Below are 48,763 nucleotides of genomic sequence, written 5' to 3'. Positions count from 1 at the left end.
CCCCCCCCCCCACCACGACGGCAAGAACGCCCCCCCCCGGGGGGGGGGCGGCCCTTCGGTCGTCCGGGAGCGGGACCCACGGGCCGGGCGTTGCGGCACCCGGCGGGGGCCGCCCGGCGTGCGGGGCCGCCGTTCAGGCGGCGTTGCGCCGGTCGGACCGGCGGCGCCGGTCGGTCGGGCGCACCAGCGGGACCGTCACGGCGGCGAACAGCACGGCCGCGCCGCATCCCGTGCAGAGCAGCTCGGGGCAGTCGGCGCCGTGGCCGTCGGCGCACGGGGGCGCCTCGAACGGCTCAACGCCCTCGCAGGTGTCGCAGTAGAGCTCGCGCTCCGACACGGGCGTCTCCTCTCGTTCCGGTCCCGCGGGGGGTGCCGCGCACGCCCCTGGGGAGTGCCGCCTTCGACGGCGCAGGACGGATGTGGGAATCACTCAGCTGTAGTTTCCCACGGGGGTCCGACAACCTCCGGGCGGCACCGGCGTCAGAGGGACCGCGCGACCTGGATCCAGCGGTCGAGGACGCGGGCGGCGGCCCCGGAGTCGACGGACTCGGCGGCCCGGTCCAGCCCGGCCCGCAGCGCCTCGGTGAGGTCGCCGTCGAGCGGGCCCTGGGTGGCCAGCGCCGCCGCCGCGTTGACCAGGACGGCGTCGCGCACCGGGCCGGTCTCACCGGAGAGCAGCCGGCGGACCACGTCGGCGTTGAAAGCGGCGTCACCGCCCCGCAGGTCAGCCAGGGTGGCCCGGGGTACCCCGAGGTCGGTCGCGTCCAGCACCGTCTCCCTGACGGCGCCGCCCTGGGCCACCCAGAGGCGGGTGGGAGCGGCGGTGGTGAACTCGTCCAGCCCGTCCTCGCCGCGCATGACCAGCACCGAATCGCCCCGGGCGGCGAAGACGTCGGCCATCACCCGGGCCATCCGGCGGTCGAAGCAGCCGACCGCCGCGGCGCGGGGCCGCGCCGGGTTGGTGAGCGGGCCGAGGAAGTTGAACACGGTGGGCACGCCCAGCTCCCGGCGCACCGGGCCGGTGTGCCGCATGCCGGGATGGAACCGGGCCGCGAAGCAGAACCCGATGCCCGCCTCCGCGACGCAGTGGGCCACCCCCTCCGGCCCCAGGTCGAGCGGCACGCCGAGGAACTCCAGCACGTCGGCGGTGCCGCACGAGGACGAGGCCGCGCGGTTGCCGTGCTTGACCACGCGGACGCCGGCGCCGGCCACCACGAGCGAGGCCATCGTCGAGATGTTGACCGTGTGCGCGAGGTCACCACCGGTGCCGACCACGTCGAGGGCGGTGGCGCGCAGCTCGTCCGGAAGCTCGACCGGGACCGCCCGGCCGAGCATCGTCTCCACCAGGCCGGTCAACTCGGCCGGGGTCTCGCCCTTGGCGCGCAGCGCGACGACGAAGCCCGCCATCTGCGCCGGGGCGGCGGAGCCGGCCATGATCTCGCCCATCGCCCACGCGGTGTCGGCGGCGGGAAGCTCCTCGCCGCGCAGCAGCGCGTTGAGCAGGTGCGGCCAGGTCCGATCGCCCATGGCGGGCCTCCCGAGCGTACGAGATGCGGGTGGGATGGAACCGGCACCGGTCGGCCCGGCGCCTGGCGGCCGGAGCGGAGGACGTCAGGCGGGTGCGTGCGCCCGCAGCAGCTCGGCCACCGTGGTGCCGGTGGTCACCGGGTCGAGCGGGTGCACCAGGGTGGCGTCGACCTCGGCGTAGGCCGCGAGCCACCGGTCGGCGGCGCGGGCGATCACCACGCAGGTCGGGGGAGCGTCGTCCCGGTCGTCCTTGACCTGCCGGGCGATGCCGATGCCGCCGCCCGGGCTCGCCTCGCCGTCGAGCACCAGCAGGTCGATCTCGTAGTCGTCGACGAGCCGGATGCACTCGGCGTAGGTGGACGCGTCGACGAACTCGACCCGCAGACCGGGCGCGGGACGCGGCCCGACGGCGAGCCGCATCCGGTCGCGGACCGCCGGGTCGTCGCTGTAGAGCAGGACGGTGCAAAGACGATCGCTCATGCCGGCACTCCGCTTCGCTCCGTGCCGCAAGGGGGCACCATCAGACTGAGCTTGATGACTCGTTCACTGCGCGCACTCATTGGCTGGACTTGCTCCCACCTCGTAGCTGCCCGCTGATCGTACCGGTCGGTGTGAGGTGTGCGACGTGCGGCCGGTGGCGGTGCCGGGACGTGCCGCCGACACGGCTCAGGCGGTGGACCCCGCGGCGCGCTGACGGGCCTCCTGGCGGTCCAGGTCGCGGTCGACGCGGCGCGCCTCCCGCTCGGCGTGGCGCATCCACTGCACGACGAGCACGGCCAGCATGGTCACGCTGACGAACTCGCCGCCGGCCCAGAGGATGCCGCCGGCGACCACCTGGTCCTGCCACGGGTCCGACCAGGTCAGCCCGAGCGACGGGTACCAGTCGCCGCCGAAGAGCGTGCTGCTCTGCATGATGGTGAGCCCGAGCACGGTGTGGAAGGGCACGGAGAGCAGCATCAGCAGCGCCCGGGCCGGATACGGCCAGCGGCCCGGCAGCGGGTCGAGGCCGAGCAGTGGCCAGAAGAACACGCAGCCGGTCAGGATGAAGTGCGCGTGCACGACCTCGTGCGCCCACACGTGCTCCAGGGTGTAGCGGTACAGGTCGGTGAAGTAGAGCGCGAACGGGTTGACCACGAAGATGGTGAACGCCACCAGCGGGAAGCTGTAGATCCGCGCGACGCGGCTGTGCACGACCGCCAGCAGCCGCTTGCGGGGCCGTGGCGGCAGGGTGCGCAGGGCGAGCGTCACCGGCGCGCCCAGCGCGAGGAAGATCGGCGCGATCATCGAGAGCACCATGTGCTGGACCATGTGCACCGACAGCAGCGCGGTGTCGTACGCGTGCAGGCCGCTGACGGTGACCGCCGCGATGCCGCCGAGGCCGGGACCGAGGAAGAAGACCGTCCTGGCGAGCGGCCACCGGTCGCCCCGGATCCGCAGCCGGTGCACCCCGTAGAGGTAGACGCCGGCGGCCAGCACCAGGCAGACGGCCAGCCAGCTGTCCAGCTTGGTTTCGGTGAACACCGAGGTCACGGTGAACGGCGGCGGCGTGGCCGCGATCGCCGCCGGCGCGGCGACGGCGGCTGCGGCGGAGATGGGATCGGCGTGCAGCACGCTTTTCAGCCTAGGTCAGGCGAACCGGACTGCCCCGATCGGGCTGTGGATGCCACGGGTTTGGCCCCCCGCTGATCGCCGGCCCCGGTCAAGGGCAATAATGACCGCGTGACTGCGGCCCCAGCCATTGACAAGAGCCGGATCCACTCCCTGACCCGACCCAACATGGTCAGCGTCGGGACGATCGTGTGGCTCTCCAGCGAACTCATGTTCTTCGCGGCGCTGTTCGCGATGTACTTCTCCATCCGTGCGGCGGCGCCGGAGCAGTGGGCGAAGCACACCGAGCACCTCAACATCCCCTACGCGACCACCTTCACGGTGATCCTGGTGTTGTCGTCGGTGACCTGCCAGCTCGGTGTGTTCGCCGCGGAAAAGGGTGACGTCCACGCGCTGCGGCGCTGGTTCACGGTCACCTTCGTGATGGGCCTGATCTTCGTCCTCGGCCAGCTCAACGAGTACCGCGAGCTGGTGCACGAGGGCATCAAGATCAACGAAGACGGCTACGGATCGATGTTCTACCTCACCACCGGCTTCCACGGCCTGCACGTGGCCGGCGGTCTGGTCGCCTTCGTCATCTTCATGATCCGCACCACCATGGGCCGGTTCACCCCGGCTCAGGCCACGTCGGCGATCGTCGTGTCCTACTACTGGCACTTCGTCGACGTCGTGTGGATCGGGCTCTATTTCATGATCTACTGGCTTCAGTGATCTTGGCGCGTCACGAACCGCGCCGCTGCTCCGTCCCCTGAGACAAGGTCCAACCGGTTAAGGACACAGGTCATGACTTCTGACAACGACCGCCGACGCGGTCTGCTCGCGCGGCTGCGCGAGCGGCCCGCGGCGCGCAGCAGGGGCCGCCGCCGGCTGGGCGCCGCGGTCCGGCTGCTCGCCGCGCTGATGCTCGCCGGCGGCGCCTACACCGTCTTCGCCCCCGGCGCGCAGGCGCAGGACACCCCGCTCACCGGTGCCGCCGCCGAGGGCAAGGCGCTGTTCGACGTGAGCTGTGTGACCTGTCACGGTCGCAACGCCCAGGGCGTCGAGGGGCGCGGACCGAGCCTGATCGGCGTCGGCGGGGCCTCGGTCGAGTTCCAGGTCGGCTCCGGCCGCATGCCGATGGCCCGGCAGGAGGCCCAGGCCCAGCGCAAGCCGGAGCTGTTCACCGACGAGGAGGTCCGCCAGCTCGCGCAGTACGTCCAGGAGCTCGGCGGCGGCCCCGTGGTGCCCGACGGCGACAACCTGCACGCCGACGGCAACGTCGCGGCCGGTGGCGAGCTGTTCCGGATCAACTGCGCGCAGTGCCACGCCTTCGGCGGTGGCGGCGGTGCCCTCTCCTCCGGCAAGTACGCGCCGAGCCTGCGTCCGGCCACCGACCGGCAGATCTACGCCGCCATGCTGAGCGGCCCGCAGAACATGCCGGTCTTCGGCGACAACCAGATCTCCCCGGACCAGAAGGCGGACCTCATCGCCTACATCCAGGAGACCCTGAAGCACGACGGTGACCCGGGCGGCTTCAACCTCGGTCGGTACGGGCCGTCCACCGAGGGACTGGCGATCTTCCTGGTGGGCATCGTCGCGCTCGTCTTCGCGAGCCTGTGGATTGCGGGCAAGTCGTGACCGGGCGGCTCATCCGATTCAGTGCCGTGGTGCCGCAGCCCGGCGCGCGTAGCGAGGTGACGGCATGACCACGCACACCGAGCACCAGGCTCAGCAGGGCCGGGAGCCGCTCGACGTGAACACCCCCGGGCTCAGCCAGTTCGACATCGTCCGCGAGGGCGCGCGCCGGGACGACATCGAGATCGTCCACTACGAGCCGCAGGTCGCGCCGGGCAGCAAGGCCGAGCGCCGGCTGACCCGTACCATCGCCTCGTTCTTCCTGCTGACCGGCCTGGCGGCGACCGCCTTCCTGGTCGTCTTCATCTGGTGGCCGTGGGAATACCGCCCGGGCAACGGCGGCGACAAGTTCTACACCCCGCTGCTCGGCGTCACCCTCGGCGTGGCCCTGCTCGGCATCGGCTTCGGCATCCTGACCTGGGGCAAGAAGCTGCTGCCGAAGGAGGTCTCGATCCAGGACCGGCACGAGGGCGCCGTCGCCTCCGACGACCGGATCATCACCGGCCAGACCATGCTCTACATGGCCGACGAGTTGGGCGTGAAGCGCCGTCCGCTGCTCGGCATCTCGCTGCTGGCGGGCCTCGCGCCGGTCGGGGCGATCGCCGCGGCCCCGCTGGTCGGCGGCCTGATCTCCCAGCCGCACAAGAACAACCAGATGTTCACGACCGGGTTCGCCCCGGCCGAGAACGGCGCGAAGATCCGCCTGGTCCGCGAGGACGGCCGGCCGGTCCGCCCGGCGGACGTCAGCGCGGGCGGCCAGATCACCGTCTTCCCCGGCATCCCGCACGGCGTGAGCAACCTGCACGCCGACTCGCCGACCCTGCTGATCCACCTGCGCGACTCCGACGCGCAGAAGTCGCGCCGGGCCAACGAGCGGGAGAACCACGGCGACTACATGTGGGGCAACTACGCCGCGTTCTCGAAGATCTGCACGCACGCCGGCTGCCCGGCGAGCCTGTACGAGCAGCAGACGAACCGCCTGCTCTGCCCGTGCCACCAGTCGCAGTTCCTGATCACCGACAACGCCCGGCCCATCTTCGGTCCGGCCAGCCGACGGCTGCCGCAGCTGCCGATCGAGGTGGACTCCGAGGGCTACTTCGTGGCCAAGTCCGACTACACCGAGACCGTCGGGCCCGACTTCTGGGAGCGGCCGTGAAGCGGCGCAAGTTTGACAGGGCAGCAGTGCCGGGGAACGCCGCCCGGGGAGTGGACGACCGCTTCCAGGTGGCCACCCCGCTGCGCCGGCTGCTGAACAAGGTCTTCCCGGACCACTGGTCCTTCCTGCTGGGCGAGATCGCGCTGTTCTCGTTCGTCGTCCTGCTGCTGACCGGCGTCTTCCTGACGTTCTTCTACGAGCCGGCGATGACCGAGGTGGTCTACAACGGCAGCTACGCCCCCCTGCGGGGCACGCCGATGTCGGCCGCGTACGCCTCCAGCCTGGACATCTCGTTCGACGTCCGCGGTGGCCTGATCATGCGGCAGATGCACCACTGGTCGGCGCTGCTGTTCATGGCCGCCATCGTGGTGCACATGCTCCGGGTCTTCTTCACCGGCGCGTTCCGCAAGCCGCGTGAGACCAACTGGATCATCGGTTCGCTGCTGTTCTGGGTCGGCTTCCTCGCCGGCTTCACCGGCTACTCGCTGCCGGACGACGGCCTCTCCGGCACCGGTCTGCGGATCGCCTCGGCGATCATGCTCTCCATCCCGGTGATCGGCTCCTGGGTCACCTCGTCGATCTTCGGTGGGGAGTTCCCGGGCACGATCATCATCAGCCGGTTCTACATCGCCCACGTGCTGCTCGTCCCGGGCCTGCTGCTGGCGCTGATCGGCGCCCACCTGGGCCTGGTCTTCAAGCAGAAGCACACCCAGTGGCCCGGCCCCGGCCGGACCAACGGCAACGTGGTCGGCGAGCGGATGTTCCCCCGCTACGCGATCAAGCAGGGCGGCTTCTTCATGGTCGTCTTCGGCGTGATCGCACTGATGGGCGGCCTGTTCCAGATCAACCCGATCTGGCTGTTCGGCCCGTACGAGGCGTGGGTGGTCTCGGCCGCCAGCCAGCCCGACTGGTACGTCATGTTCCTCGACGGCTCGACGCGTCTGATGCCCAACTGGGAGATCAACATTCCGATCGGCGACGGGTACGTGATCCCGCCGCTGTTCTGGCCGACGGTCGTGCTGCCGGGCATCCTGGTCGGCCTGTCGACGCTCTATCCGTTCCTGGAGGCCCGACGGCTCAAGGACACCAGGAGCCACAACCTGCTCCAGCGGCCCCGCGACGTGCCGGCCCGCACCGGCCTGGGCGCCATGGCGCTGGCGTTCTTCATCGTGCTGACCCTCTCCGGCGCCAACGACGTCATCGCCGACAAGTTCCAGATCAGCCTGAACGCGATGACCTGGGCCGGCCGGATCGGCCTGCTCGTCCTGCCGCCGCTGGCGTACTACGTCGCCTACCGGATCTGCCTGGGCCTGCAGCAGCACGACCGGGAGGTGCTGGCGCACGGTGTCGAGACCGGCATCATCCGGCGCCTGCCGGACGGCCGGTTCGAAGAGGTGCACCAGCCGCTCGCGGCGGCCGACGGTCACGGCGACGGCCACGGCGCGCTGCCGTACGCCGGCTGGGTCGTGCCGAAGAAGATGAACCGGCTCGGCGCCCTCGGCCCGGCCATCCGGGGCTTCTTCTACCCGATCGAGAAGCCGGCCGAGGCGCCGGTCTCGCCGGGCCACCCGCCGGTCGAGCCCCGCGCCGAGCGGGAGGAGATCGGCAGCGGCGAGAGCCGCCGCTGATCCCGCGACATCCCGACGTGGCGCCCACCGGATTCCTCCGGCGGGCGCCACGTCCGTTTGCGTCGCCGACGCGCCGACACCGGCGTCTCGGCGGTCGTCTCCCCCGTCGGGGGATCGCAGGAATAACCCCGGTCAGCCGGGTATCCGTGCGGTCCAACGTTCTCAAGGGGGGGAAAGCATGTTGGGTATCAAACGCCTCGGCCTGCTGGCCGCACTGGTGCTGGTGGGAGTCGCGCCGGCCGCGGCGGCGCAGGCCGCGGTGCAGCCGTCACAGCAGGACACCCAGTACCTGCAGGCCGTGCACCAGGTCAACCTGTTCGAGATCACCGCTGGTGACCTGGCCCAGCAGAAGGGTCAGAACCAGGGGGTCAAGGATCTGGGGGCCCGCCTCAAGACGGACCACACCCAGCTCGACCAGACGGTGCAGCAGACCGCGTCCCAGCTCGGCGTGGAGTTGCCGAGCGAGCCCACCGCGGACCAGCAGTCCGTCATCGACCAGCTCAACAACGCCAGCGGCGAGGAGTTCGACCGGCTCTGGGTGACCAGCGAGCTGGCCGGCCACGTCCAGGCCATCCAGGCCACCCAGACGGAGATCTCGCAGGGCTCCGAGCAGTCGGTGGTCCAGCTGGCCCAGACCGCCCTGCCGACCCTGCAGGCGCACTACGACGCGCTGGTGCAGCTGGCGGAGCAGTTGGGCATCCCGGTGCCGCAGACCAGCGCCAGCGGCACCCCGAGCCCGGGCGGCACGACGCCGGCTCCGGGCGGCACCACCGAGACCCCGGCTCCGGGCGGCACTACCGAGTCGCCGGCTCCGGGTGGCACGGTCGAGACGCCGGCTCCCGCGCAGAGCTGACGTCCGCGCACCACGGCGGCCGGTCCATCCTTCACGGGGTGGGCCGCCCGTCGCGCGTCCCCCTCGCCCGGCCCGTGGCGGCGTCCGCGTCAGTCGGCGTTCGCGAGGCCGATCGCGAACGCCGACTCCAGGTCGTGCTGGGAGTACGCCCGGAAGGCGATGTGCGACTCGGTGTTGAGCACCCCCGGGACCTTGGAGATGCTGCCGGCGATCACCTGGGCGATCTGCTCGAACTCCCGGACCCGGACCATCGCGATCAGGTCGACGTGGCCGGCAACCGAGTAGACCTCGCTGACACCGGGCAGGTTGGCCAGGTTCTCGGCCACCTCGGGGATCGAGTCGGTGGCGCAGTCGATCAGCACGATCGCGGTGATCACGGGGCATTTCTCCGTTCGTCGGCGTCGTCGCCCATGCTAGATGTTCCCCCCGCCCTCAGGCGGTGGTGTGCCGGGGACGGTGAGGGACGTGCCGACGCGGACGGCGTCGCGCAGGCGTTCGCCGGGACCGACGGTGGCCCCGGGCCAGACGACCACCCGCTCCACCTCGCCGTGGACGACCGCCCCCGCGCCGATCACCGCCGACCGGCAGCGGCCGGTCACGGTGGCCGTCGGGTCCACCAGGTTGCCGCCGCCGCTGGCGTGCAGGTTGGCCGCCAGGTAGTCGGCCGGGGTGCCGGTGTCGTAGAACGTGCCGGCGTACGGCACGACGCTCAGCGCGCCGGCCGCCTCCGCCGGACGCCAGACGGTCCGGACGAGGTCGCCGAATCCGGGCGGCAACTCCCGCACCAGCCGCCACGGCAGCAGCGAGAAGCCGGTGAACACGTGGCCGTCGAAGGTGCCGGGTGCCGCCGGGTCGGCGGCGGGTCGGCCGAGCAGGCGTACGGAGTCGCCGTCCCAGCCGTGCAGCAGCGCGGCGATGTCGGGGCCCGGCGGGCGTACCGGGTCGGCGAGGTAGGCGTCGGCGTTGCCGACCAGGACCCCGCGCCCGGCGATCCACTCCCGCAGGTTCGCCACCCCACCGGCGGTGCCGAGCGGGTCGCCCGGCTCCACGGAGAGGTGGGCGCGGCCCCCGACGTGCGCGACGACCTGGTCGCCGAGGTAGCAGGCGTTGACGGCGACCCGGTCGGGCCCGACGAGGCCGAGCCCGGCCAGCCGGTCCAGGGCCCGGTCCAGCAGCGGCACGTTGCCCACCGGGCAGAGCGCCTTGGGTAGCCGCTGCGTCAGCGGCCGCAGCCGGGTGCCCTCGCCGGCGGCGAGCACTACCGCGCAGACCTCCGCCTCCACCCGGCCGGCGGTCGGGGTCGCCCCGCGGCCGGCGTCGCCGTCGACGCCGTGACCGGCGTTCACGGTCTCGTGTCGGGCACCGCTGGCGGGAACTGCCCGGCCAGCGGACCGATGTCGTAGTAGGCGAGCAGCCGGGCGGTCGGCCAGGTCAGCTTCGGCAGGTCGTCCAGGGGGTGCCAGGCGGCCTCGAAGACCTCGGCGCCGTCGACCTTCAACTCGGTGCTCGACGCCGGCACCTCGGCGGTGAACACCACGTCGACCCAGCCCTTGGCGTGCACGACGGCGTTGGGGACGGCGGGGCTGAGCTGCCGGGGCGAGAGCCGGATCCCGGACTCCTCGTGCAGCTCGCGGGCGGCGCCCACCACCGGGGCCTCGCCCTTCTGCAACAGGCCGGCGGGCAGTCCCCAGCCCTTGCCGGGGGGCTGGCGCAGCAACAGCAGGCGGCCCGCCCCCTCGGCCTCGCTGTCCCGGACCAGGGTGACGGCGCCGACGATGTACTTCGGCACGGCCAACCGGACCAGGCGGCGGCGTACCGGCAGGGGCAGCCGGTAGAAGACCTGGTAGGCGAGGGCCCGGCCGGTGGCGCGCGAGCGGGGGATCATGCGTCCAGGCTAGTGGCCGCGAGGAACGTTCGGCGCACCCGGGCCGCGACCCGTCACTGCCGGTGGTCCACCAGGTCGATGAGCTGGCAGACGACCGTGTCCGGCTCGATCACCCGGTCGAACACCGCGACCAGCAGCGTCTCCAGGTCGGGGTAGCCCAACTCCTCCGACAGCCGCAGCAGCGGCAGGTCGCTGGCGAGGCCCCGGTCGTGCTTGCGCAGGGCCAGCCCGATGGTGGCGCGGCCGAGGCGGACCTTGTCGGTGATGGAGATGCCGGGCTCGGTGTGGTCGGCGAACCACCGGCTGATCTGCATCTGCGCCTGCGGCGACTTGACGAAGCCCAGCCACTCCCGGCGGGGGCCCCGGGGGGCGACGGCGGCGTCGAAGCCGTTCGCCGCGTCGGTCTCGGTGAAGATCTCCACCACGTCGCCCTCGTCCAGTTCGGAGGAGAGCGGCGCCAGCCGGCCGTTGATCCGCGCCGCGAGACAGTGGTCGCCCCGCTCGGTGCCCAGTTCGTAGGCGAGGTCGACCGGGGTGGCCCCGGCGGGCAGCACGACCTGTCGTCCGTCGGAGAAGACCTGGATCTGCGCCTCGGCGAGGTCACAGCGCAGCGACTCGAGGAACTGGGCCGGGTCGGCCGTGTCCTGCTCCCAGTCGAGCACCCGGCGCAGCCAGTCGAGCTGCTCCGTGCAGGCCGCGGCCGTGCCGCTGCCGGAGCGCGGGAAGCGGAAGTCGGCGGCGACGCCGTACTCGGCCGAGCGGTGCATCTCCTCGGTGCGGATCAGCACCTCCACGGTGCGGTCCTTCGGCCCGCAGACGCTGGTGTGCAGCGAGCGGTAGAGGTTGTTCTTGGGGGAGGCGATGAAGTCCTTGAACCGGCCGGGGACCGGCCGCCAGACGCCGTGGATCGCGCCCAGCGCCGCGTAGCAGTCGGTCGCCGGACCGTCCACCACGATCACGATGCGGGGCAGGTCGAAGGGGGCGCTGTGGCCACCGGCCACGGTGTCCTTCCAGATCGAGTAGAGGTGCCGCGGGCGGGGGGTCACCGTCGCGTCCACCCGGCTGCGGCGCAGGGCCGACTTCGCCCGGGTGACCACCTCGTCGAGGTACGCGTCCCAGCCCGGCCGGTCGTGCACGTGCCGGGCGATCCGGGCGTGCTCGTCGGGCTCCAGGTGCAGCAGCACCACGTCGTCGAGTTCGCGCTTGAGCGTCTGGATGCCCAGCCGGTCGCAGAGCGGGACCAGGACCTCCTGCGTCTTGCGGGCGATCCGCTCGCGGGACGCGGCGGACCGGACGCCCAGGGTGCGCATGTTGTGCAGCCGGTCGGCCAGCTTGATGATCAGGACCCGGACGTCCTTGCCCGCTGCGATGATCATCTTGCGGATCGTCTCGGCCTCGGCGGCCTTGCCGTAGAACGCCTTGTCGAACTTGGTCACCCCGTCGACCAGGTGCGCCACCTCGCGCCCGAAGTCCTCGGCGAGCGCCTGGAGGGTGTAGCGGGTGTCCTCCACCGTGTCGTGCAGCAGCGCGGCGACCAGGGTGGTGGCGTCCATGCCGATCTCGGCGCAGATCTGCGCCACCGCCAGCGGGTGGGTGATGTAGGGCTCGCCGCTCTTGCGGAACTGCCCCCGGTGCATGTTCTCGGCGATGGTGTAGGCCCGGCGCAGCATCGAGGGCTCGGTGCCGGGGTGGATCGTCCGGTGGGTCCGGACGAGGTGGCTGACCGGGTCGGTGTCGGCCGTGGGCCAGCTCAGCAGCGAACGTAGCCGGCGGGCCAGCGGCAGCTCGCCCGGTTGGGTCGGAAGGGCGCCCCCCAGGGCTGCGCCGCGTCCGGCGTCGACGTCCACGTGGGACACCTCCTCACCCCGGCTCCACGGCTGCCGACACCCGGCAACCGGGAGCAGGCCCACGAAACGGGCAGGACTGCACTTCTCTAACAGCCTAAGGGAGTCGAGGTAGTCCGATCGGTCACTTGGTCATGGGCGTTCGGTCGAGCTTTGGTGGGACGCGGCGTTTTCGGCCTTGCTCAACAGGTCACGGAAGCGGGCCGCCCCGGCCACCGGCGACGCCCACCCGGACGACATCTCCACCAGCCGGGTCTCCGGCCGTTCCAACCAGGACAGGATGCGTTCGGTCTCCTCGGCCGAGGCACACGGGACGGGGCCGTGGCCGGGCAGGACCGTCTCGGCGGTCGACCGGATCGCCGCGATCGTCGGTCGGGGGTGGACGCCGGGAGGCGAGACGCCCGCCCCGGCCAGCCGGCCGTGCCGCACCAGCGCCAGCTCCCAGCCGCCCCGGGCAGCCGGGCGCGCGGCGGCCAGCTCCGCGATGCCGGTCAGCGCCGTCAGCCGCTGCATCCGTACGGTCGCCCGCAGCACCGCCGCCAGGCGGGACCGGGCCACCGCCGCCTCCTCGTAGCGTTGGGCGCCCGAGAGCGCGTCGATCCGGGCGAGCAGGGCGTCGACCACCGGTCGGGGATCGCTGGTGGTGGCGGTGCGGAACGGCGCGACCGCCCGGAGGTCGTACTCCTCGGGGGAGATCCGGTGCTCGCAGGGTGCCGGGCAGCGACCCAGCTCGGCCAGCGCGCAGGCCGGCGTGACCGTGCGCAGCGACAGCCGGTGGGTGCACTGGCGCAGCGGCACGGCGTCGTGGAAGCCGGCGGCGGCCAGCTCCGCCGCCCGACGCGAGCTGAACGGCCCGAGGTAGGCGGTGTCGCCGGGGGCGATGGCCCGCACCACCGACAGCCGGGGGTAGGGCCCGTCGGTCAGCTTCAGCCAGAGCATCCGCTCCGGGAACTTCGACCGCCGGTTGTACGGCGGGGCGTGCGCCCCGATCAGCCGCAGCTCGCGGACCTCCGCCTCCAGCGCGTGGGCGCACTCCACCGCCTCCACCCGCTCCGCCGCGGCGAGCATCTCCGAGATCCGGGCCCGCTTCTCCGCCGCCGTGAAGTAGCTGCGCACCCGGGTGGCGATGTCGCCGGAGGTGCCGACGTAGAGCGGCCGGTCGTCGGCGGCCCGGAAGATGTAGACGCCCGGCGCCTTGGGCAGCCCCTCGGCCAGGTGCCGCTTGCGCCGCTGGGTCGGGGTGACCGCCCGGGCGAACTCGATGGCGTCGCCGACGGTGTCGACCCGGTGCCCGGCCAGGCGGGCGATCAGCCCGTGCAGCACGTCGACGGTGGCCTTGGCGTCGTCGAGCGCGCGGTGGGTCGGCTGGGTGGCGGTGCGGAAGTAGGCCGCGAGGGTGCCGAGCTTGCGGTTGGGCACCTCGTCCCGGGTGAGCACCCGGCGGGCCAGCGCGGCGGTGTCGAGCACCCGGGGGTTGGGCCAGCGGTAGCCGTGCTTCGCGCACGCGGCCTTGAGGAAGCCCACGTCGTAGGGGGCGTTGTGGGCCACCAGCACGGCGTCGGTGACGAACTCCAGGAAGCTCGGCAACACCTGCTCGATCGGCGGGGCCGGCACCAGCATGGCCTGGGTGATGCCCGTGAGCACGGTGATGAAGGGCGGGATGGGCACGCCGGGGTTGACCAGGGTGGCCAGCACGCCCAGCTCCTCGCCGCCGCGCACCTTGACGGCGCCGATCTCGGTGATCCCGCCGCCGTCCGGCGCGCCGCCGGTGGTCTCCAGGTCGACCACCACGAACGTCGTCGCGTAGAGCGGCAGCGCCGGGTCGATCCCGCCCGCGCCCGGGTCGAAGCCGGCCAGGGGCTCCTGGACGTACTCGGTCTCTGCCATCGGCGGCACGCTAGCGGTCCGGTCCGACACTCCCGTCCCAAGCGCATCAGGCGTCGCCACCGGTCTAGGATGAGAGATCGGCTCACTCACCGGGCGGTGGGCCCGGTCGCGGTGGGAGACTTGCCACATGCCCCTCACCGAGCCGCACGACGACCGCCTCCGGCAGGAGGATCCGGTCGACGCTGCGCGCGAGACCGGTGGGGGCGCCCCGGACGAGGTCGGCGGCCCCGAGGTCACGGCGTCCGAGGCGGAGGCGTCCGAGGCTACGGCGTCCGCGCCCGAGCCGGAGCCGGTCCTGCCCGAGCCGGTCCGGCAGCGCATCGTGGCGCTCACCGCAGCGGTGCTGCCCGGGCTGCCCGTCGACGAGGTGCCGGTGCCGCTGCGCCGGGTCGCGAAGTTCGCCCCCAACCGCCGGGCCCGGCTCGGTGCCCCGGCGATCGCCGCCCAGCTCACCGGCGACCCGCTGTTCCGGCAGCGGATCACCGCCCGGGTGCTCGCCGACACCGGCGACCTGGGCGCCGCCGTGCTGGAGGGCACGGCGCCGGCCGCCGCCGACCCGGTCGAGGTGGCAGCGCTGGCCTACCTGGCCCGACCCCGGGGCTGGCGGGAGCTGATCGAGGCCAGCGGCGCGGCGGTCCGCGCCGAGGCCGACAGCGCGGTCGTCGCCGAACTGGTCCGCGAGGCCGAGCAGCGGGCCACCCGTGCCGAGCACGACCGGGCGGTGGCCCGGGTCGAGGCGGAGAAGCTCCGCGACGAGCTGGCCCGGGTCCGCGAGGAGCTCGGTCAGCTACGCGAGGAGAGCCGGCAGCTGAGCCGGTCGTTGCGCGAGACGCAGGCCCGCGAACGCAAGGCCACCGAGCTGCTCGCCACCGAGCGGGGCCGGGCCGCCCGGGCGGCGGCGGACGCCGACGCGGAGCTGCGCCGGGTGCGGGCCCGGCTGGCCGAGGCCGAGGCGGCGGCCGGGGTCGCCCGGGCCACCGCCAAGGAGGCCCGCTCCGTCGACGACGCCCGGCTGTGGCTGCTGCTGGAGACCATCGGGCAGGCGGCCGTCGGGCTGCGCCGCGAGCTGGCGCTCGACCCGGTCGACAAGCTGCCCGCCGACTTCGTCGCCGACGCCTTCGCCGACCAGTCCGCCACCACGACCGCCGGCACCGCCACGCGGGCCCGGGACACCGACGACCCGGCCCGCCTCGACCAGCTGCTGGCGCTGCCCCGGGCGCACCTCGTCGTCGACGGCTACAACGTGACCAAGCGCGGCTTCGGCGAGATGTCGCTGGAGCAGCAGCGCAAGCGGCTCATCACCGGCCTCGGCGGGATCGCCGCGCAGACCGGCGACGAGGTCACGGTGGTCTTCGACGGCGCCGAGCGGATGCACGGGCTGCCGCCCACGCCGCGCGGCGTGCGGGTGCTCTTCTCCCGCAAGGGCGAGACCGCCGACGAGCTGATCCGGCGCCTGGTCCGCGCCGAGCCGTCGGGCCGCCCGGTGGTGGTGGTCTCCTCGGACCGCGAGGTCGCCGACGGCGTACGCCGGCACGGCGCCTACCCGCTCGGCGCCGACTCGCTGCTGCGCCGCCTCGCCCGGTCCTGATCGTTGCTCTTGATCGCTTTCGGACCGTCCGCGACCCCGTTGTCCCATTTCTGTCGTACCCCCTGCCTAACCTCGTGGTGACCGACGGTGCTCGGGTGGCGACGGTGACGCCGCGCCCGGTCGCCGCAGCGCACCAGGAGGCGAGATGCTCATCGACTGTGCGGGGTGCGAGATCCGGGGGAGCGGCTGCGCCGGCTGCCTCGTGACCGTCCTGCTCGACGATTCGTCCCCGGCCGCCGAGCTGGGCGGCGCGGAGGCCCGGGCGATCGAGGTGTTCGCCCGGGCCGGGTTCGAGGTGGAGGTGCTGCCCGCCCCCCGGCCGGCCGGGCGGCCCACCGGACGCCGGCGCGTCGCGTGACGGTCCCCGACCACGCCCGTTCCCCGGGGCCGGTGGCGCGGGGAACGGGCGTCGGGGGATGACGGTCAGCGGGACGGGTCCCGGTTGAACAGCTTCTTCGCCCAGAGGTAGCCGACCAGCGCGATGGTGGCGCACCAGGCCGCCGCGAGAGCGGCGTTCGTCCCCACCGGTCCGCCGGTCAACAGGCCGCGCAGGGTCTCGATGATGGGGGTGAAGGGCTGATACTCGGCGAACTGGCGCAGCCCGTCGGGCATCGAGTCGGTGGGCACGAACCCGCTGCCGATGAAGGGCAGGTAGGTCAGCGGCATGGGGAGGTTGCTCGCCGTCTCGACGCTCTTGGAGACCAGCCCCAGCGCGACCGAGAGCCAGGTGAAGGCGAAGGCGGTCATGACCAGCACGCCGGCGGCCGCCAGCCAGGCCGTCGCGCCCGTGGTGGGCCGGAATCCGATCAGCAGGGCGATTCCGGTGACCACCGCCAGGCTGAGCATGGTCTGCGTCAGGCTGCCCAGCACGTGGCCGGTCAGCACCGACGCCCGGGCGATCGCCATGGTCCGGAACCGGGCGATGATGCCCTCGGTCATGTCCATCGCGACTGACACCGCCGTCCCGGTGGCCGCCAGGCCGGCGGTTATCAGCAGGATCCCGGGGGTGACGTAGTTGACGTAGTCGCCCCGGTCGCCCGAACCGCCGCCCAGTCCGGCGCCGAGGGTGGCGCCGAAGACGTAGACGAACAGCAACAGCAGCATGACGGGCATGCCGACGAGCAGCACCGTCATCGACGGGTAGCGCACCCAGCGGCGCAGGTTGCGGCGCAGCATCGTGCCGGAGTCGCGGACGGCGTACGTCAGGGTGCTCATCGGGGGGTTCCCACCTTCTCGGGTCGGCCGGTGAGGGCCAGGAAGACGTCGTCGAGATCGGGCGTGTGCACGGACAGCGACTCCACGGCGATCGACTCGCTGTCCAGCAGGTCGAGCAGGTTCCGCAGCGACCTGACGTCGCCGTCGCCGGGCACGTGCAGGGTGAGGTCGGCGGCGTCGCGGGACTGCCCGGGCAGCACCCGGACGGCCGTGTCGAACGCGGCCCGGTCGGCGAACCGCAGGCTGACGTGCCCACCGGGGACGAGCCGCTTGAGTTCCGCCGGGCTGCCCTCCGCCACCAGGCGACCGTGGTCGAGCACGGCGATCCGGTCGGCGAGCTGGTCCGCCTCCTCCAGGTACTGGGTGGTGAGGAAGATGGTGACGCCGTCCGCCACCAGGTCCCGGACGATCTGCCACATGGCCTGCCGGCTGCGCGGGTCGAGCCCGGTGGTGGGCTCGTCGAGGAAGACGACGCGGGGGCGGCCGACCAGCCCCATCGCCAGGTCGAGTCGCCGGCGCATCCCGCCGGAGTAGCTGGCGGCGGGCTTGCCGGCCGCCTCGACCAGGTCGAACATCCTGAGCAGGCCCTGCGCGCGCTGCCGCCCCTCGGCCCGGGGCAGGTGGTGCAGGTCGGCCATGAGCCGCAGGTTCTCCTCGCCGGTGAGCAGCCCGTCGACGGCGGAGAACTGGCCGGTCACGCCGATCGCGGCGCGTACCGCGTCGGGCTCCCGGGCGACGTCGTGGCCGGCGACCCGTGCCTCGCCGGAGTCGGCGCCGATCAGGGTGGACAGGATCTGCACGGTGGTGGTCTTGCCGGCGCCGTTGGGGCCGAGCAGGGCGAAGATCGTCCCTGCGGCGACGGTGAGGTCGATCCCGTCGAGCACGACGTGATCGCCGAAGGACTTCCGCAGGGCGGTGACCGTGATGGCCGCCGGGGCCGAGCTGGGTGGCATGTCTTCTCCTTCACGCCGGCCGTCGGGCCGGTCGAGGGCTGGCCGGCCGTCGGGCCGGGGCGGGCGGACGGGGGCGGTCAGCAGCGGCGGATCACGATGTCGCCGAAGGAGGTCCGGGCGGTCACCCGCACGGCGCCCTCGGGCTCGACGGGCGGTTCGTACGCCTCCAGGTGGTTGTCCACGCGGCCGAACTGGGTGTGCAGGTCGAGCAGGGCGGCGGTGCCGGAGCGCACGCCGATGTCGAGCCCGCCGGCCGCGGTGTGGACCGACACCGTCCCCGCCGAGACCTCGCCGATCCGGATGTCGCCGTTGGCGGCCGTGACGGTGACCGAGCCGTGCGCGCGGTCCACGGTGGTCTCGCCGTTGGCGCTCTTGACCCGCACCTCGCCGGTGACCGTGCCGAGCCAGCTGTCGCCGTTGGAGTTCCTGACCACCGCGTCGCCGTCGACCTGCTGCACGCGGATCCGGCCCGACCCGGTGCTGATCCGGGCCGGACCGGCCACGTGCTCGACGCGGACGCCGCCGGCGGAGGTGTCGAGGTCCACGTCGGCGGCGTGGTCCAGTCCGATGTCGCCGGTCGCGATCCGGACCCGGCAGCTGCCGAGCCGGCCGCTGCCGTGGAACGCCGCCACGGAGGCCTCGCCGCGCAGGTGCGAGCCGGTGGGCAACCCGATCGTCACGTCGACCGAGCCGGGCTTGCCGAACAGCCCGAATCCGCGCTGCCGGGGCGACCTGACCACGAGCCGGCCGTCGGCGTACTCCACCCGGGTCTGTTCGGCCGCCCGTACGTCGGCCTCGACGGCGGCGTCGCTCGGGCGGATCTCGACGTTCGTGTCGGTGCGGTCGGTGGCGGTGACCTGGACGTCGCCGACGACGAGGTCGACGGTGGCCGAGATCGGAGCCGGAGTGTCGAATGTGGGCACGGCGCAGTCCCTTCTGACGGGTGGACGTCCCGGACCGGGACGGGTGGTGGGAGGGATGAGGCGGACCGGCGGGCGGTTCAGCGGGCCCAGCCGGTGTAGCGCTGCCCGCTGAGCGGGGCGCGTCGCTGCGGGTGGCGCTCCGCCCCGCTGGACGCCACGGCGGCCGTGGCCGCCCGGACCAGCCACGCGTTGACCGAGAGGCCGTCGCGGGCGGCCGCCTCCTCGATGCGGCTCTTGAGGTGTTCGGAGAGGCGGAAGCTGATCCGCGAGGTGGCTCCCTCCTCGGCGTCCGCCGGTGGCGGGACGGCCGGCTCGGGGGCCCCGGCTTCGTCCTGGAACTCGGGGCCGGCCGGCGGTGGCGTCACGACGAAGCTCGGTTCCCGCCCGCGCAGGCGCAGCTCGACCGAGCCGGGCGCCAGGTCGCGGGTGATCTCGGCCGCCGCCGCGGTCAGCGCGTCCAGGAGCGCCAGCCGGAGCGCCGAGTCGAGCGGCCCCGCCAGTCGCTCGGCGAGTGCGCGGGCCTCGTCGCCGCCGAGCTCGGCGACGCCGGCGAGTTCCTGCCGGAGGTTGTCGACATACGACGTCAGGTCCATGACGTCACTATGGCATCATCCATGGCGTCATGGCAAGCCATATCGACGTCGGATGGCGTCATGATGGCGACGCAGTGGCACCAGGAGGGGTGGATCGGCCGCCAGGACCGCAGCGTGCGGGGCCGCCCGGGCGGCGGCGCGGCGGCCGTCGCGGCGGGCAATAGGATGGGCGGTCACGGCGGAGGGAGCGGCGGCATGACGCGGGTACGGATGCGCACTGCTCGCCACGACGCGACGCCAGGACGGCCGCGGTGACCCCGCGCGGCTGGGCCCTGCTCACCCTCGCCGGGCTGACCCTCGCCCTGCTCGTCGCGGCGGCGGTGCTGATCCCGTGGCACCGGCCGCCGGCCCCCCGCGCCGACCAGCTCGCCGCGTTGGGTGATCTCCCCGCCGACCAGGTGGCCCGGAGCCGGGAGTTCCGTTCCGCGCTGCGCCCCACAGGCTGGGCCGCGCTGGCGATCGGCCTGCTGGTGGCCCTGCTGCTCGGCCTGACCCCGCTGGGCAGCCGGCTCGTCGAGCTGGCCGGCCGCCCGTTCGGCGACCACTGGGTCGCGCAGGCCGTCCTCGGCGGGCTCGCCGTGGTGCTCGTGGCCGACCTGGTGACCCTCCCGTTCGCCGCCTGGCGGCAGGCCGTGCTCACCCGCTACGGGCTGAGCACCAACGGCTGGAGCGGTTGGACGGCCGACCTGCTCAAGTCGTACGCGGTCAGCGCGGTCATCGGCGCGGTGGCGCTGCTCGGCTTCTACACCGTCGTCCGGCTGTCGCCGCGCTGGTGGTGGGCGTTCGGCGCGGCCGGCGCGGCGACCCTGGTGGTGCTGCTCTCCTTCGTGCTGCCGGTGCTCGTGGAGCCGGTCTTCAACAGGTTCACCCCGATGGAACAGGGCCCGCTGCGGGTCAGACTGACGGACATGGCGGCCCGCGACGGCGTGCCGGTGCGCGACGTGCTGGTCGCCGACGCCTCGCGCCGCACCCGGGCGGTCAACGCGTACGTCTCGGGGCTCGGGCCCACCCGCCGGGTGGTGGTCTACGACACGCTGCTGCGTGAGGCGACGCCCGACGAGGTGACCGCCGTCGTGGCGCACGAGCTGGGGCACGCCAAGGACCGGGACGTCGCGGTCGGCACGCTGACCGGGGCGCTGGGCGCCGCCGCCGCGGTGGTCGCGCTCTACCTGCTCGGCTCCTCCGGCCCGCTGCTGCGGCTGGCCGGCGTCGACTCGGTCGCCCAGCCGCGCGCGTTTCCCCTACTGGTCGCCCTGGTGACGGTGGCCGGACTGGTCTCCGCGCCGGCACAGGCGCTGATGTCGCGACGGGTGGAGGCACGCGCCGACGCGCACGCGCTCGCGTTGACCGGCGACCCGGCCGCCTTCGAGGCGATGCAGCGGCGGCTCGCCGGCATCAACCTCGCCGACCCCGATCCGCCGCGCTGGGAGTACCTCTACTCCGCCACGCACCCGTCGACGGTCGAGCGCATGGCCGCCGCCCGCGCCCACGCCAGGGAGGCCGGCCGATGAGCCGCACACTGCTGATCACCAACGACTTCCCGCCCCGCCCCGGGGGGATCCAGTCCTTCGTGCACAACCTCGCGGTGCGCCAGCCCGCCGGGTCGGTGGTGGTCTACGCCTCGACGTGGCGGGGTGCGGAGAAGTTCGACGCCGACCAGCCGTTCGAGGTGGTCCGCGACCGCACCCGGGTGCTGCTGCCCACCCCGTTGGTGGCTCGCCGGGCCGCCCGCCTGGCGCGCGCGTACGACTGCGACACGGTGTGGTTCGGCGCGGCGGCCCCCCTCGGCCTGCTCGCGGCGGGACTGCGCCGCCGCACGGACATCCGTCGGGCCGTGGCGCAGACCCACGGGCACGAGGTCGGTTGGGCCGCGCTGCCGGCCGCCCGGGCCGCGTTGCGGCGGATCGGGCGCGGCGTCGACGTGACGACCTACCTGGGGGAGTACACCCGGGTGCGGCTGGCGCGGGCGCTGCACGGGGTGACCGAGCTGCACCGGCTCGCCCCCGGGGTCGACGTGGACGCCTACCACCCGTCGATCGACGGCGAACCGGTCCGGCTCCGGCTCGGGCTGGCCGACCGCCCGGTGGTGGTCTGCGTGTCCCGGCTGGTGCCGCGCAAGGGGCAGGACATGCTGATCCGGGCGATGCCCGAGATCCGTCGCCGCGTGCCCGACGCCGCGCTCCTGGTGGTCGGGGGCGGGCCCTACCGGGCCACGTTGGAGAAGCTGGCCCGCCAGGCGGGCGTCGAGCGGGACGTGGTCTTCACCGGTTCCGTGCCGTCGGCCGAGCTGCCGGCCCACTACGCCGCGGGCGACGTCTACGCCATGCCCTGCCGCACCCGCAACCGGGGTCTGGACGTCGAGGGACTCGGGATCGTCTACCTGGAGGCCTCCGCGACCGGCCTGCCGGTGGTCGCCGGCGACTCCGGCGGCGCACCGGACGCGGTGCGCGAGGGCGAGACGGGATTCGTGGTCCGGGGTCGCGACGTCGCCCAGCTCGCCGACCGGGTGGCCATGCTGCTCGCCGACCGGGACCTGGCCCGCCAGTTCGGCGCGGCCGGCCGCGCGTGGGTCGAGCGGGAGTGGCGCTGGGAGGCGCAGGCGCAGCGGATGGCGACCCTGCTCGCCGGCTGACCCGTCACCCTGCTGCCCGTGACGACGTCACCCGGAGCAGCCGGCGCACGTGGCCCGAGCCGGCCTCGGCGGGTCCGGCCGCACGACGCGGCCCGGACGCGGGCCCCGCGGCTGGGCGCGCGACCTGTCAGCGCAGGCGGGCCAGGACGCGTTCGGCGGAGTCCGGGCGGCCGAAGTGCCAGCCCTGGCCGGCGTCGCACCCGATCGCCCGCAGTCGCTCGGCCTGCCCGGCGGTCTCCACGCCCTCGGCGGTGACGGTCAGGTCCAGGGCGTGCGCCAGCGAGACCAGCGAGGCGAGGATCCGCTCGTCGGCGCGGGCCTCCGGCGCCCGCAGCCCGGCCACGAACTGCCCGGCCACCTTCAGCTCGGTGACCGGGAGGTCCCGCAGGTAGGCCAGGTTGCAGTAGCCCGTGCCGAAGTCGTCGATGGCGATCCGGACGCCGAGGTCCGCCAGCGTCCGCAGCGCCCGGACCGGCTCCTCGGCGGTGCTCATCATGGTGCTCTCGGTGATCTCCAACTGGAGCCGCTCGGGCGACAACCCGGTGTGCCGCAGCAGCGCGCGTACCTCCTGGACGAGGCCGGCCCGGCGTACCTGGCGCACGGCCAGGTTGACGCTGACGAACGGGGCGGGCCCGGCGTCGACGGCCCAGCTCTCGGCCTGCCGGCACGCCTCGGCCAGCACCCACCCGCCGAGCGGGACGATCAGCCCGGTCTCCTCGGCCAGCCCGATGAAGCTGTCGGGCCGCAGGACGCCCAGCTCCGGGTGCCGCCAGCGCACCAGGGCCTCCATGCCGAGCACCCGGCCGTCGCGCAGCGACGTCAGCGGCTGGAAGTCGAGATAGAACTCGCCCCGTTCCAGCGCCGCGGGGATGGCCGCGGAGAGCGCGTACCGGGCCAGGTCCCGGCGGTCCCGGTCGGCGTCGTAGAGCACCCAGCGGTCGCCCCCGGCGGCCTTCGCCCAGTGCAGCGTGCTGTCGGCCGCCCGCATCAGGTCGCCGGGGGAGGCGCCCGCGACCTCCCGCTCGACGATGCCGATGCTCGCCGAGACGGCCAGTTCGTGCCCGTCCACCAGCACCGGCTCACGTACCGCCGCGAGGGCGCCCTCGGCCACGGCCACGGCGTCGCCGGTGCCGGTGGTGCCCTCGACCAGGACGACGAACTCGTCCCCGCCGAGGCGGGCGACCAGATGCCCGTCGAGGGCCCGGCGGAGCCGGTCCGCCACGGCCACCAGCAGCCCGTCGCCGACCTGGTGCCCGTGCGAGTCGTTGACCACCTTGAAGCGGTCGAGATCGAGGAAGCAGACACCGAGACGCGCCGTGTCGCGGGTGGGCGAGTCGATGGCCGCGCGGAGGCGCTCAGTCAGCAGGGTGCGGTTGGGCAGGTCGGTCAGCGGGTCGTGGGTGGCCTGGTGGCGGAAGCGCGCCTCGCTGGAGCGCAGCGCCCGCTCCGCCTCCGCCCGGGCGGTCATCGCGGCCCGGCGGATCGTCTCCTGCTCGTCCAGCGTCCGGTCCCGTAGCGCGCGGGCGTAGCCGGTGGTCACGGCGGCCAGCAGCCGGGCCAGCCGGTCCTCGACCTCCTCGTCGACCAGCCCGAGGTCGCGGGCCAGCCGGAGCTGGACGACCTCGACCGTACGACCCAGCGCCTCGGCCGAGGCGATGTGGGCGGCCACCAGTTCGGTGCCCACCCGGTGCCCCACCCGCAGGTCGATCGGCTCGGCCAACAGCGCCGCCGCGAGCTGCTCGGTGAGGCGTTGCAGCAGTTCCTCGAGCTGGGCCTGGGTCATCGGCAGGTAACTGGTGCCGGAGACCGCCTTGGCCCACGCCCGGGCGAAGGTTCCCGGGCGGGTCGAGTGCCGCACGGTGGTGCCGGTCGGGGCGACGAGGCTCACCCCGGGTGGCTCATCCACCGAGTCGCCCGACGCCGCCGATGAAGGCCGCCCGCTCGGCGTCCTCGGTGCTGTCGGGGGACTCCGGGCGCCACTGCGGCACCCAGACCACGCCGGGCTCGACCAGCTCGAAACCGTCGAAGAGGCCGGTCAGCTCGGCGCGGCTGCGGATCCACAGCGGATTGTCGGTCCTGCGGTAGACCTGCTCGGCGTCGGCCCGCTCGCCGTCGCCGCGGCCGTCGCCGCTGGCCTGCGAGAGCACCAGGTAGCTGCCCGGCGCCAACGCCTCGCGCAGCGTCCGCAGCAGCTCGGCCGGTCGGTCGTCGTCCGGCACGAAGTGCAGCACCGCCACGATCATCACGGCGATCGGCTGGTCGAAGTCGAGCAGCCGGCGGACGTCGGGGTGGGCGATGATGCGCTCGGGGTGGCGAAGGTCCTCCTGCACCACCACGGCGCGGTCGTTGCCCTCGAGGATCTCCCGGCTGTGGGCCACCGCCACCGGGTCGACGTCGACGTAGACCACCCGGGCGTCGGGGGCCTCGCGCTGGGCGATCTCGTGCACGTTGCCGACGGTCGGGATGCCCGAGCCCACGTCGAGGAACTGCCGGACGCCGGCGTCGAGGAGGAACTGCACCGCGCGGCGGAGGAACGCGCGGTTCGCCTGCGCCATCAGCGGGGCCTCCGGCACCGCCGCCACCATCGCCTGGGCCGCCGCCCGGTCGACCGCGAAGTTGTGCGAGCCGCCGAGGTAGTAGTCGTACATGCGGGCCACACTGGGGCGTTCGATGTCGATCTCGTCGGGAGCCCAGACCGGCCGCTGCATGCGCTCACCCCTCCTGTCGGGTGCGGAACACCGTTGCCCGCGCCGGTATTCTGCCGGCTGGCGGGCCGGGAGACCATAGCGCGCCGGGAACCCTTCGACGCCGCTGGACGCGACGGTGACGGGTCCGCGCCGCTGGAGGCGACGGTGCGACGGGTCCGCGCCGCCTGTCGCGGTCGCGGACCCGTCGGTGGTACGTCGTCGAGCTTCCGGCGGGGAGCCGGTCAGAACTTCGGGGCGTCCGGAGCCTCGAGCAGACCGAGCCGCAGCGCGGTCATCAGCGCCTGGGCGCGGTTGGCCGCGCCCAGCTTCTCGTAGAGCTTCGAGATGTGGGTCTTGGCGGTGGACTCGCTGACGAAGAGCTGCTTGGCGATGCCCGCCACGCTCATGCCGTCGGCGAGCAGCCGCAGCACCTGACCCTCGCGGGGGGAGAGCTGCGGCCCGGACGGGGCCAGCCGGCGCTTCATCGCCTCGGCCAGGTCGGCGGCCGTGAAGGCGCTGGGGGAGGAGGCGGCGTGCCGGGCGGCGGCGACCACCTCGTCGGCCGGCGCGGTCTTCGGCACGAAGGCGCTGGCCCCGGCCTCGAGGGCGCCGAAGAGCTGGTCGTCGCCGGCGTACATGGTGAGCACGACGATGCCCATCGAGGCGCTGGACTTGCGCAGCGCCCGGGTGGCCTCCAGGCCGCTGCCGTCGGGCAGCCGCAGGTCCATGATCACCACGTCCGGCTGAAGAGCGCCGGCCTGGCGTACGCCCTCCGCCGCCGTGGCGGCCTCCCCGACGACCTCGAACTGCCGGTCGCGTTCGAACGCGTGCCGCAGGCCCTTGCGGATCAGGTCGTGGTCGTCGACAAGGAGGACCTTGGTACGGGTGGCCGGTGTCGGACTTGTGGTCATCCTCGGGTTACTCCCCTTCTGCAACGGCTGCGCTACCGCGCACGTTATCGCGCCGGGGCGACGAGCCGAGCACCACCGCGACGGTCGTGCCGCTCGGTTGCCGCGGCCTGATCTCCAACCGGCCCCGGATACGTTCCGCCCTCTCGGCCATGATTGCAAGACCGTAGTGCCCGTCGGAGCGCTGGTCAGCGATCCCCTGACCGTCATCCGACACTTCGATCTGCGCGTACGGAGGGTCGACCTCACAGGTGACCCAGAGATTCGCCGCTCCCGCGTGCTTGCGCGCGTTGGTGACGGCCTCCTGGGCGATGCGCAGCAACTCGGCCTCGGTGGCGGCGGGCAGCCGGGCGGTGGACTCGTCCAGGGACAGGTGCACCCGCAGCCCGCCCGAGGCGCCCACCGTGCGGGCGTACTCGGCGATCGCGGCGGCCAGACCGCCGTGCCGGTCCACCTCGCTGCGCAGCTCGAAGAGGCTCAGCCGCAGCTCCGTGATCACCCGGGTCACCTCGCCGCGCAGGGTGCGCAGCGCCTCGGCGGTCTCCTGCGGGTCCTCGTCGACGTAGGCCAGGGCGTTGTCGATGCCGTAGCCGACCATCACCAGTTCCTGCGCCACCCCGTCGTGGATCTCCCGGGCCAGCCGCTGCCGTTCCTCGTTGGTGGCCAGCGAGCGGACCTCGTCGAAGAGCAGCGCCGCCTCCAGCCGCAGCGCGGCCGGGCGGGTCAGCCCGGTCACCCGCGACACCACCGGCGGCGGGTACGCCTGCGCCGCGTCCGCCTCGAGCACCACCAGCCCGACGGTGCGCACCCCGGCCACCAGCGGCACGATCAGGGCCGAGACGTCGCCGCCGCGGTGCGACCGGGCCTGCGACCGGGCGGCGGTGTGCGGCTGCTGGCTGGCCCACGCGTCGGCGATGGCCGAGTCCGCGTCCAGCGTCGTCTCCCAGTCGACCCGCTCCACGCCCACCTGCGCGAGCACGACCAGCCGGCCACCGCCGCTGGCCGACAGCACGGCCGCCCGGTCCGCCCGGGCCACCGTGCGCAGCTCCTCCAGCAGGTGCTCGGAGATGCCGCCCGGGTCCAGGGTGGCCCCGGGCAGCTGCCGGGCCACCGTGCGCAGCTGGGTGAGCAGCCGGGTCGCCTCGGCGTACGGCTGGGGCTTGCCCTCGTTGCGGACCTGCATGACCCGGTGCAGGCCGCTGGCGGCGGCGAGACCGAGCCCGGCGAGGATCAGCCACTGGGCGCAGACCACCAGGTAGCCGAGCTGGCCGATCTGCCGTTCGCCGTCGACCTCGGTGAGGGCGCCGGCCACCAGCAGGGTGGCCGTGGCGACGGCCAGCAGGGCGACGCCCTCGCGGAACCGGCGGCGCAGCGCGGTGACGGTCACCGGGACCGCCAGGTAGGGCAGCACCGCCGAGGCGCCCAGTCCGTTGTTGACGTCCCCGCCGACGGTGGCCACGGCGGCGATCTGGCTCGCGGCCAGCCCCAGCACCAGCACCTCGGCCACCCGGCTGAGCGGGCCGATCGGCCGGTGCTCGGGCGCCAGCAGTGCGGGCAGCCCGGCGACCGCCAGCAGCGCGATCCACCGGAGCTGGCCGGGATCGTGTGTGGCGTACTGGGTCAGGACGGCGACGAGCGCCAGCATGACCACGCGCGCGGCGGCGGCGAGGGGATGCGGCTGGGGGGGCGTGGAGGCGGGCACGTGACGGATCGTAGTCAGCGTCGGTAGATGTCGGCGATCTCCGCCGCGTACGACCTGTGCACCACCTGGCGCTTGACCTTCAGCGACGGCGTCAGCTCGCCGGTCGCCTCGGTGAAGTCGTGGGGCAGGATCCGGAACACCTTGATCGCCTCGGCCTTGGAGACCCCCTGGTTCGCGGTGTCGACGGCGCCCTGGATCTCGGCGCGCAGCCCCTCGTGGTCGCGCAGCTTCTCGACGGGGGTGTCCTCGGGCAGGCCGGCCGAGGCGAGCCAGCGCGGCAGCGCCTCCTCGTCGATGGTGACCAGCGCGGCGATGAACGGCGCCCGGTCGCCCACCACCACGCACTGGCTGACCAGCGGGTGGGCCCGGACCTGGTCCTCCAGCACGGCCGGGGCGACGTTCTTGCCGCCGGCCGTCACGATGATCTCCTTCTTCCGGCCGGTGATGCTCAGGAAGCCGTCGTCGTCGAGCCGGCCCAGGTCGCCGGTGCGGAACCAGCCGTCCGCGCTGAGCGCCTCGGCGGTCGCCTCCTCGTTGCGCCAGTAGCCCTGGAAGACCAGGTCGCCGGCGATCAGGATCTCGCCGTCGTCCTCGATGCGGATGGTGACGCCCGGCAGCGGGCGGCCGACGGAGCCGATCCGGGTGGCGTCGGGCAGGTTCGCGGCGGCGGCGGGCGAGGTCTCGGTCAGGCCGTAGCCCTCGCACACGTTCACGCCGATGCCGCGGAAGAAGTGGCCGAGACGGGCGCCGAGCGGGGCGCCGCCGGAGATGGCGTCGCGGCACCGGCCGCCGAGGGCCGCCCGCAGCTTGCGGTAGACCAGCTTGTCGAAGAGCGCGTGCTGGGCGCGCAGCGCCAGGCCGGGACCGCCGCGGGTCTCCAGCGCCTCGCTGTAGGCGATGGCGACCTGCTCCGCGCGGGCGAAGATCCTGCCCTTGCCGTCGGCCTCGGCCTTCTGCTTGGCGCCGTTGTAGACCTTCTCGAACACCCGGGGGACCGAGAGCACGAAGGTGGGGCGGAACTCCTGCAGCTCGCCGACCAGGTTCCTGGAGTCCGCGCAGTGGCGCATGGTGGCCCGTGCCTGCACCACGCCGATCTGGATGAGCCGGGCGAAGGCGTGCGCCAGCGGGAGGAAGAGCAGGGTCGAGGCGCCGGCGCCGAACAGGTTCGGCAGCACGGGCACCGCGTTGGCGATGTCGGCGTACATGTTCCGGTGGGTCAGCACGCAGCCCTTGGGGCGGCCGGTGGTGCCGCTGGTGTAGATGATGGTGGCGAGGTCGTCGGCGCGGACGGCGGCCCGCCGCCGGTCGATCTCCGTCGCGTCGACCGACGCGCCGGAGCGGACCAGCTCGTCCACGGCGTCGAGGTCGATCTGCCAGACGTGGCGCAGCTCGGGCAGCCGGTCCCGGACGCCGGCGACCAGGGTGGCGTGCGCGCTGCTCTCCACCACGCAGCCCACCGCGCCGGAGTCGGACAGGATCCAGGCGGCCTGGTCGGCGCTGGAGGTCTCGTAGATCGGCACGGTGACCGCGCCGGCCGCCCAGATCGCGTAGTCCAGCAGGGTCCACTCGTAGCGGGTGCGGCTCATCAGGCCGACCCGGTCGCCGGGCTGCACGCCGGCCGCGACCAGGCCCCTGGCCGCGGCGACGACCTCGTCGCGGAACTGCCGGCAGGTGACGTCGACCCAGGTGTCCCCCGCGCCGGAGGGCCGGACGAACTGGACCGCCTCCGGGGCGACCTCGGCGTTGTCCCAGACCGGATCGGTGAGGTTGGCCGCGTCGCCGACGGTGACGATAGGCGGGACGGAGAACTCGCGCACCTGCACTCCCCTCGTGCTCACACTGGCCGGGCCGGCCGCCACGGGCGGCTCTGTCGAAACCTACCCGGCCAGGTGGCCGGGATGAAAAGGCAGGTCGCCCCGCCTGGCCGCGGCCGCCGCCAGGCGCCCGGCCCGGCGTGCCGGGGGCGGCGCGGCGTGGGCGTCGCCCGGTGCCGGGTAGCCTCCCTGCATGGCGGACACCTCGACCCAGTCGATCGTCGTCGGCGCGTCACCGCAGCGGGTGGCGGCGGTCGTCTGCGACTTCCCGAGCTACCCGGAGTGGACCGAGGCGGTGCGGCGGGTGGAGGTGATCGAGGAGTACGAGGACGGCTACGCCAGCCAGGTCCGGTTCACCATCGACGCCGGCGTGATGGCCGACGAGTACGTGCTGGCCTACGAGTACGCCGAGGACCTGTCCCGCATCGAGTGGCACCTGGTGGCGCCCTCGAAGATGCAGAAGTTCCAGCGCGGCTCGTACGACCTGGACGCCAACCCGGACGGCAGCACGACGGTGACCTACACCCTGGAGGTCGAGCTCTCCGTCGGGATGCTGGGCATGTTCCGCCGCAAGGCCGAAAAAATGATCATGGATACGGCGTTGAAGCAGCTCAAGCGCCGGGTAGAAGCATCCGGTGCGGCGCAGTGACGCGTACCGCGGCAGGGTAGGGGAGCCGACCATGGGTGCAACGGATCCGGGTTCGGCCCGGGAAGAGGCCGAGCGTCTGGTCGCGACGGCGCTGGCCGCCGCCCGACTGGCCGCGGCCGGTTCGAGCGGCGGTCAGTGGGGTCCGCTCGGTGGGATCGTGTCGAGTGTCCTCGGTCACAGCGGTGTCAAGGGCGGGGCGGGCGGTCCGTCCGCGGGCGGTTTCGCCACCGGCGCGGCGGAGTGCTGCGTCTGCCCGGTCTGCCGGGGCATCGCCGCCGTGCGCGATCCGAGTCCCGAGTTCGCCGAGCGCCTCGCCACCGGCGCGGGCGACCTGGCGGCCGGGGTGGCCAGCCTGCTGCGCGCCTTCGCCCCGCCCGAGCCCTCCGCCGACGCCCCCGCCGGGCCGGCGGCGACCCCCGGCGCGGGTGGCGGGGACGACCACGTGTGGCGCGAGGCCACCCGTAGCGGGCATGATTCTCAGCCGGCACCGGAGCGGGACGTCTGGTCCGCCGCCACGCGGGCGGAGGACGAGGCCGCCCCGGGCGCCGTACCGCCCGTCGACGTCGCCGGGTCGGCCGCCACGGCGACCGTCCGGGCGTCCACCGGCGGGCCCGTGGTTCCCACGTCCCGGGCACCCGGCGACGAGGGCGAGCAGTCCCCGGACGACGGGGCCTGACCAACGCACGTCCCGATCACGCGCCGGTCGTCGGTCGCGCGGTGCGGGCAGCACAGCAGAGGGGAGTGGCGGCGGTGACGCTGACCATCGGAGTCGACGTCGGTGGCACGAAGGTGGCCGGTGGTGTCGTGGACGCCGCCGGCACGGTCCTCGTGCAGGCCCGACGGGACACCCCCGCCGACGACGTCGCCAAGACCCGGGACGTGATCATCGAACTGGTCCGCGAGCTGGCCTCCGGGCAGGCGATCGAGGCGGTCGGCATCGGAGCGGCCGGCTGGATCGACGCCACCCGCTCGACCGTGCTGTTCGCCCCGAACCTGGCGTGGCGCGACGAGCCGCTGCGCGACTACGTCAGCGCCGCGACCGGCCTGCCGGTGATCGTGGAGAACGACGCCAACGTGGCGGCCTGGGCGGAGTTCCGTTACGGCGCCGCCCGCGACGCCGACGACTCGATGGTCATGTTCACCATCGGCACCGGCGTCGGCGGCGGCATCGTGCTCGGCGGGGAACTGCTGCGCGGCGCCAACGGCATCGCCGCCGAGCTGGGCCACATGCTGACGGTGCCGGACGGCCACCAGTGCGGCTGCGGCCGGCTCGGCTGCATCGAGCAGTACGCCAGCGGCAGCGCGCTGGTGCGGTTCGCCCGCGCCGCCGCCCGACAGGAACCGCACCGCGCCACCGCCCTGCTGGAACTGGCCGGCGGCGACGCCGAGGCGGTCTCCGGTCCCATGGTCACCGCCGCCGCGCAGGCCGGCGACCCGGTCTCCACCGAGGCGTTCGCACAGGTCGGGCGCTGGCTCGGCACCAGCCTCGCCGACATGGCGCAGATCCTCGACCCGCAGGTGCTCGTCGTCGGTGGCGGGGTGATCGACGCCGGGGACCTGCTGCTCGGCCCGACCCGGCGGTCGTTCGCCGACGCCCTCGCCCAGCGCAGCCGCCTGCCGGTTGCCGAGATCCGCCCGGCCGAACTGGGCAACACCGCGGGCGTCATCGGCGCCGCCGACCTGGCCCGCCGGCTCTGAGGCGGCGACCGTGACGCAGAGCCCGGGCGTGCCGCTGCGCGTCGTGTCGTACAACATCCACAGCCAGCGCGACGACACGGCCGCGCTGGCGGCGGTGGTTCGCGAGGTCCGGCCGGACGTGGTGATCGTGCAGGAGGGCCCCCGCCGGTTCCGGTGGCGGCAGAAGTCGGCGGCGCTGGCGGAGTCGTTCGGCCTGGTGGTGGCCGCCGGCGGGCTGCCCGCGCTGGGCAACCTGCTGCTGACCAGCCTGCGGGTGCGGGTGGTGGCCGAGAGGTGCCAGCGCTTCCCGCTCACCCCCGGCCGGCACCTGCGCGGCGCCGCGTACGCCGAGTGCGTGGTCGCCGGCGCGGCCCCGTTCACCCTGGCCGGGTCGCACCTGTCCACCGACCCGGCGGAGCGGCCCGCGCAGGCCGCGCTCTTCAAGGGCGAGCTGGACGCCACCGCCACCCCGGTGATCGCCGCGGCGGACCTGAACGAGGGACCGGACGGGCCGGCCTGGGCGACCGTGGCGCGCGGGCTTACCGACGCCGCCGTGGCGACGGACCGGGCCGACCGGCTCACCTACTCCTGCGCGGACCCGCGGCGGCGCATCGACGCCCTCTTCGTCGACCCGCGCGTCACGGTGGTCGACTACGACGTGGTGGACACCCCGCAGACCCGCCGCGCCAGCGACCACTTCCCGGTCCTGGTCGACCTGCTGCTGCCCGCCGCCGACTGACCGTCCGCCGCGCCCGGGGCTGGACAACCCGCTCCGTTGTGGAGAGGATGCTGCGCGACCCGGCACTCGTGCCGCACAAAAGGAGATCCCGGTGTCCACCTCCACCGACCACGGCCGGCCCGACCCGGAGGCGAGCACTCTCGCCCTGACCCGCGACGGCCGGCCGGTCTCCGACCGGGGCGACACCGTCTGCGTCATCGGCGCCGGCGCCAGCGGTCTCACGGCAGTCAAGAACCTGAAGGAGCACGGCTTCGGCGTCGACTGCTACGAGCGGGAGACCGGCGTCGGCGGCGCCTGGAACTGGCGGCACGACCGCAGCCCGGTGTACGCGAGCACGCACCTGATCTCGTCGCGGCCGTTCACCCAGTTCCCCGACTTCCCGATGCCGGACGACTGGCCGGACTACCCGCACCACAGTCAGCTGCTGTCGTACTTCGAGCGGTACGCGGACCACTTCGACCTGCGCGGGCACGTCTGGTTCGGCACCGAGGTCGTCCGGGTGGAGCCGGTGGCCGGCGACCGCTGGGACGTGACCACCCGCAGCACCGGCGGCTACGGCCCGGAACGCACCTCCCGTTACGCGGCGGTGGTGGTCGCCAACGGCCACAACTGGTCGCCGAAGCTGCCCCGCTACGAGGGGCTGGAGGAGTTCCGGGGCGAGGTCATGCACGCCTCGTCCTACAAGGACCCGGCGCAGCTGCGCGGCAAGCGGGTGCTGGTGGTGGGTGCCGGCAACACCGGCTGCGACATCGCCGTCGAGGCCGCCCAGCAGGCGTCGCGCTGCTGGCACTCCACCCGCCGGGGCTACTGGTACGCCCCGAAGTACGTCCTCGGCCGCCCCGCCGACCAGGTCAACGACGCCCTGCTGGCGCTGCGCGTGCCACTGCGGGTGCGGCAGTGGCTCTACCACTGGACGCTGCGGCTGACCGTCGGCGACCTGACCCGGTTCGGCCTGCCGAAGCCCGACCACCGGGTCTACGAGACGCACCCGATCGCCAACAGCCAGCTCGTCTACTACGTGGGCCACGGCGAGATCGCGCCGGTGCCGGACGTCGTGCGCTTCCGCCCGTACGCCGTCGAACTCGCCGACGGCCGGGAGATCGACCCGGAGCTGGTGGTCTTCGCCACCGGCTACCTGCCGCGCTTCGAGTTCCTCGACCCCACGCTGCTCGGCGACGACACGGGGGAGGGCCGCCCGAGGCTCTGGCTGAACGCCTTCGTCCCGGGGCGTCCCACGCTGGCCGTGGCCGGGCTGGTGCAGCCCGACTCGGGCATCTTCCCCCTGTCGCACTGGCAGTCGGTGCTCTTCGCCCGGCTGCTGCGGCTGCGCGTGACCCGCCCCGACCGGGCGGACGCCTTCGCCGCCCGGGTGGCGGCGAAGGCGGGGGAGCGCTACGCCGGTCCGGTCAAGGACAGCAGCCGGCACTGGTTCGAGGTTGGCCACGCCGACTACCTGCGCGCCGTCCAGCGCGCGCTGCACGACCTGGAGGGTTCCCGGTGAGCGAAAGGCCGGAACAGTGAGTCAGGTGCGGGTCATGCGGGGGCGGGAGTGGGCCCGCCCGGTCCGCCCGGTCCGGCGTGAGGTGCTCGGCGCGGCCCCGGAGGTGGAGCAGGGGCGTCCGCCGCTGCTCTTCGTACCGGGCTTCGGGCACGGCGCCTGGGCGTTCGCGGAGCACTGGCTGGGCCACGCCGCGTCCCGGGGCTTCCCGGCGTACGCGCTGAGCCTGCGCGGGCACGGCGACAGCGGGCCGGCGCCGGAGGCGACGCTGCGGGCGTACGCCCACGACGTGACCCAGGTGGCGGCGGGCCTGCCGCGCCAGGCGGTGCTGGTGGGGCACGGCGCCGGGGCGCTCGTCGTCGCCCACGCGCTGGCCCGCTACCCGGCCCGGGCCGCGGTGCTGGTCGCGCCGGTGCTCGGCGGCTGGGCGACGTTCGGGGCGGCGCTGCGCCGCAATCCGGTCGGCACGCTGCCGGCGGTGTTCGGCGGGCCGCTGCGGCTGCACCGCCGCCAACTGTTCAGCCGGGAGCTGCCCGAGGCCGACGCCCGGCGGTACGCGGGCCGGCTGGGCCGGGCCGGCCGGCGGGCCCAGTGGCAGCTGCTGACCGGGCGGGCCGCGGAGCCGGCGGTGGGCGACCCGCCGGTGCTGGTGCTGGGCAGCCCCGACGACCGGGTCGTGCCGGCGTCGGCGCTGACCCGGGCGGCCCGGCGCTACGGCTCGGCCCCGCTGCTCTTTCCCGGCATGGGGCACGACATGATGCTCGACGCGCGGTGGCGGGAGCCGGTCGACGCGATCCTGGACTGGCTGGAGAAGGACCCGGCGCCGACCGGCCGCTCCTGACGGGTCGGCCGGCCCTGACCGACCCCGGCCGGCCGCCGGCGTCAGCCGACGGCGCCCAGCCGGGTCAGCAGCGAGCCGCTGTCGTCGAGGGCCGAGAGGTAGGAGCGGGCCCACGCCCGGATGTCGTGCCGGTGCAGGTGCGCCCGCATGGCCCGCATCCGCGCACCGAGGTCGTCGGGGTGCGCCCGCAGCGCCGTGAGCAGACCCTGCTTGAGCCCCTCCAGGTCGTGCGGGTTGACCAGGTACGCCTGCGGTAGCTCGGCGGCGGCGCCGGCGAACTCGCTGAGCAGCAGCGCACCGGTGTCGTCGATCCGGGCGGCGACGTACTCCTTGGCGACGAGGTTCATTCCGTCGCGCAGCGGGGTCACCGCCATCACGTCGGCGACGCGGTAGAGCGCGGTCAGCTCGGCGCGGTCGAACGGCTGGGTCAGGTAGTGGATCGCCGGCTCGCCGACCCGGCCGAACTCGCCGTTGATCCGTCCGACCTCGCGTTCCACCCGCTCCCGCAGGATCTGGTATTGCCCGACGCGTTCCCGGCTGGGCACCGCCACCTGCACGAGCACGGTGTCGCGCACCTTGACGTGGCCGTCGGCGAGGAGCTCGCTGTATGCCTTGAGCCGCTGCTCGATGCCCTTGGTGTAGTCCATCCGGTCGACGCTGAGGATCACCTGCTCGGGACCGCCGAGGTCGTCGCGCAGCCGGGCGGCCCGGTCGGCCACGTCCGGCCGGGTGGCCAGCGCGGCCATCTCCAGGGTGTCGATGGAGACGGGGAAGGCGCCGACGCGCACCACCCGGTCGTCGATGGTGATCCGGCGGTCGGTGGCGGGAACGTCCAGCACCTTCGCCACGAGCTGGGCGAAGTTGTGCGCGGCCTGGGAGCGCTGGAAGCCGATCAGGTCGGCGCCGAGCATCCCGCGCAGCAGCTCGTCCCGGCGCGGGAGCTGCATGAACAGCTCGGGCGGCGGGAACGGCACGTGCAGGAAGAAGCCGATCCGCAGGTCCGGCCGCAGCCTGCGCAGCAGGCCGGGCACCAGTTGCAGGTGGTAGTCCTGCACCCAGACGACCGCGCCGGGCTCGGCCACGTCGGCCGTGGCCTGGGCGAAGCGCTGGTTGACCCGCTGGTACGCCTCCCACCAGCGCCGGTGGTACTCCGGTTGCTCCACCGAGTCGTGGTAGAGCGGCCAGAGGGTCGCGTTGGCGAAGCCCTCGTAGTGGTCGCGCAGGTCGTCGGCGGTCAGCGCGACGGTGTGCATCCGGACGCCGTCCACGTCGGGCAGGGCGGGCGCGGGGCCGGTGCCGCCGGCCCACCCGACCCACGTCGCCGGGGTGTGCCGCAGAAGGGGATGGAGGGCGCTGACCAGTCCGCCGGGACTGCGGCGCCATTCGCAGGCGCCGTCGGGCGCCACACTGTCGTCGATGGGCAGGCGGTTGGCCACCACCACGAGGGAACTCTGTCGCATCTCGGGCATTCCGATCAGCAGGGGAGCGACCGCCGCAGCGGAGGAACAACCGGGCAGTCAGCGAGGGGATGTGACGGACAGCGGTATTCCTACTGACAGTAAGTTACACCAGTGTTGCGTCCCCGGCTCGGGGCGTCCGTCGTCCCGGGATACGGGCAGGCCCGCCGCGTGGGTGGACGCCGGTCAGACGACCGCGCCGTCGTCCGGGTCGCGCTCGTCGCCGTCGTCGTCGGGGCGCAGCCGCCAGATCAACGCGACGAAGCCGGCCAGGATGCCGGTGAAGCCGAGCAGGTTGACCAGCGAGGGGTCGGCCACCGGGAAGACCGAGGGGAACAGGAAGAGCACGAAGCCGAGCACGATGGCCAGCACGCCCACCACCGCGTACTTCGAGAAACGCGGCAGGGGCGGGGGCGGCGGCGGGGTGTAGCGCTCGTCCTCCTCCTCGTCGTCGGGCAGGTCCGCGCCGAAGGTGTCCAGCCCGTCGAGCAGCGACGGCTCGTCGTGCCGGCCCCGCGAGACGGAGACGCCCGAGATGTCGGCCGCGTACGGCAGTCGGCGCACGTCGGTGGCGGTCGGCCCGGTGGGCTCGTCGGGCGTGCCGAGAGTCACCGGGCCGCCGGCGGGCCCGGGCGTGTCGTCCACGTCCTCCGCGGCCGGCCACGGGTTGTTTCCGTCACGGGGCGCGGTGGTGTGGAAGCCGGCGACGATGCGGGCCCACTCGGCCTCGATGTCCGGCTCGTCGTCGCGGGGCTTCTCGGTGGCGCTCTCGTCCGCGAGCTGGGTCAGGTAGTCCCGCGCGGTCCGCAGGTGGGACCGGTCGACGTAGAGCCGGTCGACCGGGCGGGGCGGAACGGTGGTGGTGCGGGTGACCGGGTTCAGGTCGGCCGAGGGCTGGAGGTATGCGGCGATCCCGCCGGCGGCCAGGACGTCGAGCAGGTGCTCACCGACGCGCGGATCCACGTCGCCGGCGACGGCGTACTCGCTCGCGTCGAGCCCGTTGTCCCGCCGTCCCCGGCGGGCTCCACCCGCTGACACCGACATCCTCCTCATCACGCGCCCGCGGCGCGGCCGCCTGAGCCCCCTCGACGCCGACCCGCACGCCGTGCCTTGAATCGTGACACGTCCGGACCCGGTTCCGGGAGTGCCTTGTGGCGCGGCGTACGAAGTCAGAGCCCCTGCCGCAGGTCGCGACGGGGATATATGTCCGTTCTTGCTGAATGCTTTTCAACCGAGCCCGGGTCGGGCGCCGCACCCGGCCGTACCAGGCCGCTCTCGTAGGCCGCCACGACGAGCTGCGACCGGTCCCGGGCGTGCAGCTTGGCCAGCAGGCGGCTCACGTACGTCCGGGCGGTCGCCGGGCTGATGTGCAGGACGGCACCGATCTCGTCGTTCGACCGACCGGCGGCCACCTCGGCCAGCACCTCGCGCTCCCGGGCGGTCAACGACGCCAGCCGGGCCGGGTCCGGCCGGCGCCCCCCGGCGCGTACCGCCGTCATGACCCGTCGCGTCACCGCGGGGGAGAGCAGGGCCTCCCCGGCCCGGACGATGCGCACCGCTCCCCGCAGCTCGTCGGGGCCGGTGTCCTTGAGCAGGAAACCGGACGCGCCGGCCCGGATCGCCTCGAAGACGTACTCGTCGGTGTCGAACGTGGTGAGCACGACGACCCGTACGCCGGCGAGCCGCTCGTCGGCGACGATCCGGCGGGTGGCCTCGATGCCGTCCGTGCCCGGCATCCGGACATCCATCAGCAGGACGTCGGGCCGCTCGGTGACCGCCAGTCGGTAGGCCGCGTCGCCGTCGCCAGCCTCGCCGACGACCTCGATGTCCGGGGCCCGGTTCAGCAGCGCGCGCAGCCCCGCGCGGACCAGGTGCTGGTCGTCGACGAGTCCCACCCGGATCATGCGGTCCCTCCCAGGGGCAGTTCGGCGCGTACCTCGAAACCGCCGCCGGGTCGGTTGCCGGCGGTGACGGTGCCGCCGAGCAGGGCGGTGCGCTCCCGCATGCCGCCGAGTCCGTACCCGCGCGGGGTGTCCTCGCGCTGCCCGCGGCCGTCGTCGCGGACGACGACGCCGACGCCTCGGGGGCCGCGGGCGACGTCGATCTCGACGGCGCTGGCGCCGGCGTGGCGCAGGACGTTGGTCAGCGCCTCCTGGACCAGCCGGTAGGCGGTCGAGTCGACCGCGGCGGGCAGCCCGGTCAGCTCGCCGCGGCGGTGCACGGCGACGCGCAGCCCGGTGGCCCGCGCGCCGGCGGCCAGGGCGTCCAACCCGGCCAGCCCCGCCACCGGCTGCCGGGGCTCGGCCACGGCCGCGTCGCGCAGGAGGCCGAGGGTGGTGCGCAGTTCCCGGGCGACCTGGGTGGTGGCCGAGCGGACGTGCCCCAGGGCGGCGCGGGCGGCCGCCGGGTCGTCGTCGAGGGCCTCGTCGGCCACGCCGGCGTGCAGCGAGATGACGGAGATGTGGTGGGCGATCACGTCGTGCAGGTCCCGGGCGATGCGCAGCCGTTCCTCCTCGACCCGCCGCGCCGCCTCGCGGGCGTGGTCGCGTTCCAGCTGCCGCAGCCGCCACCGTTGCTCGCGCCGCCGCAGCCGCCGGGACCGGACCCCGTCGCCGAGGGCGATCGCGGCGGCCATGATGGCGACGCTCGAGGCCAGTTCGAAGCCGACGAGGTACGCGACGCTCGTACCCTCCGCCGCGCGGAACGCGGTGGAGGCGACGAGCAGGCCGAGCCCCACGAGCACCGCCCAGCGCAACTGCCCGGCCTCCGCCGCCGAGTAGAGCGCCGCGGCGAGGGGGAGGGCCAGCCCGACCGGCGGGTAGCCGGCCACGTAGTAGCCCACCAGGCCGGCGGCGCTGACCACCAGCACGGTCGCCGGCGCGCGGCGGCGGAGCAGCACGAGCGCGCCGAGCCCGACGGCGAACAGGTAGGCGGGCACGTCGCGGCCCCGGTCGCCGCCCAGGTTCGCGGTGATCGCCGCCGCCACGACGGTCGAGACGGCACCGCCGATGAGCAGGTCCAGCATCGTGGCCCGGGACAGCCGGGCCGGCCCGCCCGCCGTCCGACCCGCCTCCCGCCGCTGCCGCCCCTCGGCCACCCGCACCCCCCGAGCGTAGGCGCCGCCGGCCGCCCGGCGGAGCCGACGGGCGTCCCGACCGACCGTCGCCCCACGCGGTATCCACGACCGACGGCGGTACGTCGGCAGGCGACACCGTCCGGTGTGGGCCGTCCACCGTCCGGCGTGGACGGCCCGGGCGGATGCGGACACGCGCCCGCGGGCCGGATCACGTTGTGGCGGCCGGCACCGGGTTCGTAGGCTCATGTCCACGACACCCGTCCGCGCGGACCGCGGCGGGGTCGCGACCACCTCTGGGAAGGGACGCCGGTGCTGTACTGGCTGATGAAGTACGTGCTCCTCGGCCCGCTGCTGAGGCTGGTCTTCCGCCCGCAGGTCGAGGGGCTGCACCACGTGCCCGACACCGGGCCGGTGATCCTCGCCAGCAACCACCTGTCGTTCTCCGACTCGATCTTCACGCCGCTGGTGGTGAAGCGGCGGGTGACGTTCATCGCCAAGGCCGAGTACTTCACCGGCAAGGGCGTCAAGGGTTGGCTGACGAAGATGTTCTTCGTCGGTTCCGGCACCATCCCGGTCGACCGCTCGGGCGGCCGGGCGGCCAGGGCGGCGCTGGACACCCAGCTGCGGGTGCTACGCGCCGGTGGCATCGCCGGCATCTATCCCGAGGGCACCCGCTCGCCGGACGGGCGGCTCTACCGGGGCAAGACCGGCGTGGCCCGGCTGGCCCTGGAGAGCGGCGCCCCGGTGATCCCGACGGCGATGCTCAACGCCGACGAGATCCAGCCGCCCGGCACGCTGATTCCCAAGATCGCCCGGGTGCGGATCCGGTTCGGCCCGCCGCTGGACTTCTCGCGCTACGCCGGGCTGGCCGGGGACCGGTACGTCGAGCGCGCGGTCACCGACGAGATCATGTACGAGCTGATGGAGCTCTCCGGCCGCGAGTACGTCGACACGTACGCGCAGAAGGCCAAGAACCCCTCCGCCGCCCCGACCCCGCGCCAACCGGTCGCCGCCTGAGGGGCACGTCCCCGCCGCGCCGTCGGGTCAGCAGGCCACGGCGGTGCCGGCGGGAGTCGTCGGGGGACGGGCCAGGTCCAGCAGGACGGGGGCGTCGTTGCGCAGCGCGAAGGCCCGCAGCTCGGCCAGCTCCGGGCGGCCCGCCGTCGGCTCGCCGGCCCGCTCCAGCTCCACGGTGGCGAAGGTCAGGGCGAGCATCCGGTCGGTCACGTCCGGGATGCCGGCGTAGATCTCGGCGCCGGCCAGGTGCAGCTCCGCGGCCCGACGGTGGTCGCCGTCCGCGGCGGCCAGCGCGCCGGTCACCGTCCGCCGTGCCGCCTCCGACCAGGGCGTGCGGTGGCCCACCCGGTCCAGCATCGCGCGTACCCGGGCCGCCGAGCCCCGCCCGGCGAGGCTGGCCGCGTAGCCGGCCGCCGCGATCCACTCGCCGCTGGCCAGGGCCGGCACCGCCGACCAGGAGTCGGCCAGCTCGTCGATCAGCGCCGCCGCCTCCTCCCGGTGCCCCTGCAACGCCCGGCAGAGCGCGGCCATCCCCAGCATCGTCCAGCGCAACCGGTGGAAGCCGCTGCGGCGCGCGGCGTCGAGCGCGGCGGCCACGTCGTCGCGGAACGCCGCGTCGCCGGCCCCGGAACGCGCCGGCGGCACCCGCACGCCACGCAGCACCAGCAGGCAGGAGCGCAGGCCACGTACCTGCATGTCCCAGCTGCCCGTCGGGGTGTCCACGAAGGCCTCGGCGGCGGCCAGCAGCCGGTCGAAGTCGCCCTCGAACCAGGCGCGCATCGCCTCCGCCGAGTAGCTCGTGGTCAGCGTCTGCCCGCTGGCCTTGCGCTTCGGCAACGACGAGAGCAGTGCGTTCGAGCGCAGCCAGTCGCCCTCCTCGCAGACGGCGTAGACGAGGTTCTGGATGGCCCGGGGCAGGGCGATCAGCTGGTTGGCGCGGCTGACCTCGACGATCGAGTGCAGCTCGTCCAGCCCGGAGCGGTCGCCGGCCTGGTAGCGGGCGATGGCCGCGGTGATCTGCGCGTTGGTCCGGGTCTCGGTCAGTCCCAGCCGCTCGCCGATCTCCGCCGCCCGTTCGGCCGCGGCGACCGCGGGGTCCCGCTCGTAGTTGAGCATGTGCAGCCGGCCCAGCTCGGCGTAGGCGTCCGCCTTCTGGGGGCTGTCGGGCAGCGGGGCGAAGAGCTGCACGGCCCGGTCCAGGCAGGCCAGGGCGGCGGCCCGGTCGGCGCGCAGCCACGCGGCCTGACCGAGCAGCGTCCAGGCGCGCGCCGCGCAGGCGTCGTCGCCGTGCGCCAACAGCCGGTCGGCGAGCGCCTGCACCTGCTCGGGTCCGCCCCCGGAGAGGAAGCCGTTGCCGTCCCGGTAGAACGAGATCTCGGTGCTGAGCAGCTCGAGCTGGAGCCGGCCCACCGGGTCGGAGTCGTCGGCCAGCCCGAGCGCCCGGCCCGCGTGGCTCGCCGCCGCATCGAGGCTGTGCAGCGCGTACGCCCGGCGGGCCGCCCGATGCAGCGCGGCCCGCGCGGGGCCCGCGTACCGGCCGATCTCCATGCCCAGCGTCCGGGCGATCTCGTGGGCCGCCCAGCGGTGGTGGGCCAGCACCTCCGCCAGGTCGGTGTCCCGGCTCTGCGAGAGCATGTCCAGCCACTGCGCCGTCCGCTCGTGCCGCGCCACCCGCTCGGTGCGGGGCAGCCGCTGGTAGCAGACGTCGCGCACCAGCACGTGCCGGAACCGGTACTCCGGCTGCCCGGCCATCGTGGAGGCGGCCTGCTCGTGCACGAAGTCGCGCTGCTCCAGCCGGCGCAGCGCGCGCTCCACCGACTCGACGGGCTGCCCGAGCGCGGCGGCCACCGCGCCCGGCCAGAACTGCACGCCGACCACGGCGGCGGCCAGCAGGACGGTGCGTTCCTTGGCGTCGAGCAGGTCGATGCGGTTGGCGATGACGGCGTGCACGCTCTCCGGCATCGGCAGGTCGAGGTGCTTCTCCAGCGACCAGCCCCGCCCGGACTGGCGCAGCGCGCCCTGCTCGATCAGCATCCGGACGTACTCGTGGGCGTAGAGCGGGTTGCCGCCGGCCACCTCGATCAGCGGGGTGAGCATGTCGGCGGAGAAGGCCGCCCGGCCGAACATGTGGGCGTAGAGCGCGGCGATGCCCGTGTCCCGCAGCGGGGGCAGGGTGATGGTCACCGAGCCGGTGATCGTCCCCGCCCAGCTCGGGTCCCGGTCGACCAGTTCCGGGCGGGCGGTGCAGAGCAGCAGCAGCGGCACGTCGCGGGCGGCGGTGCCGAGCAGCTCCACGAAGCGCAGCATCGCGTCGTCGGCCCAGTGCAGGTCCTCGAAGACCAGCACGGTCGGCCGGCGCGCCGCCAGGGCGAGCAGGAAGCGCCGCCACGCCGACTCGGTCTCCTCGGCCGGCAGCGGCGTCCCCGGCAGGCCCACCAGTGGCCGCAGGGCGTCGACGAGGCGCTGCCGCTCGCCCGGCCCGACCAGCTCGCCGACGGCGGAGGCGAGCCGCTGGGCGGCGCTGGACGCCGGGTCGGTGTCCAGGATGCCGGCCTCGGACTTGACGATGTCGGCCAGGGCCGCGAACGTCACGTTCTCGCCGAACGGCGGGCACCGCCCGATCCGCCAGGTCAGCGGCTCGTCGACCAGCTGGTCCACGTGCCGGTAGAGCTCCCGGACCAGCCGGCTCTTGCCCAGCCCGGCCCGGCCGAAGACGGTCACCACCTGCGGGCGCCGGTCGCGCAACGAGCGGTGCAGGGCGTTGACCAGCATCCCCAGCTCGTGCTCGCGGTCGATCAGCGGCGTGGTGTCCGGCTGCCGGTCGGTCGGCTGCCGGCGCACCGGGGACAGGGCCAGCCACACCTCGGTCGTCGTCGACCGTCCGCGCAGGGTGACCGGCGGCTGCTCCGAGTAGCGGATCGCGTCGCGGGTGAGGGCGTGCGTCACGCCGCAGACCAGCACCCCGCCCGGCGGGGCGACCGACTGCATCCGGGAGGCCGTGTTCACCACGTCGCCGGCCACGATCGCCTGGCCGCCGTCGCGGGCGGCGGCCACGTCGACCAGCGCCTCGCCGGTGGCCACCCCGGCCCGGAAGCGCAGCGCGTCCGCGCCGGTGGGGGCGAAGCGGGTCAGCACCCGTTGCAGCTCCAGACCGGCCCGCACACAGCGCAGCGCGTCGGTCTCGGTCGCCACCGGCGCGCCGAACAGGGCCATCACCGCGTCGCCGATGTACTTCTCGACCACCCCGCCGTACTGCCCCACCACGCGGCGGGCGGCCGAGAAGAACCCGGTCTGCATGCCGCGGACCAGCTCCGGGTCCGCCCGCTCGACGTAGGGAGTGAAGTCGATCAGGTCGACGAAGAGCACGCTGACCCGGCGTCGGTCCTCCTGCGGGGCCGGCTGCCGCTCGCTGCCCGGCCTGGCCGCGCCGCAGGAGGTGCAGAACGTCACGTCCCGGGCGAGCGGGCGCAGGCAGTGCGGACAGACCGCGCCCAGCTCGTGGCCGCAGCCGCCGCAGAAGCGGTCGCCCGCGGCGGCCGTACGTCCACAGCGGTCACACTGCGTGGCGATGACACCCTCCACTGGCGGTCCCGTCGGCGCCGGAATCGGCGCCGGTGCCGTGTCAGTATCGCCGTCGGTACTGCTGTCGGGTACCGGGCTGTTGGTTTGTGGACAGTCCACCGGCCGGTCCTGCCGTTACAGTCAGGCGGCTGATTGTCGACCATTGACCACAGGGGGATTCCCGATGGTGTACGTGATGTTGCAGAGCGACTGGACCGACGGCAACGGGGTGAGCCACCTCGCGGGCGACTCCGTCGACGTGGACGCCGCCACGCTGGCCGCGCTCCAGGCGCAGGGCATCGTCAGCGAGCAGTCCGGCGGCGGCAAGGACGGCACGGAGTGGGTCGGGCCGGGCAGCACCAACTGGGTCGGGCCGGGCAGCAACACTCCCTGACACCCACACGAAAGGGCCGGAGCAGCCGCTCCGGCCCTTTTTCGCGTACGCCTCAGCGCTCGTTCATGCCGGCGCGGCGGCGCAGCGCCGCCACGTCGGTGACCACGATCCGCCGGCCCTCGGTGCGCAGCCAACCCCGGTTGGCGAACGACCCGATGGCCTGGTTGACGCTCTGCCGCGAGCCGCCGGCCATCTCGGCGAGCTGGCTCTGGTTGAGCTCGATGGTGATCATCGGGGCCTGGCTCTCGCCGGCCAGCCGCACCAGGGTCTTGGCCACCCGCCCGGGCAGGTCCAGGAAGACGTGGTCGGCGTTCTGCTCGGTCAGCCGGCGGATCAGCCCGCCCAGCGAGCGCATCACCGCGTCGAGGATGCGTGGGTTGGAGTGCACCAGCTCCATGAAGGCGCCCCGCGACAGCGCGAGCGCCGCGCAGTCCTCGATCGCCTCGGCGGAGGCGGAGCGGGTGGAGGCGTCGAGCAGGGACACCTCGCCCAGCACGTCCGGCGGTCGGATGACCGACAGCACGGCGCGCTCGCCGGTCGGCGCGGTGCGGAACACGGCGACCGCGCCCCGACGCAGCACGATGAGGGACTCGCCGGGGTCGTTCTCGACGAAGAGCAGCTGGCCCTTGCGGTATGTGCGGGGGACCGCCGCGGCGATCACCCGCTGCCGGACCTCCGGCTCCAGCCCGGCGAACATGTCCACACCTGTGAGCGCGTCACCCGGCTCCGGTAGGCGCATCTCCACGGCCCAACCCCTCCCCCGGTCAAGGACCACACATCGCTCACCGGGTGAACCTGAAGGCCCTCGACGAGGTGAACTGACACCGGTTCGGCGTCCGGTAGCGGTACACATCAGATCATGACGCTCCGGTCGCTTGCTGTACACCCCTCAAACCACTTCCGTGACACTCCCGAGCTGCGAGGCCCGCCCTGGTGGGAGGCGTCGCGGGGTGCCGGTGCGCCCGGGCCGCCCCGGTGGCCGCCGGGCGACGGGCGTGGGCGAGGATGACCCGTGATGGTCTACCGCTATTTCTACGACTGCGAGTTCATCGAGGACGGCCGGCTCGTCGACCTGGTGTCGATCGGCGTCGTCGACGAGTACGGCCGCGAGTTCTACGCCGTCTCGACCGAGTTCGACGACTCGCGGGCCGTGCCCTGGGTGCGCCGCAACGTGCTCGACAAGCTGCCCTCCCCGGCGAACCGCGCCTGGCGTTCGCGCGAGCGCATCCGCGACGAGCTGTACGACTTCCTCGTGGAGCCGGTCCGGGACCGCCCGGGCGAGCAGTTGGAGCTGTGGGCCTGGTACGCCGCGTACGACCACGTGGCCCTGGCGCAGCTCTGGGGCGCCATGCCGGCGCTGCCCCGGGAGATCCCCCGCTTCACCAAGGACCTGCGTCAGCTCTGGGACGACCGGGGCCGGCCGCCGCTGCCGGACGCCGACGCGGCGCGGCACGACGCGCTGGTCGACGCCCGGCACAACCTGGCCCGGTGGCGGGCGATGACCGGTTCGTAGGTTTGGTCGGTTCTGTCCCGGGCACCGGTGCGACGTCGAGCCGATGTGAGGGAGAGTCCCATGAGCAACGAACCGACCGACGCCGCCGAGGCCCGGCGCCGGGTCACCGAGCTGGTCCGTGAGGCGCGCATCTGCATGCTGAGCACGATCTCCGTGGACGGGCGGATGGTGAGCCGCCCGATGGGCCTGCAGGAGGCGGAGTTCGACGGCGACCTGTGGTTCTTCGTGTACGCCGACTCCGCCAAGGTCAGGCAGATCCGGGTCAACCCCGAGGTCAACGTCTCCTTCTCCGACTCCCGACGCAACGCCTGGGTGTCGGTCGCGGGCACGGCCCGGGAAGAGTACGACCGGGCGAAGGCCGAGGAGCTGTGGAACCCGGTGCTCAAGGCGTGGTTCCCGGACGGGTTGGAGACCCCCGGGCTCACCCTGCTCAAGGTGCACGCCGCCTCCGCCGAGTACTGGGACTCTCCGTCGAGCACGGTGGTCAACCTGTTCGGCTACGCCAAGGCGGCGGTGACCGGCAAGCCGCCGAAGGCGGGGGAGAACCACGAGGTCAGCTACTGACCGGTAGGCCGACCGGCCGGTGGGACCGGCCCGGGGCGCGGTGTCGGCGCACTCCTGCGGCGACTACAGTGCGCACTGACGGCCCGCCCCGGGCCGGCAACGGCGCCGATGGTCTGATCCGACACATATCCTGGGGCAAATCGGGCTTCACCTGATGCTCCAGGAGGATGAGCGATCATGCGTATCGGCGTGCTCACCGGCGGCGGCGACTGCCCAGGTCTCAACGCGGTCATCCGGGCGGTGGTCCGCAAGGGCGTCGCCAGCTACGGCCACGAGTTCGTGGGGTTCCGGGACGGCTGGAAGGGTCCGTTGGAGGGCCTGTCCCGCCCCCTGGGCATCGCGGAGGTGCGCGGCATCCTGCCGCGAGGCGGCACCATCCTCGGCTCCTCCCGCACCAACCCGTTCAAGATCGAGAACGGCGTCGAGCGGATCAAGGACAACCTCGCCGCGCAGGGCGTGGACGCGCTCATCGCGATCGGCGGCGAGGACACCCTCGGCGTGGCCACCAAGCTGTACGAGCTCGGGGTCCACGTGATCGGCGTGCCGAAGACGATCGACAACGACCTCGGCGCCACCGACTACACCTTCGGCTTCGACACCGCCGTCAACATCGCGATGGAGGCGATCGACCGGCTGCACACCACCGCCGAGAGCCACCACCGCACCCTGGTCGTCGAGGTGATGGGCCGGCACGCCGGCTGGATCGCCCTGCACGCCGGCCTGGCCGGCGGCGCCAACGTGATCCTGCTGCCGGAGCGGCAGTTCGACGTCGAGCAGGTCGCCGGCTACGTCGAGAAGCGCTTCCAGCACCAGTACGCCCCGATCGTCGTGGTCGCCGAGGGCGCGCAGCCGCTGGACGGCCAGATGGTCCTGCACAACCAGGAGCTCGACGCGTTCGGCCACGTCCGCCTCGGCGGCATCGGCCAGTGGCTCGCCGAGCAGCTGGAGGCCAAGACCGGCAAGGAGGCCCGCACCGTCGTGCTCGGGCACATCCAGCGCGGCGGCACCCCGAGCGCCTTCGACCGGGTGCTCGCCACCCGGCTGGGCCTGCAGGCGATCGACGCCGTCCACGAGGGCGACTGGGGCAAGATGGTCGCCATGCAGAGCACGGACATCGTCCGCGTCCCGCTGGCCGACGCCACCCGCGAGCTGAAGACCGTGCCGCTGGAGCGGTACGCCGAGGCCGAGGTCTTCTTCGGCAGCTGATCCACCCGCCGCGACGCCGACTCACGGCGAGGGGGTACGACGCGATGGCGGGTTCGGTGCACACGGTCGCGGTCATCGGGGCCGGCAAGATCGGCGAGCTGATGCTCTCCGGGCTGCTGCGATCGGGCTGGCCGGTGGACCGGCTGCTCGCCACCGCCCGCCGGCCCGCCCGCGCCGAGGAGCTGACCGCCCGCTACGGGATCCGGGTGGTCGACAACCTCACGGCGGTGGACGAGGCGGAGGTGCTCGCCGTCTCGGTCAAGCCGCAGGACGCGGCGACGCTGCTGGAGGAGATCGGGCCCAAGGTGCCCGCCGACAAGCTGGTGATCTCGCTCTGCGCCGGCCTGCCGACCAGCTTCTTCAACCGCCGGCTGCCCGAGGGCACGCCCGTGGTGCGCGTGATGACCAACACCCCGGCCCTGGTCGACCAGGCCATGACGGCGATCTCCGCCGGCGCCCACGCCACCGGCACGCACCTGGCGTTGGCCGAGGAGATGTTCAAGCCGCTGGGGTCGACCGTCCGGGTGCCCGAGTCCCAGCAGGACGCGGTGACCGCGCTCTCCGGCTCCGGGCCGGCGTACTTCTACCTGCTGGTCGAGGCGATGATCGACGCCGGCATCCTGCTCGGCCTGCCCCGGCAGGTCGCGCACGAGCTGATCGTGCAGACCGCGATCGGCTCGGCGGTGATGCTGCGCGACTCCGGCGAACACCCGGTGAAGCTGCGCGAGGCGGTCACCTCGCCGGCCGGCACCACCATCTCCGCCGTGCGCGAGCTGGAGAGGCACGGCGTACGCGCGGCGCTGCTCGCCGCCCTGGAGGCGGCCCGCGACCGCGCCCGCGAACTCGCCGCCCAGGCCGACTGAGTTCTGCGCAACCTGCTCCCAGCGTTCGCCTATCGGCGTCGCCTGGTCTCCAGCGGCCATTCCAGGCTGACCGTCTCGTCGCGGCCCTGCCGGTCGAAGAACGCCTGGAGGTCCCGCTTCTGCTGGGCGTACCAGCCGACCTGCGCCTGGTGGAGGGCGTCGGGGTGCGTCCGGGCGATCCGGTCGTGGCGGGCCGCGATCGACACCGCCATGTCGGCCGCCGCGCGCGCGTCGCTCTCGGCGTCATGGGCGTTCGTCAGGTCGACTTCGTAGTATCTGCACAGGTCGCCCAGCTGCCGTCCGTCGTACCAGCGGGGCTCGACCTCGGCGTGCAGGATCGAGGGGTCGATGATGGCGGCGCGGTCCCACTCGACCGCCGGAAGGCCGTGGCGAGCCAGTTCGGTGTGCAGCACCGTGACGTCGTAGTGGGCGCAGAAGACGACCAGGGGCGTGCCGTCCGCGATCACCTTCGAGATCGCCGTTCCCAGCTCGGCCAGCGCTTCCCGGGGTGCCCTCCCGGCGCTGCGCACCATCTCGTCGGTGATCCCGTGGACCGCGGTGGAGTCGGACGGGATCGGGACCCCCGGGTTGACGAGCCAGTTCGAGGTGGTGCCGTCGGCGTGGACCAGGGCAGCGGAGACGATGCGGCTGTCCATGGGCTGCCTGTCGGTGCCCTCGATGTCGAAGCCCA

At 73.8% G+C, this 48,763-nt stretch carries 46 protein-coding genes (1 of these 46 cut by a window edge); 21 read left to right on the top strand and 25 right to left on the bottom strand.

What is annotated here, in order from left to right; genetic code table 11:
* Positions 1-133: 133 nt before the first annotated feature.
* The 4 genes from V6U77_RS09820 to V6U77_RS09805 all read right to left on the bottom strand — a co-directional run bounded on the left by V6U77_RS09820 (position 134) and on the right by V6U77_RS09805 (position 3,138).
* Positions 134-337: a hypothetical protein gene (locus V6U77_RS09820; RefSeq protein WP_334605934.1), complete on the bottom strand. Its 204-nt coding sequence runs from the start codon at positions 335-337 to the stop codon at positions 134-136.
* 143 nt (positions 338-480) lie between these two features.
* Positions 481-1,527, bottom strand: a complete 1,047-nt coding sequence (gene trpD / locus V6U77_RS09815; RefSeq protein WP_334605933.1) for an anthranilate phosphoribosyltransferase — start codon at positions 1,525-1,527, stop codon at positions 481-483.
* Between the two features lie 84 nt (positions 1,528-1,611).
* A complete protein-coding gene (locus V6U77_RS09810; protein ID WP_334605932.1) occupies positions 1,612-2,007 on the bottom strand; it encodes a hypothetical protein in 396 nt (131 codons plus the stop codon).
* Positions 2,008-2,193: 186 nt separating this feature from the next.
* Positions 2,194-3,138, bottom strand: a complete 945-nt coding sequence (locus V6U77_RS09805) for a cytochrome c oxidase assembly protein (protein ID WP_334605931.1) — start codon at positions 3,136-3,138, stop codon at positions 2,194-2,196.
* 108 nt (positions 3,139-3,246) lie between these two features.
* On the opposite strand from V6U77_RS09805, the gene ctaE reads away from it, so the two are divergent.
* The 5 genes from ctaE (at position 3,247) to V6U77_RS09780 (ending at position 8,386) form a co-directional block, all read left to right on the top strand.
* Positions 3,247-3,846 carry an aa3-type cytochrome oxidase subunit III gene (ctaE, locus tag V6U77_RS09800; RefSeq protein ID WP_334605930.1) on the top strand — a complete coding sequence of 200 codons (600 nt, stop codon included), beginning with the start codon at positions 3,247-3,249 and terminating at the stop codon, positions 3,844-3,846.
* Positions 3,847-3,918: 72 nt separating this feature from the next.
* Positions 3,919-4,752 carry a cytochrome bc1 complex diheme cytochrome c subunit gene (gene qcrC, locus V6U77_RS09795; protein WP_334605929.1) on the top strand — a complete coding sequence of 278 codons (834 nt, stop codon included), beginning with the start codon at positions 3,919-3,921 and terminating at the stop codon, positions 4,750-4,752.
* 64 nt (positions 4,753-4,816) lie between these two features.
* Positions 4,817-5,905 (top strand): cytochrome bc1 complex Rieske iron-sulfur subunit, encoded by a 1,089-nt coding sequence (qcrA, locus tag V6U77_RS09790; RefSeq protein ID WP_334605928.1) that lies wholly within the window; start codon positions 4,817-4,819, stop codon positions 5,903-5,905.
* Positions 5,902-7,533: a cytochrome bc1 complex cytochrome b subunit gene (gene qcrB / locus V6U77_RS09785; protein ID WP_334605927.1), complete on the top strand. Its 1,632-nt coding sequence runs from the start codon at positions 5,902-5,904 to the stop codon at positions 7,531-7,533. Before qcrA ends, qcrB begins: the two co-directional genes overlap by 4 nt.
* A 178-nt stretch (positions 7,534-7,711) precedes the next feature.
* A complete protein-coding gene (locus tag V6U77_RS09780; protein WP_334605926.1) occupies positions 7,712-8,386 on the top strand; it encodes a DUF4142 domain-containing protein in 675 nt (224 codons plus the stop codon).
* A gap of 89 nt (positions 8,387-8,475) precedes the next feature.
* On the opposite strand, the gene V6U77_RS09775 is transcribed toward V6U77_RS09780, so the two are convergent.
* The 5 genes from V6U77_RS09775 to V6U77_RS09755 form a co-directional block, all read right to left on the bottom strand.
* Positions 8,476-8,763 carry an Lrp/AsnC family transcriptional regulator gene (locus V6U77_RS09775; RefSeq protein WP_334605925.1) on the bottom strand — a complete coding sequence of 96 codons (288 nt, stop codon included), beginning with the start codon at positions 8,761-8,763 and terminating at the stop codon, positions 8,476-8,478.
* 36 nt (positions 8,764-8,799) lie between these two features.
* A complete protein-coding gene (locus V6U77_RS09770; protein WP_334605940.1) occupies positions 8,800-9,669 on the bottom strand; it encodes a nucleotidyltransferase family protein in 870 nt (289 codons plus the stop codon).
* 59 nt (positions 9,670-9,728) lie between these two features.
* Positions 9,729-10,271, bottom strand: coding sequence for an NUDIX domain-containing protein (locus V6U77_RS09765; protein ID WP_334605924.1), 543 nt, complete (start codon positions 10,269-10,271; stop codon positions 9,729-9,731).
* Positions 10,272-10,324: 53 nt separating this feature from the next.
* Positions 10,325-12,118, bottom strand: a complete 1,794-nt coding sequence (locus V6U77_RS09760) for a RelA/SpoT family protein (RefSeq protein WP_334605939.1) — start codon at positions 12,116-12,118, stop codon at positions 10,325-10,327.
* Positions 12,119-12,247: 129 nt separating this feature from the next.
* Positions 12,248-14,002, bottom strand: coding sequence for a DEDD exonuclease domain-containing protein (locus V6U77_RS09755; RefSeq protein WP_334605923.1), 1,755 nt, complete (start codon positions 14,000-14,002; stop codon positions 12,248-12,250).
* A 127-nt stretch (positions 14,003-14,129) separates the two neighbouring features.
* Between V6U77_RS09755 and V6U77_RS09750 the strand changes: the two genes are divergently transcribed.
* Positions 14,130-15,590 (top strand): NYN domain-containing protein, encoded by a 1,461-nt coding sequence (locus V6U77_RS09750; protein ID WP_334605922.1) that lies wholly within the window; start codon positions 14,130-14,132, stop codon positions 15,588-15,590.
* A 145-nt stretch (positions 15,591-15,735) separates the two neighbouring features.
* The gene (locus V6U77_RS09745; protein ID WP_334605921.1) at positions 15,736-15,948 is read left to right on the top strand and encodes a hypothetical protein; all 213 of its coding nucleotides are present in this window, start codon (positions 15,736-15,738) and stop codon (positions 15,946-15,948) included.
* A gap of 65 nt (positions 15,949-16,013) precedes the next feature.
* Here the strand turns inward: V6U77_RS09745 and V6U77_RS09740 are convergent, their stop codons facing one another.
* From V6U77_RS09740 to V6U77_RS09725, 4 genes are all read right to left on the bottom strand, one after another.
* A complete protein-coding gene (locus V6U77_RS09740) occupies positions 16,014-16,805 on the bottom strand; it encodes an ABC transporter permease (RefSeq protein ID WP_334605920.1) in 792 nt (263 codons plus the stop codon).
* The gene (locus V6U77_RS09735; RefSeq protein ID WP_334605918.1) at positions 16,802-17,758 is read right to left on the bottom strand and encodes an ATP-binding cassette domain-containing protein; all 957 of its coding nucleotides are present in this window, start codon (positions 17,756-17,758) and stop codon (positions 16,802-16,804) included. The genes V6U77_RS09740 and V6U77_RS09735 overlap by 4 nt, the downstream gene beginning before the upstream one ends.
* Before the next feature lie 77 nt (positions 17,759-17,835).
* Entirely contained in the window at positions 17,836-18,681 is an 846-nt protein-coding gene (locus tag V6U77_RS09730; RefSeq protein WP_334605917.1) for a DUF4097 family beta strand repeat-containing protein, read from the bottom strand.
* A 77-nt stretch (positions 18,682-18,758) separates the two neighbouring features.
* Positions 18,759-19,274 (bottom strand): hypothetical protein, encoded by a 516-nt coding sequence (locus V6U77_RS09725; protein WP_334605916.1) that lies wholly within the window; start codon positions 19,272-19,274, stop codon positions 18,759-18,761.
* A 251-nt stretch (positions 19,275-19,525) separates the two neighbouring features.
* On the opposite strand from V6U77_RS09725, the gene V6U77_RS09720 reads away from it, so the two are divergent.
* Both V6U77_RS09720 and V6U77_RS09715 read left to right on the top strand, forming a co-directional pair.
* A complete protein-coding gene (locus V6U77_RS09720) occupies positions 19,526-20,785 on the top strand; it encodes a M48 family metallopeptidase (RefSeq protein ID WP_334605915.1) in 1,260 nt (419 codons plus the stop codon).
* Positions 20,782-21,906, top strand: coding sequence for a glycosyltransferase family 4 protein (locus tag V6U77_RS09715; RefSeq protein WP_334605914.1), 1,125 nt, complete (start codon positions 20,782-20,784; stop codon positions 21,904-21,906). Before V6U77_RS09720 ends, V6U77_RS09715 begins: the two co-directional genes overlap by 4 nt.
* A gap of 127 nt (positions 21,907-22,033) precedes the next feature.
* On the opposite strand, the gene V6U77_RS09710 is transcribed toward V6U77_RS09715, so the two are convergent.
* The 5 genes from V6U77_RS09710 to V6U77_RS09690 all read right to left on the bottom strand — a co-directional run bounded on the left by V6U77_RS09710 (position 22,034) and on the right by V6U77_RS09690 (position 29,020).
* The gene (locus tag V6U77_RS09710; protein WP_334605938.1) at positions 22,034-23,689 is read right to left on the bottom strand and encodes a putative bifunctional diguanylate cyclase/phosphodiesterase; all 1,656 of its coding nucleotides are present in this window, start codon (positions 23,687-23,689) and stop codon (positions 22,034-22,036) included.
* Positions 23,690-23,804: 115 nt separating this feature from the next.
* Positions 23,805-24,614 (bottom strand): SAM-dependent methyltransferase, encoded by an 810-nt coding sequence (locus V6U77_RS09705; protein WP_334605913.1) that lies wholly within the window; start codon positions 24,612-24,614, stop codon positions 23,805-23,807.
* A 221-nt stretch (positions 24,615-24,835) separates the two neighbouring features.
* On the bottom strand, positions 24,836-25,504 hold the full coding sequence (locus V6U77_RS09700) for a response regulator transcription factor (protein ID WP_007072219.1): 669 nt from the start codon (positions 25,502-25,504) through the stop codon (positions 24,836-24,838).
* A 7-nt stretch (positions 25,505-25,511) separates the two neighbouring features.
* Complete coding sequence (locus V6U77_RS09695) at positions 25,512-27,203, bottom strand: sensor histidine kinase (RefSeq protein ID WP_334605912.1); 1,692 nt, start codon at positions 27,201-27,203, stop codon at positions 25,512-25,514.
* A 14-nt stretch (positions 27,204-27,217) separates the two neighbouring features.
* Positions 27,218-29,020, bottom strand: coding sequence for an AMP-dependent synthetase/ligase (locus tag V6U77_RS09690; RefSeq protein WP_334605911.1), 1,803 nt, complete (start codon positions 29,018-29,020; stop codon positions 27,218-27,220).
* Between the two features lie 190 nt (positions 29,021-29,210).
* On the opposite strand from V6U77_RS09690, the gene V6U77_RS09685 reads away from it, so the two are divergent.
* The 6 genes from V6U77_RS09685 to V6U77_RS09660 all read left to right on the top strand — a co-directional run bounded on the left by V6U77_RS09685 (position 29,211) and on the right by V6U77_RS09660 (position 34,421).
* Positions 29,211-29,666, top strand: coding sequence for an SRPBCC family protein (locus tag V6U77_RS09685; RefSeq protein WP_334605910.1), 456 nt, complete (start codon positions 29,211-29,213; stop codon positions 29,664-29,666).
* 31 nt (positions 29,667-29,697) lie between these two features.
* Entirely contained in the window at positions 29,698-30,342 is a 645-nt protein-coding gene (locus V6U77_RS09680; RefSeq protein WP_334605909.1) for a hypothetical protein, read from the top strand.
* Between the two features lie 74 nt (positions 30,343-30,416).
* A complete protein-coding gene (locus tag V6U77_RS09675; protein ID WP_334605908.1) occupies positions 30,417-31,364 on the top strand; it encodes an ROK family glucokinase in 948 nt (315 codons plus the stop codon).
* A 10-nt stretch (positions 31,365-31,374) separates the two neighbouring features.
* Entirely contained in the window at positions 31,375-32,082 is a 708-nt protein-coding gene (locus tag V6U77_RS09670) for an endonuclease/exonuclease/phosphatase family protein (protein ID WP_334605907.1), read from the top strand.
* Positions 32,083-32,173: 91 nt separating this feature from the next.
* The gene (locus V6U77_RS09665) at positions 32,174-33,583 is read left to right on the top strand and encodes a flavin-containing monooxygenase (RefSeq protein WP_334605906.1); all 1,410 of its coding nucleotides are present in this window, start codon (positions 32,174-32,176) and stop codon (positions 33,581-33,583) included.
* A 34-nt stretch (positions 33,584-33,617) separates the two neighbouring features.
* Complete coding sequence (locus V6U77_RS09660; RefSeq protein ID WP_334605905.1) at positions 33,618-34,421, top strand: alpha/beta hydrolase; 804 nt, start codon at positions 33,618-33,620, stop codon at positions 34,419-34,421.
* Positions 34,422-34,462: 41 nt separating this feature from the next.
* Here V6U77_RS09660 and V6U77_RS09655 read toward each other — a convergent pair whose 3' ends face one another.
* The 4 genes from V6U77_RS09655 to V6U77_RS09640 all read right to left on the bottom strand — a co-directional run bounded on the left by V6U77_RS09655 (position 34,463) and on the right by V6U77_RS09640 (position 38,981).
* Positions 34,463-35,881, bottom strand: coding sequence for an alpha,alpha-trehalose-phosphate synthase (UDP-forming) (locus V6U77_RS09655; RefSeq protein ID WP_334605904.1), 1,419 nt, complete (start codon positions 35,879-35,881; stop codon positions 34,463-34,465).
* Between the two features lie 183 nt (positions 35,882-36,064).
* A complete protein-coding gene (locus V6U77_RS09650; RefSeq protein WP_334605903.1) occupies positions 36,065-36,916 on the bottom strand; it encodes a DUF308 domain-containing protein in 852 nt (283 codons plus the stop codon).
* A 131-nt stretch (positions 36,917-37,047) separates the two neighbouring features.
* Positions 37,048-37,782, bottom strand: a complete 735-nt coding sequence (locus V6U77_RS09645; protein WP_334605902.1) for a response regulator transcription factor — start codon at positions 37,780-37,782, stop codon at positions 37,048-37,050.
* Complete coding sequence (locus V6U77_RS09640; RefSeq protein ID WP_334605901.1) at positions 37,779-38,981, bottom strand: sensor histidine kinase; 1,203 nt, start codon at positions 38,979-38,981, stop codon at positions 37,779-37,781. The genes V6U77_RS09645 and V6U77_RS09640 overlap by 4 nt, the downstream gene beginning before the upstream one ends.
* Before the next feature lie 282 nt (positions 38,982-39,263).
* On the opposite strand from V6U77_RS09640, the gene V6U77_RS09635 reads away from it, so the two are divergent.
* The gene (locus V6U77_RS09635) at positions 39,264-39,971 is read left to right on the top strand and encodes a lysophospholipid acyltransferase family protein (protein WP_334605900.1); all 708 of its coding nucleotides are present in this window, start codon (positions 39,264-39,266) and stop codon (positions 39,969-39,971) included.
* Between the two features lie 27 nt (positions 39,972-39,998).
* Here the strand turns inward: V6U77_RS09635 and V6U77_RS09630 are convergent, their stop codons facing one another.
* Positions 39,999-43,553, bottom strand: coding sequence for an ATP-binding protein (locus tag V6U77_RS09630; protein ID WP_334605899.1), 3,555 nt, complete (start codon positions 43,551-43,553; stop codon positions 39,999-40,001).
* A gap of 163 nt (positions 43,554-43,716) precedes the next feature.
* On the opposite strand from V6U77_RS09630, the gene V6U77_RS09625 reads away from it, so the two are divergent.
* Positions 43,717-43,926 (top strand): hypothetical protein, encoded by a 210-nt coding sequence (locus V6U77_RS09625; RefSeq protein WP_088999193.1) that lies wholly within the window; start codon positions 43,717-43,719, stop codon positions 43,924-43,926.
* Between the two features lie 52 nt (positions 43,927-43,978).
* On the opposite strand, the gene V6U77_RS09620 is transcribed toward V6U77_RS09625, so the two are convergent.
* Positions 43,979-44,671: a Crp/Fnr family transcriptional regulator gene (locus V6U77_RS09620; RefSeq protein ID WP_334605898.1), complete on the bottom strand. Its 693-nt coding sequence runs from the start codon at positions 44,669-44,671 to the stop codon at positions 43,979-43,981.
* A 270-nt stretch (positions 44,672-44,941) separates the two neighbouring features.
* Between V6U77_RS09620 and V6U77_RS09615 the strand changes: the two genes are divergently transcribed.
* The 4 genes from V6U77_RS09615 to proC all read left to right on the top strand — a co-directional run bounded on the left by V6U77_RS09615 (position 44,942) and on the right by proC (position 48,072).
* On the top strand, positions 44,942-45,439 hold the full coding sequence (locus tag V6U77_RS09615) for a polyadenylate-specific 3'-exoribonuclease AS (RefSeq protein WP_089003323.1): 498 nt from the start codon (positions 44,942-44,944) through the stop codon (positions 45,437-45,439).
* Positions 45,440-45,499: 60 nt separating this feature from the next.
* The gene (locus tag V6U77_RS09610; protein WP_334605897.1) at positions 45,500-46,003 is read left to right on the top strand and encodes a pyridoxamine 5'-phosphate oxidase family protein; all 504 of its coding nucleotides are present in this window, start codon (positions 45,500-45,502) and stop codon (positions 46,001-46,003) included.
* Between the two features lie 177 nt (positions 46,004-46,180).
* Positions 46,181-47,209, top strand: coding sequence for a 6-phosphofructokinase (locus V6U77_RS09605; protein ID WP_334605896.1), 1,029 nt, complete (start codon positions 46,181-46,183; stop codon positions 47,207-47,209).
* 44 nt (positions 47,210-47,253) lie between these two features.
* The gene (gene proC, locus V6U77_RS09600; RefSeq protein WP_334605895.1) at positions 47,254-48,072 is read left to right on the top strand and encodes a pyrroline-5-carboxylate reductase; all 819 of its coding nucleotides are present in this window, start codon (positions 47,254-47,256) and stop codon (positions 48,070-48,072) included.
* A 29-nt stretch (positions 48,073-48,101) separates the two neighbouring features.
* On the opposite strand, the gene V6U77_RS09595 is transcribed toward proC, so the two are convergent.
* Positions 48,102-48,763, bottom strand: the 3' portion of a protein-coding gene (locus V6U77_RS09595; protein WP_334605894.1) for an exonuclease domain-containing protein. 172 nt of this gene lie beyond the right edge of the window; 662 of the gene's 834 nt are visible here — the last part of the coding sequence; its start codon lies beyond the right edge, outside the window; it ends in the stop codon at positions 48,102-48,104.

It is taken from the genome of Micromonospora sp. CPCC 205546 (genome assembly GCF_036902715.1).
Classification (GTDB): Bacteria; Actinomycetota; Actinomycetes; order Mycobacteriales; family Micromonosporaceae; genus Micromonospora.
Note: the sequence above shows the minus strand (reverse complement) of the source record. Positions and strands in the feature narration are given on the sequence as shown.

Bases quoted from the DNA above. Each gene is read 5' to 3' on its own strand.
- trpD (WP_334605933.1), bottom strand. From the start codon at position 1,527: ATGGGCGATCGGACCTGGCCGCACCTGCTCAACGCGCTGCTGCGCGGC.
- V6U77_RS09810 (WP_334605932.1), bottom strand. From the start codon at position 2,007: ATGAGCGATCGTCTTTGCACCGTCCTGCTCTACAGCGACGACCCGGCG.
- qcrC (WP_334605929.1), top strand. From the start codon at position 3,919: ATGACTTCTGACAACGACCGCCGACGCGGTCTGCTCGCGCGGCTGCGC.
- qcrA (WP_334605928.1), top strand. From the start codon at position 4,817: ATGACCACGCACACCGAGCACCAGGCTCAGCAGGGCCGGGAGCCGCTC.
- V6U77_RS09780 (WP_334605926.1), top strand. From the start codon at position 7,712: ATGTTGGGTATCAAACGCCTCGGCCTGCTGGCCGCACTGGTGCTGGTG.
- V6U77_RS09765 (WP_334605924.1), bottom strand. From the start codon at position 10,271: ATGATCCCCCGCTCGCGCGCCACCGGCCGGGCCCTCGCCTACCAGGTC.
- V6U77_RS09755 (WP_334605923.1), bottom strand. From the start codon at position 14,002: ATGGCAGAGACCGAGTACGTCCAGGAGCCCCTGGCCGGCTTCGACCCG.
- V6U77_RS09750 (WP_334605922.1), top strand. From the start codon at position 14,130: ATGCCCCTCACCGAGCCGCACGACGACCGCCTCCGGCAGGAGGATCCG.
- V6U77_RS09745 (WP_334605921.1), top strand. From the start codon at position 15,736: ATGCTCATCGACTGTGCGGGGTGCGAGATCCGGGGGAGCGGCTGCGCC.
- V6U77_RS09740 (WP_334605920.1), bottom strand. From the start codon at position 16,805: ATGAGCACCCTGACGTACGCCGTCCGCGACTCCGGCACGATGCTGCGC.
- V6U77_RS09735 (WP_334605918.1), bottom strand. From the start codon at position 17,758: ATGCCACCCAGCTCGGCCCCGGCGGCCATCACGGTCACCGCCCTGCGG.
- V6U77_RS09725 (WP_334605916.1), bottom strand. From the start codon at position 19,274: ATGGACCTGACGTCGTATGTCGACAACCTCCGGCAGGAACTCGCCGGC.
- V6U77_RS09715 (WP_334605914.1), top strand. From the start codon at position 20,782: ATGAGCCGCACACTGCTGATCACCAACGACTTCCCGCCCCGCCCCGGG.
- V6U77_RS09710 (WP_334605938.1), bottom strand. From the start codon at position 23,689: ATGACCCAGGCCCAGCTCGAGGAACTGCTGCAACGCCTCACCGAGCAG.
- V6U77_RS09705 (WP_334605913.1), bottom strand. From the start codon at position 24,614: ATGCAGCGGCCGGTCTGGGCTCCCGACGAGATCGACATCGAACGCCCC.
- V6U77_RS09700 (WP_007072219.1), bottom strand. From the start codon at position 25,504: ATGACCACAAGTCCGACACCGGCCACCCGTACCAAGGTCCTCCTTGTC.
- V6U77_RS09685 (WP_334605910.1), top strand. From the start codon at position 29,211: ATGGCGGACACCTCGACCCAGTCGATCGTCGTCGGCGCGTCACCGCAG.
- V6U77_RS09680 (WP_334605909.1), top strand. From the start codon at position 29,698: ATGGGTGCAACGGATCCGGGTTCGGCCCGGGAAGAGGCCGAGCGTCTG.
- V6U77_RS09660 (WP_334605905.1), top strand. From the start codon at position 33,618: ATGCGGGGGCGGGAGTGGGCCCGCCCGGTCCGCCCGGTCCGGCGTGAG.
- V6U77_RS09655 (WP_334605904.1), bottom strand. From the start codon at position 35,881: ATGCGACAGAGTTCCCTCGTGGTGGTGGCCAACCGCCTGCCCATCGAC.
- V6U77_RS09645 (WP_334605902.1), bottom strand. From the start codon at position 37,782: ATGATCCGGGTGGGACTCGTCGACGACCAGCACCTGGTCCGCGCGGGG.
- V6U77_RS09625 (WP_088999193.1), top strand. From the start codon at position 43,717: ATGGTGTACGTGATGTTGCAGAGCGACTGGACCGACGGCAACGGGGTG.
- V6U77_RS09615 (WP_089003323.1), top strand. From the start codon at position 44,942: ATGGTCTACCGCTATTTCTACGACTGCGAGTTCATCGAGGACGGCCGG.
- V6U77_RS09610 (WP_334605897.1), top strand. From the start codon at position 45,500: ATGAGCAACGAACCGACCGACGCCGCCGAGGCCCGGCGCCGGGTCACC.
- V6U77_RS09605 (WP_334605896.1), top strand. From the start codon at position 46,181: ATGCGTATCGGCGTGCTCACCGGCGGCGGCGACTGCCCAGGTCTCAAC.
- proC (WP_334605895.1), top strand. From the start codon at position 47,254: ATGGCGGGTTCGGTGCACACGGTCGCGGTCATCGGGGCCGGCAAGATC.